The following is a 57,671-nucleotide window of genomic DNA, read 5'->3' as shown; positions in this document are numbered from 1 at the left end:
CGGTGGGGAAACAGTTTAAATATCTGTTACGTAACGATCAGTGGATTATTCTCGGCGTTGTTATTCTGCTGCTGATGTGCGGTTATGTTATTCGCGGTTCCGTTGCCGCTTATTACGCCAAGTATTATCTGAACGGCGGAGATAGCCTGATTTCACCCTTCCTGACTACCGGCGTCGTTGCCTCTATTTTAGCGATGATCGCTACCACCTGGATAACCAAGTTCTGGGACAAAATTAAGATGTTCCGCTACACCCAGATTATTACCTTTATCCTGAGCGCGCTGATGTATTTCTCCGTCGGGCGTGAAAATCTTATCCTGGCGTTTGCGTTCTATTTTCTCATTAATTTCTTTTGCGATATGCAAATGCCGGTGTTCTGGTCCTCTATCGCCGAAGCGGTGGATTACGGAGAAAAGAAAACCGGTCTGCGCGTTTCCGGGTTGGCGTTTGGCGGCATCCTCTTCTTCCAGAAGTTTGGGATGGGGATCGCGGGCGGGATACTCGGATTCCTGCTGAGCCACTTTGGCTATCAAGCCGATGTTGAACAGACCGCGCGTTCGCTCACCGGTATTGCGCTGATGATGACGCTCATTCCGGCTCTGTTCCACCTTGCGGTTGGGCTGCTTATGAAAAAGTATCTGATTAATAATGAATATTATCGAGATATTCAGCTTGCCCTGGCGCAGAAACAGGCATAAGGAGGCGCAAATGAAGGCCATGAATAAGGTTTGGGTTATCGGCGATGCCTCCGTTGATCTGGTGCCGGAAAAACAGAACAGCTATCTGAAATGCCCCGGCGGAGCGTCGGCGAACGTGGGGGTATGCGTTGCCAGGCTGGGCGGAGAGTGCGGTTTTATTGGCTGTCTTGGTGATGATGACGCCGGCCGCTTCCTGCGCCAGGTTTTTCAGGATAACGGCGTGGATGTCACGTTTCTACGCATGGCTCCGGCCCTGACCAGCGCGGTGCTGATCGTTAACCTGACGGCTGATGGGGAGCGTAGTTTTACCTATCTGGTGCATCCAGGTGCCGATACCTACGTCTCGCCGCAGGACCTGCCGCCGTTCAGGCAGTACGAATGGTTTTACTTCAGTTCAATTGGCCTTACCGACAGTCCCGCCCGCGAGGCGTGCCTTGAGGGAGCGAGAAGAATGCGTGAAGCGGGTGGTTACGTACTGTTTGACGTCAATCTGCGCAGCAAAATGTGGGGGAATACTGATGAAATCCCTGAACTGATCGCCCGGTCCGCCGCACTGGCTTCTATCTGCAAAGTCTCGGCAGATGAGCTGTGCCAGCTCAGCGGGGCCAGTCACTGGCAGGATGCGCGTTATTACCTGCGCGATCTTGGGTGTGACACCACGATCATTTCGCTGGGGGCCGATGGCGCGCTGTTGATTACCGCCGAGGGGGAGTTCCATTTTCCCGCACCACGCGTCGATGTCGTCGATACCACCGGGGCTGGCGATGCTTTTGTCGGCGGCCTGCTGTTCACCCTTTCCCGCGCAAATTGCTGGGATCATGCCCTGCTGGCGGAAGCCATCAGCAATGCCAACGCCTGCGGCGCTATGGCGGTGACGGCAAAAGGCGCAATGACCGCTCTGCCGTTTCCTGAGCAGCTAAACACTTTTCTTTCCAGCCATTCGCTGGCACAAGCCATGACCGTGAAATAAGGAGTCATCATGCACGTTGATCAAAACAAAATACTGGGATGCCTGGTGGGCGCCGCCGCCGCGGACGCGATGGGAGCCGCGACGGAAGTACGCACCCAGCAGCAAATAAAAGACTATTTTGGCGGCTGGGTGACGACCTTTCAAAAACCGCCAGCGGACACGTTTGGCCGCTGCAACGAAGCGGGGATGTGCACGGATGATTTTATTCAGGCTAAGTACATTATGGACGCGCTGCTGCGCCATCAGCGTGAAGTCAGCGACGAAGCGATGCGCGAAGCTTTCCAGCAGTGGCTGGATTATCCTTTCTACGCCAACTTTACCGGTCCGACGACGCGTGCGGCAATGAAGGCAATATTCAATGATAACCGCGCCTCTTTACAGGGTGAGCTGGAAGGCGAAAAACAATCGGTACAGATCATTAATAAGGGTAATGCCGAAGCCACCAACGGCGCGGCTATGAAGATTTGGCCAGCGGCGGTGCTGCATCCTGGCGATATCGACGCGGCGATTGAATGCGCACTGCAGATTTGCCGTTTTACGCATAATAACGTGCTGGCGATGTCCGGCGCAGCAGCGATGGCGGCGGCAACCAGCGAGGCGTTAAGAGCGCAGACCAACGCAGACAGCATTATTGCCGCCGGTATTTACGGTGCGCAAAGGGGCTATCTGCTGGCGCAGGAGCAAGGGGCGATGATGGTCGCCGGGCCTTCCGTTGCCCGACGCATTGAGCTGGCCGTAGATATCGGTAAACGTCATCGCCATTGGGAAACGGCGGTGGTGGAACTTGCTGATATTATTGGCTCCGGGCTGCACGTGAGTGAAGCGGTGCCGGCGGCCTTTGGCCTGTTCGCGTGTTGTCCGAATTCTGCGGTAGATGCTATTATCTCCGGCGTTAATATCGGCAATGATACTGATACTGTCGCCACCATGGTTGGGGCGATTTCCGGCGCATTCCATGGCGTGGAGGCTTTTCCCGCCGATTATTTAACGACCTTGGATCGTATGAATCATTTCGATTTGGCAGAACTGGCCAGGCAAATCGCAGGGTAGCGACTTCACCCTGCCGGGGACGGTAAAACGTCCCCTGCTGGCGAAGACGTGAGGTGCGCAGCTTGCAGGTTGATAAAACGAGCTTTACTCCGCTTTATAAGCAACTATTTTTTATCATCTGTCAGCAGATCCAGAACGGGTCTTTGCCTTTAGGCAGCCAGTTGCCGACGCAAAAAGAGGTCGCCAGGGCTTATAACGTTTCGCTGATTGTGGTTAAACAGGCCTGGAGCGAACTGATCAATGCGGGCATTATTTCGTCGCAGCGCGGGAGTGGTTCTGTGGTGTGCTCCGTACCGGAAGGCGTGAGCTATGGTCACACGTTTCGCGGTATTACCAGCGATCTCCAGGACGCCAGCGTGGCGATTGAGAACCGTATTCTGGAAATCGCGCCGCGCCGCGCGCGCGACGCTCAGGCAGACGGCTTGAGCCTGCCCGCACATCATCACTACCTCTATATTTCGCGTATTCGTTGCCTGAATAACCGTCCTTTTAACCATGAGAAAATTTATCTCGATCTGAGCTTCTTTCCCGATCTGCAGCTCACACCGCAGGCGCTGGAGCATACGTCGCTTTATTCGTTATTAAACGTCACAAGCGACTCGGCGATAGAAAAAGTTGAGGCGATTTTACCTTCCGCTGACCTGTGCGAAAAATTGCAAATCGCCGCCAATAAACCGCTGTTATCCGTCGCCAGACAGACGTTTCAGGCCGGGAAGGACAGCCCTTTTGAGTATTGCCGCTATTACGTGCTGTCTGAATACTTTGGTGAAATTCATTATCACTGATCTGTCCACTTAATCCTGCGATAACCCCACTATATCTGGCGTTTACCTGCCTGACTGTCCGTCGTATTCTTGCTGAAAAAATCGTCAGGAGACAGGTATGTCGCTCTGGTTGTCCCATCCTCTGTTCCTTCCTTTCATCATCGTTGGCGTTACTATCCTTCTGTGGGCGACTTCGCCACTGCCGGAGTTTATGACCGCACTGCTATTTTTTGCTGCTGTGGTGGCGATGGGACCAGGGAAAGTTCCTGCGCGGGCGGGGATGCTGTGATGTATCGCGCTGGCGGTGGTACGCCAAAGCGATGGCTCTTTTGTCCTGCTGGCGACCGAGCGTAATTTACTGATCTTCAATCGCGCTTCTGCCGAGGAAATTCAGGATCATCAGTGTGATATCTTGAACCAACAGGTCATCAAATGACAGCTTGATATTGCATTAACGAATGCCGTTTGGAGGCCGGACAAGGCTCTCGTGGCGCTATCCGGCAAAATCTGGCGATGGCGCGGGCGTTACCAGGCCGGTGGATCTGCGGGGTGGCTGTCATTTTCCAGATGCGGCGATTTAATAAACACGCCTTTCCAGGGTTTATCGCCGTTATTAATGAGATAATGCGCCTCCCCAGGTTCGCACTGTAAAACATCTCCAGTTTGCAGGATATGAGGTGTTCCTTCCAGATACAGGCACACTTCACCGCTTAGGGTATAAAAAACCTCACAAGCGGTATTATGGCGATGGTTAGGGAATGACTGCCCTGGTTGTAGTATGACGACGCCCATATCGCAGCCCGGCCCACGGATTAAGTATTTAGGGCCATTATCGCCAAAGCGGTATTCATGATTCTTCTCATTCGTTTTTTGCATGCTTATTCTCCTGTTACAGGCCTGGCGCTTTCCAGAGGGATGTCGTTAAGCCACCATCGACCAGCGCGCGTTGATCCTGATAAACGGCCTGCCATTTTTCTCTGGCCTGCTGATAGACAGCGAAATTTTCAGGATTAGGTTTATGCTCCCGATCCCAGCGCACTAGCTTTTCTCCCGTTTCCGCCAGCGATGGCCAGATACCCACGCCAACGCCTGCGGCAATAGCGCACCCTAGCGCGGTAGCTTCTTTGACGACAGGTACGTGAACGGTGAGTCCCGTAACGTCGGCAAGGATTTGGCTCCATAATTTGCCTTTAGATCCTCCGCCGGCAAAAACCAGCGAGTCGGCCTGTACGCCGGAAAACGCGGCAATTTGCTGTAAATTGCAGGCGGAAACAATGGCGGCATTCTCTTCCAGCGCGCGAAATAGGGTCGCTTTATTACACTTTTCAGGATCGATAGACAGATTGATAAACGACGGCGCGGCATGGTACCAGCGTTTAAAACGCATAACGTCAGAGAAGATGGGCATCACACCGTACGCGCCGGGAGGCACCCGGCTGGCCATATCTTCCAGCAGGGAATACGCATCAATACCTAACCTTTCAGCGATTAGTTTTTCCTCGGCGCAAAAGGCGTCGCGGAACCAACGCATCGTTAACCCAGTAAAAAAGCTAATAGACTCGGTTTGTACCATACCGGGGATCACATGAGGATTGATGCGAACGTTCATGTTTGGGTCGGTGACCGGCGCGGGAAGATTGACGACCTGTTGCCAGAAGGTTCCGCCCAGCACGGCCGTTTGCGCCGGGCGTACGACGCCCAGCCCCAGACAGCCTAACTGCACATCGCCGCCGCCAACGATGACCGGCGTACCCGCTTGCAGGTCGCACTGTTCAGCCGCTTTCTGTGAAATGTGACCGAGCAGCGTCCCGGTTTCTTTTACCGGCGAAAGAATGTCAGAACGCAGGCCCGCCATCTGTAACAGACTACGTTTCCAGTTGCGGGTCACCAGATCCAATAACCCCGTCGTGCCTGCGTTGGAGGGATCGACCGCCAGTTCGCCGCTGAGCATAAAGGCCATCCAGTCGCTGATCATAGTGACGGTTGACGCGCGATGATAAATATCCGGACGATGGTGGGCAAGCCAGAGCAGACGCGGAATAGCGCTGAGCGCCAGCGTTTGCCCGGAGCAACGATAAACTTCCTCCTCAAAGGTGTTATCGTGCAGCTCTTTTAATTCACTGACTTCGTGCGCCGCGCGGGCGTCAACATTAGCGCAGGCCCAAATTGGTTCGCCGTTACTGTCATAAATAACAATGCCTTCACGCATCGAACAGGCCGATACGGCAGCGATAGCCGTTGCAGGGATGGCGGCTTTCTGTAGTGCCTGACGGATACACTGGCAAGCCAGTTGCCAGTTTTTGGCAAGATCAAACTCCATCGAACCAGGCACATCCGGCACGGCCAGATGCTGCCATTCCGCTTGACCGACAGCTATTTGCTTTCCTTGTAGATCAAAAATTACTGCTCTGACGCTACCGGTACCGGCGTCAAGAGCCATCAGGTAATGTCCTGATTCAGTATGGGTACAGAGTCGAGCCATTTTTTTATCCTCGGCTATTTTTACATCGTTACATAAAATCCTGTCAGTTATTGTTTATTGAATTGAGGTAAGTGTTATTTTATTTTTTATTTTTCAATAAGTTGAATTATTTTCCCTGCGGTTTTCTGATCGGTAACCAGCGCATTGATATAGTTACCGCGCATAGCGGCAATAATAGCTTCTGCTTTTTGTTCGCCGCCGGCGACGCCAATCACGGTTGGGATCGTGGAAAGTGAATTTAACTTCAGGCCAATTAATTCGTTATGGATTTTGATGTCTGGAATAATTTCGCCATGAGCATCAAAAAAATAGCCCAGAATATCGCCTACTGCGCCTTTGCGGCCAATCATGAGTTGTTCACCCTGAGTGATATAACCGGATTTTAAGATACTGGCTTGATCTTTCTGGTTAATTGCCCCAATCCCCACGATGGCGGCATCGGCAGCTTGCGCTGTGAGCATCACATCCCGCACGCTATTTTCATTGCGCAGCGTGCAGGCAATTTCCTGCGATGATGCGCGCAGCGGCGCGGGCATAATACTTACGCTACAAGCGGCATCAAGCTGGCCTATTCCGGTCATATACGGCCCCACGCCGCCGGATAACGTGACCAGTCGAATTTGTTGCGCCGAGATAAATCCGCTGAGGCGTTTTAATGTGGTCATCGTGGCTTCGCCAAAGCCGACGGCCAGCAGTTGCTGTGGCCGCAGTGACTCCATCAACATATGGGCGGCGCCGATTCCTAAGCGCAGACCAATATCGGCATCGGGTAATGCCGGCAGCACGCGGATATTCTGCAATGCGAAGTGGTTGCGCAAGGCATTTTCATACTCAAGACACCCTTCGAAGCGGGAGTTGATTTGTACGCGAATAATACCGGACTGATGCCCTTTCTCCAGCAGACGAGAAACCTTTAGCCGGGTTAGCCCCAGACGCTCGCTGATTTCACTCTGCGTCAATCCATCGTGATAGTAGAACCAGGCAATACGCGCCACCTGCTCTTCTTCGCACATTCCATAATCAGATACCAACGTATTATCGCTCATTGTCATAACCTGGCTTTACTTTGAACATTTCTAAATCATTAACACAATTGTTCAGTTATCACTCCGAAATAACCGTGATTAACGCCACAAAAACGCGTCAAATCTGAACATTTATCATATAAAAATTCATTTATTCAGAAAACGTGATCTGGATGAGAGTTTTTTGACCAAATAACTACTACCGTTTTGAACAATTTCTTTTTCAAAAAACATTTGTTCAGTCCCGTCAGTCAACATTGAGGGAGCGGAGGCAACATGCAAATCAGTCACAATACTGCATCCCCTCTGATTTGTGTGCAGAACATTTATAAAAGTTATTCCGGCGTCGAAGTACTAAAGGGAATTGACTTTACTCTGCATGCGGGAGAGGTGCACGCATTGCTTGGCGGCAATGGTGCGGGTAAATCAACATTAATGAAGATTATTGCCGGTATAGTCCCGCCAGATGGAGGGACTATCGATATTGCTGGTGTGCGTTGCAGTCATTTAACGCCTCTGAAGGCGCACCAGTATGGCATTTACCTGGTTCCCCAGGAGCCTCTGTTATTTCCGAGTTTATCTGTGCGGGAAAATATCTTGTTTGGCTTACAGGGACGTCAGGCCTCCACGGAAAAAATGCAGCAGCTATTAAAGGCGATGGGATGCCAACTCGATCCGGCGAGCGCTGCGGGTACGCTTGATGTTGCAGACCGCCAGATTGTTGAAATTATGCGCGGCTTGATGCGCGACTCGCGAATCTTAATTCTTGATGAGCCCACGGCGTCGTTAACGCCAGCCGAAACTGACCGGTTATTTACGCGTCTGCAAGAGTTGCTGAAAAAGGGTGTCGGAATTGTATTTATTTCTCATAAGCTACCAGAAATTAGACAGTTAGCTCACTGCGTTAGCGTGATGCGTGACGGTAAAATCGCATTATTCGGAAAAACGCATGACCTTTCTACCGACGAGATTATTCAAGCTATCACCCCGGCAACGCAGGGCGTCAGTCTTTCTGCGAATCAAAAGTTGTGGCTGGAATTGCCTGGCAGCCGCCCGCAGAACGAACGCGGCGCGACGGTATTAGCGCTGGAGTCACTGACGGGCGAAGGTTTTATGAATATCAACCTTGAGGTGCGGGCAGGCGAAATCCTTGGTCTGGCCGGGTTGGTCGGCGCGGGACGCACAGAACTGGCTGAAACGCTGTACGGTATTAGACCGGTCAATGCGGGGCGGATGCTGTTCAATGGCGAAGAAATTAACGCCCTGACAACCCAACAGCGGTTGCAGCTCGGCCTGGTCTATTTGCCGGAAGATCGGCAGTCATCCGGGCTGTATCTTGACGCTTCCCTGGCATGGAATGTCTGTTCGCTGACCCACAACCAAAAAGGATTTTGGATAAAGCCCCAGCGGGATAACGCCACCCTTGAACGTTACCACCGCGCGTTAAATATCAAACTCAATAATGCCGAACAGGCGGCGCGTACTTTATCCGGCGGTAACCAGCAAAAAGTATTGATTGCCAAATGCCTGGAAGCCTCTCCGCAATTACTGATTGTCGATGAACCGACACGCGGTGTCGATGTCTCCGCCCGCAGCGATATTTATCAGCTGTTGCGCAGTATCGCGCAACAAAATGTCGCAGTGCTGTTTATTTCCTCCGATCTGGAAGAGATAGAGCAAATGGCCGATCGCGTATATGTCATGCACCAGGGGGAACTGGGGGGGCCTGCGTTATGCGGCGAGGAAATTAACGTTGATACCATCATGCACGTTGCGTTTGGCGAACATGGTGCGTCGGAGGCAACATGTTGAAATTCATCCAAAATAACCGGGAAGCGACGGCACTGCTGGCAATAGTCTGTTTATTCGTGTTTCCTGGCGCGCTGGATAGCCAGTATTTGAGCGTGCAAACGCTGACAATGGTTTTCAGTAGCGCGCAAATTTTGATGCTGTTGGCGATTGGCGCGACGATGGTAATGCTCACCCGCAATATTGATGTATCGGTGGGCTCGACGACAGGCATGTGCGCGGTATTGCTGGGAGTGATGTTAAACGCCGGCTATAGCCTGCCGGTCGCCTGCCTGGCCACACTAATATTAGGAATTGTCGCCGGATTTTTTAATGGCGTACTGGTTGCCTGGTTGAAGATACCCGCCATTGTCGCCACGCTGGGAACGCTGGGCTTGTATCGTGGGATCATGCTGCTATGGACAGGGGGGAAATGGATTGAAGGATTACCCGCAGGCTTAAAGCAACTCTCTGCTCCGGTGTTTCTGGGAATTTCCGCAATCGGCTGGTTTACCCTGGTGTTAGCGCTGCTTATGGCCTGGCTCCTGGCGAAAACCGCCTTTGGCCGCAATTTTTACGCCACCGGCGATAACCTGCAGGGCGCCCGGCAATTGGGTGTCCGTACCGAGATGGTACGCATCATGGCATTTTCACTTAATGGCGGTATGGCGGCATTGGCTGGAATCGTGTTTGCCTCGCAGATTGGCTTCATTCCCAATCAAACCGGCACGGGGCTGGAAATGAAAGCCATCGCGGCCTGCGTATTGGGGGGAATTAGCCTGTTAGGCGGGTCAGGCACGGTCATCGGCGCTATTCTCGGCGCTTATTTTCTTACGCAAATCGATAGTGTGTTAGTGCTGCTGCGTATCCCCGCCTGGTGGAACGATTTTATTGCTGGCCTGGTATTGTTGGGCGTACTGGTATTCGATGGGCGGCTGCGTTGCGCATTACAACGCAATCTGCGCCGCCAGAAATATGCCCGTTTTATATCACCACCCACTCCACTACAGGCGGAAGCAAAAACGCACGCACAACAGAATAAAAACAAAGAGGTGGCATGATGAATCCATGGCGACGCTATAGCTGGGAAATTGCGCTGGCAGCCTTATTGATCTTTGAAATTCTGGCTTTCGGTCTGATTAATCCACGTTTATTAGATATTAATGTCTTACTTTTTAGCACTAGCGATTTTATTTGTATCGGTATTGTCGCTTTGCCGCTAACAATGGTTATTGTCAGCGGTGGTATGGATATTTCATTTGGTTCTACAATCGGGCTATGCGCGATTACCCTGGGTGTGCTGTTTCAGCTCGGTATGCCGCTACCTTTAGCGATTATTATTACCCTACTACTCGGCGCAATATGTGGGCTGATAAATGCCGGACTTATTATTTATACCGGCGTAAACCCGTTGGTGATTACCCTGGGAACCATGTATTTATTTGGTGGTAGCGCATTATTGTTATCTGGTATGGCTGGCGCCACAGGTTATGAAGGTATTGGTGGATTTCCCACAGCGTTCACTGACTTTGCCAATATTTCATTTCTTGGTATTCCTATGCCGCTTATTTTTTTTCTTGTGTGCTGTCTGTTTTTCTGGCTGCTCATGCATCGCACGCATATGGGACGCAACGTTTTCCTGATTGGCCAGAGCGCCCGTGTCGCGCAGTACAGCGCGATCCCGGTGAATCGCACGTTGTATACCGTGTATGCCATGACCGGATGCGCCTCCGCTATCGCCGCCGTATTACTGGTTTCTTACTTTGGCTCCGCACGTTCGGATCTGGGCGCCTCTTTCCTGATGCCGGCCATTACGGCGGTTGTGCTGGGAGGCGCCAATATTTATGGCGGCTCCGGGTCGATTATGGGGTCCGCGTTGGCGGCGCTGCTGGTGGGATTTTTACAGCAGGGGCTACAGATGGCCGGAGTGCCGAATCAAATTTCCAGCGCATTGTCCGGTGCGCTTCTCATTGTTGTTGTCGTTGGTCGTTCCGTCAGTTTGCATCGTCACCAAATCCTTGAATGGTACTCACGCCGTCGCAATGCGCATCAGGCATGATTTCCTTTTGAAATTTATGGAGAAAAAAATGGCAAGACACAGCATTAAAATGATCGCCTTACTCACTGCGTTTGGTCTGGCATCTGCGGCAATGACCGTGCAGGCGGCAGAGCGGATTGCTTTTATTCCCAAACTGGTTGGCGTGGGCTTTTTTACCAGCGGCGGCAATGGCGCGCAGGAAGCGGGAAAAGCGCTGGGCATTGACGTAACTTACGATGGCCCTACAGAGCCCAGCGTCTCAGGCCAGGTTCAACTGGTGAATAACTTTGTCAATCAGGGGTATGACGCCATTATCGTTTCTGCCGTTTCGCCTGATGGCCTGTGCCCGGCGTTGAAGCGGGCAATGCAAAGAGGCGTGAAAATATTAACCTGGGATTCCGATACCAAGCCGGAGTGCCGTTCTTACTATATCAATCAAGGGACGCCAAAACAGCTCGGCAGCATGCTGGTAGAGATGGCCGCTCATCAGGTGGACAAAGAGAAAGCGAAAGTCGCTTTCTTCTATTCCAGCCCAACGGTGACCGACCAGAACCAGTGGGTGAAAGAAGCTAAAGCCAAAATTAGCCAGGAACATCCGGGGTGGGAGATAGTCACTACCCAGTTTGGCTATAACGATGCCACGAAATCGCTCCAGACGGCGGAAGGTATCATCAAAGCGTATCCCGATCTGGATGCCATCATCGCGCCTGACGCTAACGCTTTACCTGCTGCGGCACAGGCGGCGGAGAACCTTAAACGCAATAATCTCGCGATTGTTGGTTTTAGTACGCCGAATGTAATGCGCCCTTATGTTCAGCGCGGCACTGTTAAAGAATTTGGCCTGTGGGATGTCGTCCAACAGGGAAAAATTTCCGTATATGTCGCCAACGCGTTGCTGAAAAATATGCCAATGAATGTCGGTGATTCACTGGATATTCCCGGCATCGGCAAAGTCACCGTTTCACCTAATAGTGAGCAGGGATATCACTATGAGGCAAAAGGTAACGGCATTGTGTTATTGCCGGAGCGTGTCATTTTCAACAAAGACAATATCGACAAATATGATTTCTGATAACTGTTATGTATCGACGGAGTAAAGAATGGCTGATTTAGATGATATTAAAGATGGCAAAGATTTTCACACCGATAAACCACAAACTAACACTTTGTTCGCATTAAAAGGCTGTGGCGCGCTGGATTGGGGAATGCAGTCCAGACTGGCGAGGATTTTTAATCCCAAGACCAGAAAAACGGTCATGCTGGCCTTTGACCATGGATATTTCCAGGGGCCGACAACCGGACTTGAGCGTATTGATATCAATATTGCGCCGCTCTTTGAATATGCTGATGTCTTAATGTGTACTCGCGGCATATTACGCAGTGTGGTACCTCCGGCAATCAATAAACCAGTCGTTTTACGCGCGTCCGGGGCAAATTCTATTCTCACTGAATTAAGCAATGAGGCGGTTGCGGTGGCGATGGATGACGCTGTGCGGTTGAATAGCTGTGCTGCTGCCGCACAGGTTTATATTGGTAGTGAGCATGAACATCAGTCGATTAAAAATATTATTCAACTGATTGATGCCGGGTTACGCGTCGGGATGCCAATAATGGCAGTGACCGGGGTGGGTAAAGATATGGCTCGCGACCAGCGTTATTTTTCACTGGCAACGCGTATCGCTGCGGAAATGGGGGCGCAAATTATCAAAACGTATTATGTCGATAAAGGTTTTGAGCGTATTGCGGCAGGTTGTCCGGTGCCGATTGTCATCGCCGGCGGTAAAAAACTGCCTGAACGTGAAGCATTGGAAATGTGCTATCAGGCGATTGACCAGGGGGCTTCTGGCGTAGATATGGGGCGTAATATATTCCAGTCAGAAGATCCGGTAGCCATGATTAAAGCGGTACATGCTGTCGTTCATCATAACGAAACAGCAGAGCGTGCTTATGAGCTGTTTTTGAGTGAGAAAGGTTAAATGAGATCGCTTCCCCATCTTTTACCGATGCGAGGAGATGGGGATGACTGTTATTTTATTTGGAATAATCAGGGGGTTAATGATGCACGTTACGCTGGTTGAAATTAACGTTCATGATGACAAGGTTGAACAATTTATCGATGTTTTTCGGCAGAATCATCTGGGCTCAATTAAAGAGCCGGGTAACTTGCGTTTTGATGTTCTGCAGGATCCGCAGGTGCCTACGCGATTTTATATTTATGAAGCCTACGTTGATGAACAGGCCGTCGCTTTTCACAAGACAACGCCACACTACAAAACTTGCGTGGAGCAGCTTGAACCGTTGATGACCGGTCCGCGGACAAAAAAAGTTTTTATGGGTTTGATGCCTTAAGGAGCGCTCATGAACAGCCAGTTTGCCGGATTAACGCGCGAAGCATGTGTGGCATTGTTAGCGTCATATCCGCTTAGTGTGGGTATTCTGGCAGGGCAGTGGATTGCGTTGCATCGCTATCTGCAACAGTTGGAAGCGTTAAACCAGCCGCTGTTGCATTTGGATTTGATGGATGGTCAATTTTGCCCGCAGTTTACCGTTGGGCCATGGGCAGTTGGGCAATTGCCGCAAACCTTTATCAAAGATGTTCATTTGATGGTAGCGGATCAATGGACGGCGGCGCAAGCCTGCGTGAAGGCGGGCGCACACTGCATCACGCTTCAGGCTGAAGGCGATATTCATCTGCATCATACGCTAAGCTGGCTTGGTCAGCAGACCGTGCCCGTTATCGGCGGTGAAATGCCGGTGATTCGGGGGATTAGTTTATGCCCGGCAACGCCTCTGGATGTCATTATCCCTATTCTGAGCGACGTTGAGGTTATTCAACTACTGGCAGTGAACCCTGGATACGGCAGTAAAATGCGCTCCAGTGATTTGCACGAGCGCGTGGCGCAGCTTCTCTGTCTACTTGGTGATAAACGCGAAGGTAAAATTATCGTTATTGATGGGTCGTTAACGCAGGATCAGTTGCCTTCGCTGATTGCACAGGGCATCGATCGTGTTGTTTCTGGTAGTGCGTTATTTCGTGATGATCGGCTGGTTGAGAATACGCGGAGCTGGAGGGCGATGTTTAAGGTTGCCGGGGATACTACTTTCTTACCCTCCACAGCATAAATGCCGGATGGCGGCTTTACCTTATCAGGCCTACATAAGCACTCGGCTGGTAGGCCTGATAAGCGCAGCGCCATCAGACATAGATTGGCAATTAAGCCTGTTTAGCAGCTTCTGCTGCTTTCACGATCACGGCGAAGGCGTCAGCTTTCAGAGAAGCGCCGCCTACCAGTGCGCCGTCGATGTCCGGCTGCGCGAACAGTTCGGCTGCGTTGGAGGCATTAACAGAACCGCCGTACTGGATAATAACCTGTTCAGCGATTTTCGCGTCAGCTTTAGCAATGTGGTCACGGATGAATTTGTGCACTGCCTGCGCCTGCGCAGGAGTTGCAGATTTGCCGGTACCGATCGCCCATACGGGTTCATAAGCGATAACCGCGCCTTCAAAGGCTGCCGCGCCCTGCGTTTTCAGTACCGCGTCGATCTGGCGTGCGCATACTTCTTCTGTTTTGCCCGCTTCGTTTTCCGCTTCGGTTTCACCGATGCACAGTACCGGCGTCAGACCTTGTTCTTTCAGTACGGCGAATTTTTTGGCGATCAGCTCGTCAGATTCTTTGTGATAAGTACGACGCTCGGAGTGGCCGATAATAATGTACTGCGCGCCGATATCCTTCAGCATTTCAGCCGAAGTTTCACCAGTGAATGCGCCAGACAGATTCAGATCAACGTTCTGCGCGCCCAGCATGATGTGGCTGCCGGCAGCAGCGCGTTTCGCCAGATCGATATACATTTCCGGCGGAGCGATTGCCACGTCGCAGCCTGCTACGCCCGTCAGTTCTTTACGCAGGTTAGCCACCAGTTCGTTTACCATGTGGCGGCTGCCGTTCAGTTTCCAGTTACCCATCACTAAAGGATGTCGCATTTCATTTCTCCACGCTTAGTCAGCGAATTAAGGAAGATGGCCGCTCGTCAGAGCAGCATGGTCTGTGAAACAGTATAGAGATTCATCCCCGGAAAGGCTTTGCTTTTTGTCATCAATTCGCCCCTTCCAGATTTTCAGATAACGCCAGCTTAATCGGTTCAACCGCGAAGGTCAGCCCCTTTTCGCCGTTATCTGCGACAACATAACGTACTGCGCCTTCGGTCTCGGCGTAATAGTGTTTACCTTTACCGGCGATAAGCATCTTTTGCAGTTTTTTCTGGCTTTGCTCTTTTGTCAGTAACGGGGCGACAGTGCGAATAATGGCGGCCATATATTCCAGCGCTTTCGCTTTCGCCGCTTTCTGTTCCGGCCCCTGAATGGGCAGCCAGGTAATCTGCATACTTTTCACTTTGAGCGTACCGCGCTCCAGCGCCGTGGAGGCATACAGATTTTCGTTAATCTTACTGGCGGCGCGGGTCAGATTCGCCTTATCGCGGCTATTCTCAATGGCGCGAAATTCATTGAGCGGCAGATCGGGATTCTGGCGGTTAAAGTTCTCACGAAACTGGCTAATAGAAAGATCAAAGGTTGGCGAGCCCGCCAGCAAATAGGGCGCTGTCGTGGTCGATGAAGAGAGCTGCGCGTGCGCCGTTATGCTGGCGGTGAGAGCAGAAAACAACAGTAAAAACAGAGTACATCCTGGCTTCATCAATCTTACCTTTCGTTAGGACTGCTCACGATTAAAACGATAACTGTCGGGCTTGTCAAAAGGGTAAACTGTAGCGGAAGGCAAAATATAAGGAACTTACATGACCATACAGCAATGGTTATTCTCATTTAAAGGGCGTATCGGACGCCGTGATTTCTGGATTTGGATCGGCCTCTGGTTTGCCGGGATGCTGGCGCTATTTTCGCTGGCGGGGAAAAATCTGCTTGATATCCAAACGGCGGCATTTTGCCTGGTGTGCCTGCTGTGGCCGACCGCCGCCGTCATGGTCAAACGTCTGCATGACCGGGGGCGATCCGGCGCGTGGGCGTTGCTGATGATTCTGGCGTGGATGCTGCTGGCCGGAAACTGGGTGATGCTGCCGGGGATGTGGCAGTGGGTCGTCGGGCGATTTATTCCGACGCTGATCCTGGTGATGATGCTTATCGATCTGGGCGCGTTTGTCGGTGTTCAGGGGGAAAATAAGTTTGGGAAAGCGACACAGGACGTGAAGTTTAAAGCAGAACCGTAAACGGGCGGTAAACCGTAATTTGCCCGGTGGCGCTGACGCTTACCGGGCCTACAGATTGGTGATGATTTGCAGGCCGGATAAGCCCTAGCCGCCATTCGGTAAAACATCACCAGTAATGTTCAGCCGTCATATGCCCCGGTCGGCGGCGCAGATGTTTAGTCATCTGTCGGGTCTCTTTCAGCAGTTGCTGCGTATCGCGCACCATCTGCGGGTTCCCGCACAGCATAACGTGGCTGGTCTCTTTATCCATCGGCAATCCAACGGCTTTTTCCAGCTCGCCGTTTTCAATGAGCGCTGGCACGCGTCCGGTAAGCGAGCCTGGCACGCTCTCCCGGCTGACCACCGTTTGGATGCGCAGCTTGCCTTCATAACGCTGTTGCAGTTCCAGCATTAGCGGCAGATAGCTTAAATCGGCGGCGAAGCGTGCGGCGTGGACTAAGACCAGATTTTTAAAGCGCGCGACATCCTGGCCATATTGCAGAATAGACAAATACGGGCCAATAGCGGTTCCGGTCGCCAGCATCCATAGCGTCTCGCAGTCAGGCACTTCATCCAGTACAAAGAAACCCGACGCGTCGCTGACCACTTGCACCTCATCGCCAGGTTTTAGCGCCGCCAGCCGCGGGCTGAGCTTTCCTTGCGGCACCGTCACCAGATAAAACTCTAAATTCGGATTGTCAGGCGCATTCACATAGGAATACGCGCGCTGAACGCGCTCGCCATCGATCTCCAGTCCGAGTTTGGTAAATTGGCCTGCAGTAAAAGGATTAATGGGGGCGTGAACGGTCAGGCTGAACAGTGCGTCAGTCCAGTTTTGCACCTTAGTGACTTTACCTGTTACCCAATCGGCCATGGTTTTCTCCTGTTCTGAATCGCTAACCTTATCTTCGTTCGTCAGGAGAAAGATTTCCAGCCCCGCGAGGCTGGAAGGCTCTAACTAACAAATGCGCTAGAGGATATGCGCCTGCACATCCGGATCTTTACGATCAAGATAGTGGATAGACTGAATGCGGCGGATGGTGCGTGATTTGCCGCGGATCAGCAGCGTTTCCGTCGTGGCAATATGGCCTTTCCGGCTAATTCCTTCCAGCAGATCGCCTTTCGTGATGCCGGTCGCGGAGAAAATAACGTTATCGCTACGCGCCATATCGCCCAGGCATAACGCCTTGCCCGCTTCAATGCCCATTGCTTTGCAGCGCGCCAGTTCCTGTTCGCCAATGCGGCGGTTTTCTTCGCTGTCGCCTTTCACATCATGGCGCGCCAGCAGACGCCCCTGCATATCGCCGTCCAGCGCGCGGATCACCGCTGCGGATACCACGCCTTCTGGTGCGCCGCCAATCCCGTACAGCACGTCGACTTCGCTATCCGGCATACAGGTCAGAATTGAGGCCGCGACGTCGCCGTCAGGAATGGCAAACACGCGTACGCCCAGTTTGGCCATCTCTGCGATGACCTCGTCATGACGCGGTTTTGCCAGAATGGTCACGGTCAGATCGCCAAGCGGTTTACCCAGCGCATCCGCGATGTTGCGCAGGTTATCCGCCAGCGGCAGATTGAGATCGATCGCCCCTTTGGCGCCCGGACCGACAATCAGTTTTTCCATATACATATCGGGCGCATTCAGGAAACAGCCTTTATCGCCGACCGCCAGCACCGCCAGCGCGTTCGCCTGACCCATCGCCGTCATGCGCGTGCCCTCAATCGGATCGACGGCGATATCTACCGCATCGCCGTGGCCGGTACCGACTTTCTCGCCGATATAGAGCATCGGGGCCTCGTCGATTTCGCCTTCGCCAATCACGATGGTGCCGTCAATGTTGACCTGGTTGAGCATGATACGCATGGCGTTGACCGCCGCGCCGTCCGCGGTATTTTTATCGCCGCGTCCCAGCCATTTGTAGCCAGCCAGCGCCGCCGCTTCGGTCACACGGGAAAATTCGATGGCAAGTTCTCGTCTCATAACAAACTCGTAGCAAAAAGGAGTGGCGCGCAGTGTAGCACAGGGGAAGGAGGGAATAATTGATGTGTGTGCGGAGTTGCCCCCGCACAAAGATTTTGCCGGATGGCGACCTTACTTGTCGTGATCTTCCCACGCCATTGCGCGTTTAACCGCTTTCTTCCAGCCGCTGTAACGGTAGTTACGCTCGGTGGTTTCAATGCCGGGGCGGAATTCTCGCTCAATGACGGCTTTTTCCTGCAGCTCGTCCAGGTTCTGCCAGTAACCGACGGCCAGACCAGCCAGATAGGCGGCGCCCAGCGCGGTCACTTCGCGCACTTCCGGGCGTTCCACCCGCGTGCCGAGAATATCTGACTGGAACTGCATCAGGAAGTTGTTGGCCACTGCGCCGCCGTCCACACGCAGAGCGTGCAGGCGGATACCGGAGTCGGCCTGCATCGCTTCCAGTACGTCGCGGGTCTGGTAAGCGATGGATTCGAGCGTCGCGCGGATAATGTGATTAGAGTTCACGCCGCGGGTCAGGCCAAAAATGGCGCCGCGGGCATACGGATCCCAGTACGGCGCGCCCAGACCGGTGAAGGCCGGAACCACGTAGACACCGTTGGTATCTTTCACTTTCGTGGCGAAATATTCGGAGTCGAATGCGTCGCTGATGAGTTTCATTTCATCACGCAGCCATTGAATGGACGCTCCCGCCATAAACACCGCACCTTCCAGCGCATAGTTGACTTCGCCGCTTGGGCCGCAGGCGATGGTGGTCAGCAGGCCGTTTTCCGATTTTACCGCTTTCTCGCCGGTGTTCATCAGCATAAAGCAGCCGGTGCCGTAGGTGTTCTTTGCCATTCCTTCCTTTACGCACAGTTGGCCGAAGAGCGCGGCCTGCTGATCCCCGGCAATCCCGGCGATAGGAATACGTGTACCGCCTTTACCGCCAATATTGGTCTGGCCGTAGACTTCGGAGGACTTACGTACCTGGGGCAGCATCGCGCGTGGGATATCCAGCACGTCCAGCATTTTATCGTCCCAGTCCAAATCATGGATGTTGAACAGCATGGTTCGTGAGGCGTTGGTGTAATCCGTAACGTGGACGCGGCCCTGCGTCATCTTCCAGATAAGCCAGGTATCCACCGTACCGAACAGCAGCTCGCCACGCTTCGCGCGTTCGCGCGAACCTTCCACATGGTCAAGGATCCATTTCACTTTAGTGCCAGAGAAGTACGGGTCGACGACCAGACCGGTATTGTCGCGGATGTAATCTTCCAGGCCGTCGCGTTTAAGCTGTTCGCAAATATCGGCGGTACGACGGCACTGCCAGACAATAGCGTTGTATATCGGTTTGCCGGTTTCACGTTCCCAGACGATCGCGGTTTCACGTTGGTTGGTGATACCGATAGCGGCAATCTGATCGGAACTGATATCGGCCTTAGCCAGCACTTCTACCAGCGTTGAGCTTTGGGACGCCCAAATTTCCATCGGGTCGTGTTCTACCCAGCCTGGCTTAGGATAAATTTGCTCAAATTCACGCTGTGATACGCTGACGATATTCGCGTCATGATCCATAACGACCGCGCGGGAGCTGGTGGTACCCTGGTCGAGCGCAACGATATATTTTTTTTCAGTCATAATTTTGTCCCGTAATCAGATTACAGCGAAGCATTTTGTTGTGTGGTCGCGGTGGAGTCCTTCTCTTCCACGACGCAGGTATCGCACGGCAAATGACGGCCAATAAATTTGCGATAAGCAAACGCGCCCAGAATGGCGCCGACGATGGGGCCAAACAGCGGCACCAGGAAGTAAGGAATGTCTCTACCGCCGGTAAACGCAATTTCACCCCAGCCGGCAAGCCCGGCGAACATTTTGGGGCCAAAGTCACGCGCCGGATTCATCGCAAACCCGGTCAACGGCCCCATAGAGGCACCGATAACGGCGATCAGTAAACCAATGAGCAGTGGCGCAAGCGGACCGCGAGGTACGCCGTTACCGTCGTCGGTCAGCGCCAGAATCAGCCCCATCAGAATAGCGGTAATCACCATTTCAACCGCGAAGGCCTGCACAAAATTGATATGAGGATTCGGGTAAGTTGAGAAAATGCCTGCGAGATCGAGACTTTCAACGCTGCCACGGACGATATGGTGGGTTTGTTCGAAGTCCACAAAAAGATTGTAATAAAGCCCGTAAACTAACGCCGCTGCGCAAAAGGCGCCGGCAACTTGAGAAATAATAAAAGGAACAACTTTACGTTTGTCGAAACAGGCAAATAGCCAGAGTGCGATGGTCACTGCCGGGTTCAGGTGTGCGCCAGAAACACCTGCCGTCAGGTAGATAGCCATCGCTACTCCCAGACCCCAGATGACGCTGATTTCCCACTGTCCAAAAGTAGCTCCGGCAACTTTAAGCGCAGCGACACAACCCACACCGAAAAAAATCAACAACCCGGTACCGAGGAATTCAGCAATGCACTGGCCTTTTAAGGTTGATGTTTGACTCATAATCGGATCCTGAAGAGTATGTAATGATTATTGGTATGCGAGGAGGTCATGGACATCCACGATGCCCTGTAGGCACACTGTTAATTTATCGTTAACGAGCAAAAACGAGAAATATCGAAATCAAAATGTGTGTACTGCGTCAATAAAATGAGCGTTATCGCGCCATGAGGCGCATTTTGAGACAGCAGAAGAGAGTGAATTGAATCATTTCATTAACCAATATGTTAACACTTTTAAGTTATTGAATGAATGTTACCAGGAGATGGATGAAAATTGCTGCAAACCGCGATCTACGCGGTATGTCGCTGGACAGCGAGAGCGGGGCTTCATACAATCGACACTATATATTGTGCGCGTTTACGTGAAGCGTCGCCTTGCAATTCAGGAGAGGTAAGATCATGTCTTTAGAAGTGTTTGAGAAACTGGAAGCAAAAGTACAGCAGGCGATTGACACCATCACCCTGTTACAGATGGAAATTGAAGAGCTGAAAGAAAAGAACAACAGCCTGACGCAGGAAGTGCAGTCTGCACAGCATCAGCGTGAAGAACTCGAGCGTGAAAATAATTCTCTGAAGGAACAGCAGAGCGGCTGGCAGGAACGTTTACAGGCGCTGCTTGGTCGTATGGAAGAAGTCTAATCCTCGTCATATTTCACGTTATGGCGGCGTTGGCTGCGTGCGTTCACCCCAGTCACATAGTGGCCTATGCTCCTGGGGATTCACTTACTTGCCGCCTTGCCCTGACGCGAAATCTATAGAGGATTTAGAATGCGGATACCGGTGGGCCGGATAAGGCGTAAGCCGACATCCGGCAATCAGCGACAACGCATAAAAAAGGCGCCTTACGGCGCCTTTTTTGATCACTCGATATCAAGCGGGTCTTCGGAAAGGATAATCCCTGTGTTGTCGGCATAGAGATGATCGCCGGAGAAGAACGTCACGCCGCCGAAATTGACGCGCACATCGCTTTCCCCAATGCCTTCACCTGCGGCGCCAACCGGAATGGCGGCGATCGCCTGAATGCCGATATCCAGCTCTTCCAGATCGTCCACCTGACGCACCGCGCCATAGATAACCAGCCCTTCCCATTCATTTTGCGTGGCCAGACGCGCCAGCTCCGCATCGACTAATGCACGACGGACAGAACCGCCGCCATCGACCAGTAGAACCCGACCACGGCCATTTTGTTCGAGCAGATCGTACAGCAACCCGTTGTCCTCGAAACATTTTACCGTGATGATTTGTCCGCCAAACGACGACCGCCCTCCAAAATTAGAGAACAGCGGTTCCACGACGTTGACATCTTCCTGATAGATGTCACAAAGCTCGGAAGTATCGTATTTCATAGGCTTAACGTTCAGTTGCTGCGAGAATTTTTAGTATATCGCGCTAAGTATACTGTTGGCAAAATCATCAATTGTTAATTGATATTTGTCAGTTAAACGGCCCACTGACTTAAGAGTATCCCAATCACAAATAACAGGTTGGTTAACAACGCGCCTTTAACGGTACGTTCAAGCATCGGGCGCATTGCCGCAGGCTCCCTTTCGCGCATTACGTAGCGCGCTTGTTTAATGAGCAAGGGCGCGGCCAGAATAAACAACCATCCCCACGGACTGTGTAGCGAGAGCAGATTAAACAGCGCCAGACAGAGCAGCGCGCCTAGCAACAGGCAGGCGTGATAACGACGCGCGTTGACATCGCCCAGTCGTACCACAAGGGTGTTTTTGCCGTTCTCTCTGTCGCTATTAATATCGCGCAGGTTATTAATATTCAGCACCGCCGTCGCCAGTAAACCGCAGGCGGTGGCCGGGAGAATTAGCGCCGGAATCAGCGTATGCGCCTGGAGATACCAGCTCCCCATGACACTTAGCCAGCCAAAGAATACCAGGACAGAGATATCACCCAGCCCGATATAGCCGTAGGGCCGATTACCCACGGTGTAGGTGATGGCGGCGATAATCGACAGCCCGCCCAAAATCAGGAAGCCGACAAAATCGGTTAACGTATGGCACGCGACCGCCACCAGCGCCAGTCCGGAGATACAGATCAGCACGACGGTAATGATTAACGCCCGTTTCATCTCCTGCCGGGTGATGACGCCTTTTTGCATTCCCCGCAGCGGCCCGATGCGATCCGGTTTATCACTGCCTTTGACAGCGTCGCCGTAATCGTTGGCGAGGTTGGATAAAATTTGCAGCAGCCCGGCGGTGATAAGGGCCAGCAGCGCGACCAGAGGATCGAAATAGCCTTGCCACCATGCCAGGGCCGTACCGACGATAATCGCCGCGAAGGCGAGGGGTAAGGTTTTGGGTCGTAAGCTTTCCAGCCAGGCCTGGGTGCGGCTAATTTGTTGTTGTTCAGTCATATTTAGCGCCAATAAAAATGGGGCTTTTCAGCCCCATCAACAGTGATGAAAATGCATTGGACGCGATTATAAGATAAAACGGCTTAGATCTTCATCTGCGACCAGCGCATCCAGATGTTTGCTCACATATTCCGCATCAATTGTGATGTTTTGACCGTGCAGATCGCTGGCGTTATAGGAAATTTCTTCCATCAGACGCTCCAGTACGGTATGCAGACGGCGCGCGCCGATGTTTTCGGTGGTTTCGTTAACCTGCCAGGCGGCTTCGGCAATACGTTTAATACCGGAATCGGTGAACTCGATATTGACGCCTTCAGTTGCCATCAGCGCTTTATACTGCACGGTGACGGAGGCGTTTGGCTCGGTCAAAATGCGTTCGAAATCGCTGGTGGTCAGCGCCTGAAGTTCAACGCGAATCGGCAGGCGGCCCTGCAGTTCCGGGATCAGATCAGACGGCTTCGCCACCTGGAACGCGCCAGAGGCGATAAACAGAATATGATCCGTTTTGACCATCCCGTGTTTGGTCGAAACCGTGCAGCCTTCTACCAGCGGCAGTAAGTCGCGCTGTACGCCTTCGCGTGAAACATCCGGGCCGGAGGTTTCGCCACGCTTACAAATTTTGTCAATTTCATCGATAAACACGATGCCGTGCTGTTCAACCGCGTCGATAGCGTCCTGTTTCAGCTCTTCCGGGTTGACCAGCTTAGCAGCTTCTTCTTCAACCAACAGTTTCATCGCGTCTTTAATTTTCAGCTTACGCGGTTTCTGTTTCTGACCGCCCAGGTTCTGGAACATAGACTGCAACTGGCTGGTCATCTCTTCCATGCCCGGAGGCGCCATAATCTCTACGCCCATCGGCGCGGCGGCGAGGTTAATCTCGATCTCTTTATCGTCGAGCTGGCCTTCGCGCAGTTTTTTGCGGAACGTTTGACGGGCGGCAGAAGGCTCCTGCTGCTGTTCGGCCTGGCCCCAGTTATTTTTTGCGGGTGGGATCAGTACGTCGAGAATACGCTCTTCCGCCAACTCTTCCGCACGATAGCGGTTTTTCTCGATAGCCTGTACGCGAACCATTTTCACCGCGGCATCGGTCAGATCGCGGATGATAGAGTCCACTTCTTTCCCGACATAGCCCACTTCGGTGAATTTGGTGGCTTCGACTTTAATGAATGGCGCGTTGGCGAGTTTTGCCAGACGACGAGCGATTTCGGTTTTACCGACGCCGGTCGGGCCAATCATCAGAATATTTTTCGGCGTTACCTCGTGGCGCAGCTCTTCATCAAGCTGCATACGGCGCCAGCGGTTACGCAATGCAATCGCCACGGAACGCTTTGCGTTATCCTGGCCGATAATGTGTTTGTTCAGTTCGCTGACAATTTCGCGTGGGGTCATTTCAGACATGAGAGGTCCTTACGCTTTGGCGGTCAATTCTTCAATGGTGTGGAAATGGTTGGTGTAAATGCAGATATCGCCTGCAATATCCAACGCCTTTTCAGCAATTTCGCGCGCGCCGAGCTCGGTATTTTCCAACAGAGCGCGAGCGGCAGCCTGGGCATAAGGACCGCCGGAGCCGATAGCAATTAAATCGTTTTCAGGTTGCACGACATCGCCGTTACCCGTGATGATGAGCGAGGCGGTTTCATCCGCGACGGCCAGCAACGCTTCCAGTTTGCGTAGCATACGGTCGGTACGCCAGTCTTTCGCCAGTTCAACGGCGGCTTTGACCAGGTGCCCCTGATGCATTTCCAGTTTACGTTCAAACAGCTCGAACAGCGTGAATGCATCCGCAGTACCGCCCGCAAAGCCCGCAATGACCTTGTCGTTGTAGAGGCGGCGGACTTTCTTCACGTTGCCTTTCATTACTGTGTTACCCAGTGTGGCCTGACCATCACCGGCGATTACCACGTGGCCGTTACGGCGTACGCTTACTATTGTTGTCACGAGCAGACCCCTTGGTTACTAATGCTGAATTGCGGCCCCGTACGGCGTACGGGGCATAATGCAAGTATAGATGGGGGAGATTTTGAGGGTTTCAACCCCCGGTGGCGAGTCGAATGCAGTTTGTATGGCCCGCCATCTTCAGACGGTTAATGGTGCTGTCGGCATTTTCTTTACCTTTCACCGGCCCGATAACCACGCGATTCCAGCCGTTATTGGTGGTAATTTTGGAGTCAAAGCCTTCAAACGCCAGCTGAGCGCGGACGCTTTCTGCCTGCTCGGCGCCTTTGAATGAACCACATTGCACCATCCAGCGACGTTCATCTTTTTTCTCTGCTGTCGCCTTCGGCGCTTCAGGCGCGCGCGTAATTGGCGCGGCTTTTGGCGCTGCCGCGCTGGTATGCGCCGGCGTTTGCAGCAAATCCTGATAAGGTTGCTGCGAGGCCGTCTGCTTCGGCGGCTGACTTTGGCGCGCGGGTTGCGCCGGGGCGGACTGTACCGTGCGCGTTTGCGACTGCTCGTTTACCCGCGGCTGCGTGCGTGGTTGCTGAACAGGCTGCGTTTGAGCCCACTGCTGCTGCTGCTGCTGCTGCTGCTGCGCCTGACGCTGGCGCTGTAGCGTTTGCTGGCGTTGTTCTGGCGTCTGCTCGTTCCACGGCACTTCGTTAAGTTGCGTTGGCTGCTGACGCATATCCGCCTGCATCTGCTCCAGGAGTTGACGCTGTTCGCTGGTGAGCTGATTCGGATTCATGACTTCGCCGCCGGCGGACGGTTCCGTTGGCGTACGCACGCCCGGCTGGCGACTTTCCAGCTCTTTGATGTAACGCCAGCGCTCTTCCGGTTTTGGCGGAAGCCCATTGCCGGTGACTTTCTGATTTTGTAGCGTTTCGGACTCTTCTTTCTTATGGTGAGTAATGAAGTACAGACCGCCGATAAAGGTCACAAGGACGGCTGCCGCAATCGCGACCATTGCCGGCGAGACGGCAGGCATGTTGCTTTGCTTCTTCCGTGAGTTCCGTGAGGTGCTCTTTTTGCGCCGCGAAGGAGCCGGTTGGCCGCGACGTACATAATCTCGTTGTGCCACTATCGTTTCGCTGTATTTATTCGTTCGTCAGCCCGTCATGTTACTGAAGCGGCGGGCCTTTGACCAGACAGGTGAGTCTTAAAGCTATTTACTTTAGGGTAAAGCGCGCGTAGAACCGCGAATAATCAGCTCGCAATCCATTAAACGCGAGCCGCTGCTCACATTTTGCCCCTGCATCTGATCGAGCAACAGCAGCATCGCCTCGCGACCAATGTCAAAACGCGGCTGCGCCACGGTTGTCAACGGAGGGTCGCAAAACTCGGCCAGCGCGATATTGTCAAAGCCGATAATCGACAGATCGTCAGGCACTTTCAGACCCTGGCGCTTGGCCCAGGAGAGGGCGCCCAGCGCCATTACGTCGCTATGACAAAAGACGGCGGTAGGCGGCAACGGTTGCTCAAGCAACTGCTTTAATGCGTTTGCCCCGGCTTCAAAGGTAAAGTCGCCACGGGCGATGTAATGCGGATCGACCACAATGCCACTGCGTCTTAATGCCTGTACGTAACCTTGTAAGCGATAGTGACAGAGCGGCATATCTTCCGGCCCCGCAATACAACCAATCCGCTTGTGGCCCAAATCCAACAGGTAGTTCATGGCATTGAACGCGGCGGTCAGGTTATCGATATGTACCGTCGGCAGTTCAAGCTCCGGCGCAAACTCATTCGACATCACCATCGGAGGCAAATTGCGCTGCTCCTCAACGCTGGCGTCAAAGGGCAGTCGGGAACTGAGAAGTACCATGCCGTCGATCTGTTTGGTGATGATGAGATTAAGAAAGGTTTTTTCTTTCTGGTTTTGATGGGCGCAATCGCCAATCAGCACCAGATACCCCTGTTCTGCCGCGGTCACTTCGATACCGCGGATAATTTCACTGAAGAAGGGATCGCAAATATCCGGGACAATCACCAGAATCGTACGGGATTCATTGCGTTTTACATTTCGCCCCATCGACTGCGGGAAATAACCCACTTCAAGCGCGGCCTGTTCAACCCGGCTACGGGTCGACTGGGAGACTTTATCGGGGTTCATTAACGCGCGGGATACGGTTGCCGTAGAGACTTTCGCCTTCAACGCAACATCCTTCATCGTAGCGGCAGTAACCTGCTTGTTCGATTTCACTCTTTCTCCTCGCCTGGGAACTGCTGGCGCAGATCTATCCCTGGTAACACTCATCGAAAACATTTTTATCAGATAGTGCGTGGAAGCGGTTACAGAATTTTCATAAAAAGTGTGATGGATCTTTAATTTTACGATCCGCCTCGCATCGTGAGGACTATCCTTCAATCGGATCGACGTCCAGAACCCATTTAACTTTCCGCGCTTCCGGGAGCGTATTGATCAACGCCAGCGTGCCGCTGATGATGTGTTGCAGGCGAATCCGTGAAGGATGCTGAAGTAAAATTTGCCAGCGATAGCGGCCGCCGCGTTTTGGCGCGAGGGCCGGAACCGGACCTAAGATCCACAGCTTATCGTCTGATAGCGGGCTGGCCTGAATCAGATTACGCAACTGCTGGAGAAAGACGGGCGCCTGCTGATTGTTGTGATCCTCTGCGCGAATAATGACGTGGCTGGTCCACGGCGGAAGCTGGAGCGTTTGCCGTTCCGCCAGCGCCTGTTCCGCAAACGCATCATAGCCTTTATACAGTAACGTTTGCAGCAGGGGATGCTCAGGATGGTGCGTTTGGAGCACCACTTCGCCCTGTTTGCCCGCGCGCCCGGCGCGGCCGGAAACCTGAGTGTAGAGCTGGGCGAAGCGTTCCGCCGAACGAAAATCTGCGGAAAAAAGCGCGCCATCGACGTCCAGCAACGCCACCAGCGTGACGTCCGGAAAGTGATGGCCTTTCGCCAGCATTTGTGTGCCTATCAGAATGCGCGCTCCGCCGCGGTGAACTTCCGCCAGATGCTGCTCCAGCGCGCCTTTACGACTGGTGGTATCACGGTCGATTCGTGAGATCGGCACGCCGGGGAAGAAGGGCGCCAGCACCTGCTCCAACTGTTCCGTCCCTAACCCAACCGGTAGCATATGTGTGGAGCCGCAGGAGGGGCACTGACGCGGTACCGGACGTTGGCTGTCGCAGTGATGGCAGCGTAAATGATGCTGCGCCTGGTGCAGCGTGTAGTAGTGATCGCAACGCGGGCACTCCGCAATCCAGCCGCAGTCGTGGCAAAGCAGCGCGGGCGCGAATCCCCGGCGGTTAAGAAATAAAATTACCTGATTGTCGGCCTGGAGATGTTGGCGCATACGGGCGATAAGGGCGGGCGCCAGTCCCGCCTGAAGACGCTGGCCTTTTAAATCCAGCACATGCTGCAGGGCTGGGCGGGCGTTGCCTGCGCGCCGCGTCAGACGCAGCATCCGGTATTTTTTCTGCCGCACGTTGCATAGCGTTTCCAGGGCTGGGGTGGCGGAGCCGAGAATAATCGGGATCTGCTCGCTATGGGCGCGATACACTGCCAAATCGCGGGCATGGTAGCGCCACCCTTCCTGCTGTTTATAAGAGCTGTCGTGCTCTTCGTCGATGACAATCACGCCAAGATTTTTAAACGGCGTAAACAGCGAGGAGCGCGTGCCGATGACAATCGCCGCTTCGCCGTTTTTCGCTTTCAGCCATGCCGAAAGACGCTCGCTGTCGTTTAGCCCGGAATGCAGCACTTCCACCGGCGCGTTAAAACGTTCGCGAAAACGGGCGATCGTTTGCGGCGTCAGGCCGATTTCCGGCACCATCACCAGCGCCTGTTTGCCCTGGGCGAGGACGTTTTCCAGCACGCTCAGATACACTTCGGTCTTGCCGGAACCGGTTACGCCTGCCAGCAACCAGGCGGAGAAACCGTCCGACGCGCTGTGAATCGCGCCGACTGCTGTCGCCTGTTCGGTATTCAGCCGCAGGCGCTCTCCTGCGACGGCGTAATGCTCCCGCCAGTCGGTAAACGCGGGCGTTTCACTGGCAAGCTCACAAAGCCCCTTACGCCGCAGCGTTTGCAGCGTGGCGTCAGTAAAATCAAGCTCGGCTACCTGATAGCGCCAGATCTTTCCTTGCCGCAGCGCCGCCAGCGCCTGTTGTTGTTTGGCGGAGCGTTTCAGGCTGTTGATGTCGACGGCTTGCCCCTCTTCGGTGGCGAACCAATACCATAGGGGCGCGTTGCTGGCTGGTTTTCCCTGACGCAGTAAAACCGGCAGAGCGTGAAACAGAACGTCGCCGAGGGGATGGTGGTAGTAATCCGCCGCCCAGAGGAGTAAGCGCCAGATGGAGGGAGAAAAGATTGGCTCGTTATCCAGGATTTCAATGACCGATTTTAATTCATCGAGCGGCAATTCGCTGTGGTCGCTAACCGAGACGACAATGCCCACGCGCTCTTGCTGCTTGCCGAACGGCACGCGCACGCGGCCCCCGGCTTTGGCGACCCCGCCTTCCGGCAGCAGGTAATCAAAGGTTCGGGGAAGCGGAACGGGCAAGGCAACGTGCGCGACGGACATAGCATCTTCCTGACTTGAAATTTCGTCGGGTAGTATACACATTACGATAAGGGAGCGCGGATCAGTTTGCATACGGTGGTCAAATTCTGTATGATTCGCCGCCTTTGGTGCGTGTTGTGAGCATCAAACCCTTTACTATTAACTTCGCGTGGTGTCTGGCGTTAGGGCTGGAAGAGCGACGCGGCCTTACACTGAGGTTCCCCATGAAAAAAGGTATTCACCCGAATTACGTAGAAATTACTGCAACCTGTTCTTGCGGTAATGTTATCAAAACCCACTCTACCGTGGGTCACGACCTGAACCTGGACGTGTGCGGCAAATGCCACCCGTTCTTCACTGGTAAGCAGCGTGTTGTTGATACCGGTGGTCGTGTTGAGCGCTTCAACAAGCGCTTCAGCATCCCTGGCAGCAAATAAGTTACCGCCAGAAAAAAAGCGCCGCAGGGCGCTTTTTTTGTTTTCTAGGGATAACAGTATTTGTTCAGACAAATTCTGTGATCCGTAATCGCTTTCATTACGCTTCCTGCCGTGAGTTTTAACGAAGGATTTATAGTCAGTCCCGCGCTTTCCAGCCCCTTCGCTGTCCATTTATTGCAGGTATTGAGTATGCCGTAGCGGCCATTCGCGGCGTAAAACTGGCTATCGCCGTAAATTCCTTGTTTTAACGGAATCAGATTACCCTCTGCGTCACGCGCAAAGCTGCGGCCCAGATAACGCATCAGACTGTTACGCTGGTTTGTGTGCAGGAGCAGTGATTTTATCTCGCTACCGGCGAAATAGCGTTCTGGTTGACCGGAAAAGGCGACGATGTGCATAACCGCGCCGGATGACCAGAACATGGCCTGGAGCGTAAGCGCGGTGGTTATTTCTTGTGACTGATAAAAGCCCTTATCGCCCCAGCCGATTTCATACCACTGCGTCTCCTGAGCGAACCGTTTTTTAAGCTGTGGCAGAACGGTATTAACATCATGGGCCGGCGCAATAATTCCCGTGTGCCAGCCATGACTGACGATATAGATTTCCGTCGGGGAGGGCTGTCCGCCTGTCGTAGGTTTTACGGCTTGTGGAAAGGTTGTGCAGCCATATAGCAATAAACTTAACCAGGCGATAAAGAGATTTTTCATGACATATCACCAGCAAAGGCGCGGTATGTTGTGGCGTTTGTCTAATGACGCTGCGTTTATCGGGTCGGTGCCGGATTGGTAATCCATTGATATTTTTGCATTCCTCTTCGAGGGCAATAAGGCGAATGTCATAACTACAATACGTTTTAACCATTCAGGCGGAAGTTGGCTTCCGCCTGTTTTACTTTTACTATCTCGCTTTATTTTTTAAACATCTGCTCTGGATCGATAATCAGCGCCCGATAACCCAGCATACCGGCACGGTTACTGTGTACTTTTAGCTCCAGCATCACATCCTGAGTACCGTCTTTGACTTCATCCAGAACGGAAACGATCGGTTTTGTACCGCTCATTCCCGCTGTAGCCGAGTACATGAACATCGTTTTGGTTTCCGGGCGATATTCCGTGACGGAAGTAATGGCGCTGTACCAGTCAAAACCGCGCTCTTTACCATATTCCCACATTTGGGAAACCGTCATATTTTTTTCGTCAATTTGATATTCCACGCCGCGGGAATATTTCATTGATGGCATGGCCGGTTGTTCCATGCCGCGCGCATCGCCGTTATCAAAGGCGGTCACGACGGTTTTACCTCCGGTGCTTTTGGATGGCACTAACCAACCGGTATGTTGTGTCCATGTCCAGTCAAATCCACCGTCGCAGTGGTGCGCTTCGCAGGTTAGTGGTTTACCGTTGCTGTCTACGGGTTTCAGCACTTTTTTCGCCAGTTCGCCTTTCCAGCCGGATGGATCGGAAAGTATCCATTTCACTTTTTTATCGCGACCAATTTTGATGATGGCAGACTGGTGGCGCGAGCTAATGATAATGCTGTCGTCGCGAGGATCGTAGCTGACGGAGTTAACATGCGCCCAGTTGCGGCCCGGGCCGGAACCCGCGATATCGCCGAAGGGTTGTTTTGCAAGCTGCTCTTTGGTCATGACCTGACCGGAATGTTCGGCATCGACGCTCAAACATACCGCTCCCTGATCCATCGCCAGAATAACGTCGTCACGATAGGGGTCGAGGATTTTTGGCAGATCCCAGTAATCGACGGTATCGCCGTTCTGGTCAACTTCAAGAATATGATCACGCACCGTATTGATGGTGTATTTACCATTTAATGGATAATTTTCTTTTGCGACACGCAGCAGGTAGGTGCCTTTCGGCGTTTCGGTAATGGCGTGCGAAAAATCAATAAATCCTTTTGGCAGTCGTTTATCGGAAATAACGCGGCCTAAGAAATCATATTTAAAGTAACGTTGACCCTGGCCAAAAATAAGATTGCCATCGTTAACCTGATGGAAGCTCATCATGGAACCAAAGCGCGTTATATCATCCTGGTTACGGAATTTATCAATATTCATATAGCCGCGAACATCGCCATTCGTATCGCTAATCCAGTTGATACCGGTATAATCCCAGTTCGCCGCGCCGCCTGCGACATGCATAATGTGGCCAGCTCTTGGCATCCCTGTTATATGGTTAAAAAGATATAAGCGATTTTTAAGCGAGCTATCGACTTTAACCGGTTCTACTGTAGGAAGAACGGCAGTTTGCCCGGTAGTAGAGGGTAATGATGCCGGTGCGGCGTAAATGGACCACGTATAAGTTTGTTTTTTACCTTCTTCAGTCCAGTCAACTTTAACCTTATTGACATAATCTGGATACAAGCCAAATACAGGTATGCCGTCATGGGTATTTATAGCCTGCGGGCCGACATCATAACTGATCGGGATGCCTTTTTCCCCTTTCCCTAAAACGGTAACCTTCACGTCCTGTACATTATGATTGGCTTTATTAATGATTGCTGTTAATGGGAAAACGCCGCCGTAGGGAGCGACATCGACCATACCTAATGGCCCTTCATGTACTGGAATGACATCTGCTGATGCGACCATTGGCCTGTTTGGGTCTAAAACGCCTGAGGCCAAAACGCTGCCGCTCAAACACAGGCAGCATAATACAGGTAAGACTTTCCTTGTAAATAACATATTTATTTCTCCATTCGATATTATCGATAAAATGAATGTATATTAACCTTCTTATTTATCGGAGATGAAAAAACATTTAAAAAAGTAAAACAATCCGCGGAGGGGAATAATGATGTTGGTCACAAATATGAGGTGTCCATGGTCTTTTTAACAATACTCATCGTTATACTATTTGTTCAGTAAATATATGGCGGTGTATTATTATTCATGTACGCTTTGCTACGTGAAACTTTAAATAAAGATTGGAAGTTTAAATATAATAAAATTATATCGGTTATGACATGTCGGGAATTTTTTTCAGGAAAATAACGAAGAGAAACTTATCATGTCTGACAAATTTATCCACCGAGGGCTATTCGGGAAGATGAACGGTTAGAAAAATGTCGGAGATAGCCGTGTACAGGGGAATCGTTAAAAAAGCGCGGCCAGAGGCGTTCTGACCGCATGCTTTGCTATCAGTATTCCCACGTTTCCGGGTCAATCCCCATCTCACGCATGATCTCTTTTGCCGCTTCCGGGATTTCATCGCTGCGCTCTTTTCGCAGATCGGCATCATCCGGCAAGGGTTGCCCGGTAAAGGCGTGCAGAAATGCTTCACACAACAGCTCGCTGTTGGTGGCGTGGCGCAGGTTGTTCACCTGACGACGCGTACGTTCATCGGTGAGGATTTTTAACACCTTCAGAGGAATGGAAACCGTAATTTTTTTGACTTGCTCACTCTTCTTACCGTGCTCAGCGTATGGGCTGATATATTCGCCGCTCCATTCAGCCATGAGATACTTAATCCTCTTCGTCATTAATATTGAGGTCTGAACCTGAGCCCGGACCATAATCGCGCGTAGTTTACCGTAGTGGCGCGGCCCTGACACGAAGTTAGCGGTCGCAGATGTGCGCTAATGCATATAATTTTAACGGCTATTTGCGGTTTGCTCAATCTATACGCAAAGAAGTTTAGATGTCCAGATGTATTGACGTCTATTGTGGTAGTGGTTAATCTGTGGTCTGACTTTCACCGACTCAGCCAGGAATATCTTCATATGACGCGTAAACAGGCCACTATCGCAGTGCGTAGCGGATTAAACGACGACGAGCAATACGGCTGCGTTGTGCCGCCAATCCACCTCTCCAGTACCTATAACTTTACCGGTTTCAATGAGCCGCGCGCGCATGATTATTCCCGCCGCGGTAATCCCACGCGTGATGTGGTTCAGCGCGCATTAGCGGAACTGGAAGGCGGCGCAGGCGCGGTATTGACGAATACCGGCATGTCGGCGATTCATCTGGTCACCACCGTTTTCCTCAAGCCGGGCGATCTGCTGGTCGCGCCGCATGATTGCTACGGCGGCAGTTATCGTCTGTTTGACAGTCTGGCGACACGCGGCTGTTATCGTGTGCGGTTTGTCGATCAGGGCGATGAACGCGCCTTACAGGCGGCGCTGGAAGAAAAACCGAAGCTGGTACTGGTAGAAAGTCCAAGTAATCCATTGTTACGCGTGGTGGATATTGCGAAAATCTGTCGGCTGGCGCGCGAGGCGGGCGCAGTGAGCGTCGTTGATAACACGTTTTTAAGCCCGGCGCTGCAAAATCCGCTGGCGTTGGGTGCCGATCTGGTGTTGCATTCATGCACGAAATATCTCAACGGTCATTCGGATGTCGTGGCTGGCGTGGTGATTGCTAAAGATCCGGAAATGGTCACTGAACTGGCGTGGTGGGCGAATAATATTGGCGTCACTGGCGGGGCGTTTGATAGCTATCTGCTGCTGCGCGGTTTGCGAACTCTGGTGCCGCGTATGGAGCTGGCGCAGCGCAACGCGCAGGCGATTGTGAAATATCTGCAAACCCAGCCGTTGGTGAAAAAACTGTATCACCCGTCGCTGCCGGAAAATCAGGGGCATGAAATTGCCGCGCGCCAGCAAAAAGGCTTTGGCGCAATGTTGAGTTTTGAACTGGATGGGGATGAGGAGACGCTACGTCGTTTTCTGGGCGGGCTGTCGTTGTTTACGCTGGCGGAATCTTTAGGGGGAGTGGAAAGTTTGATCTCTCACGCCGCCACCATGACGCATGCCGGTATGTCGCCGCAGGCGCGTGCCGCCGCCGGGATCTCCGAAACGCTACTGCGTATCTCCACCGGTATTGAAGATGGCGAAGATTTAATTGCCGACCTGGAAAATGGCTTCCGGGCTGCAAACAAGGGGTAAACATGAGTGTGATTGCGCAGGCAGGGGCGAAAGGTCGTCAACTGCATAAATTTGGCGGCAGTAGTCTGGCGGATGTGAAGTGTTACCTGCGTGTCGCAGGCATTATGGCGGAGTATTCGCAGCCTGACGATATGATGGTAGTGTCCGCCGCAGGCAGTACCACCAACCAGTTGATTAGCTGGCTCAAGTTAAGCCAGACCGATCGCCTTTCTGCGCATCAGGTATTACAGACGTTACGCCGCTACCAGTGCGATCTGATTAGCGGGCTGCTTCCCGCCGACGCGGCAGATGACTTAACCAGCGCTTTTATCAGCGATCTGGAACGTCTTGCCGCCTTGCTCGACGGCGGCGTAACGGATGCCGTCTATGCTGAGATCGTCGGACACGGCGAAATTTGGTCGGCGAGATTGATGTCCGCCGTCCTGAATCAGCAGGGGCTGGATGCCGCCTGGCTGGACGCGCGCGCATTTTTACGCGCCGAACGCGCCGCACAGCCGCAGGTTGATGAAGGGCTATCTTATCCTTTATTGCAACAGCTACTGGCGCAGCATCCTGGCAAACGTCTGGTCGTGACCGGCTTTATCAGCCGCAATCACGACGGCGAAACGGTCCTGTTAGGCCGGAACGGTTCCGACTATTCCGCCACGCAAATCGGCGCGCTGGCGGGCGTTTCCCGCGTGACCATCTGGAGCGATGTCGCGGGCGTTTATAGCGCCGACCCGCGCAAAGTGAAAGATGCCTGCCTGCTGCCGTTGCTGCGTCTGGACGAAGCCAGCGAGCTGGCGCGTCTGGCGGCGCCTGTTCTGCACGCCCGCACACTACAGCCAGTGTCCGGCAGCGATATCGATTTGCAGTTGCGCTGTAGCTACACGCCGGATCAAGGGTCAACCCGAATTGAACGAGTGCTGGCTTCCGGGACGGGCGCGCGTATCGTGACCAGTCACGATGACATCTGTCTGATTGAGTTTCAGGTGCCAGCCAGCCAGGATTTCAGGCTGGCGCATAAAGAGCTCGACCACATTTTAAAACGGGCGCAGGCGCGTCCGCTGGCGGTGGGCGTGCATCGCGATCGCCAGCTATTGCAGTTCTGCTATACCGCCGAGGTAGCGGATAGTGTACTGAAACTCCTCGACGATGTCGGGCTGCCGGGCGAATTGCGCCTGCGGCAGGGGCTGGCGCTGGTGGCGATGGTCGGTGCGGGCGTTACTCGCAATCCGCTACACTGCCATCGCTTCTGGCAGCAGTTGAAAGGTCAGCCAGTGGAGTTTACCTGGCAGTCGGAGGAGGGCATCAGTCTGGTGGCGGTGCTGCGTACCGGCCCGACTGAGAGCCTGATTCAGGGGCTGCATCAGTCTGTTTTCCGCGCCGAAAAACGCATTGGCCTGATGCTGTTCGGTAAGGGGAACATCGGCTCCCGTTGGCTGGAACTATTTGCCCGTGAACAAAGCACGCTTTCCGCGCGTACTGGTTTTGAATTTGTGCTGGCGGGCGTGGTGGATAGCCGCCGTAGCCTGTTGAATTATGAAGGGCTGGACGCCAGCCGCGCGCTGGCATTCTTTGATGATGAAGCCGTTGAGCAGGACGAAGAGTCGCTATTCCTGTGGATGCGTGCGCATCCGTATGATGATTTAGTGGTGCTGGATGTGACAGCAAGCGAGCAACTGGCCGATCAGTATCTGGATTTCGCCAGCCACGGTTTTCATGTGATTAGCGCCAATAAACTGGCGGGCGCAAGCGCCAGCGATAAGTATCGCCAGATTCATGACGCGTTTGAAAAAACCGGGCGTTACTGGCTGTATAACGCCACCGTGGGCGCGGGATTGCCGATCAACCACACGGTGCGGGATCTGATTGACAGCGGCGATACGATTCTCTCGATCAGCGGGATCTTCTCCGGGACGCTATCCTGGCTGTTCCTGCAATTTGACGGTACGGTGCCGTTTACCGATCTGGTGGATCAGGCCTGGCAGCAGGGGCTGACCGAACCCGATCCGCGCGTCGATCTTTCCGGAAAAGATGTCATGCGTAAGCTGGTGATTCTGGCGCGCGAGGCGGGATACGACATCGAGCCGGATCAGGTGCGTGTAGAATCGTTGGTGCCGGCGCACTGTGAAGAAGGGTCTATCGATCACTTTTTCGAAAACGGCGACGCGCTGAATGAACAGATGGTGCAGCGTCTGGAGGCAGCCCGCGAACTGGGGCTGGTGTTGCGTTACGTGGCGCGTTTCGACGCCAATGGCAAAGCGCGCGTCGGCGTTGAAGCGGTGCGTCCGGAACATCCGCTGGCGGCGCTGCTGCCGTGCGATAATGTCTTTGCTATTGAAAGCCGCTGGTATCGCGATAACCCGCTGGTGATCCGTGGGCCGGGCGCGGGTCGAGATGTGACCGCCGGGGCGATTCAGTCGGATATCAACCGCCTGGCGCAGTTGCTGTAATAAAGGCAAGTTCGTGAGCGAAGCGCCGGGTTGCGCTTCGCTCCCTCATCAATACGTTATGCAGTCATTCTGTAGATACTGATATACGAAGCGCCATCCGATTGCTGACGAAACATTATGGCGTGATGCTTTTTACATTCTCAACCCGGACATCCATCCGGGGGTAAGGAATATTGATGCCGTTTTCATCCATTGCTTCCTTGATATTTTCCAGAAGATCGTAGTAAGTACTCCAGTACTGAGCGTTGGGCACCCATACGCGAACATAGAAATTCAGGCTGGAGGGCGCAAGTTCGCCCAGGCGGACCGTAATATCGCGGGTTTTATCAATGCGATGATCTTGCTCAATAATACGATGTATCACGCTTTTTACGTCAGCAATACGGCTTTGGTAATCCACACCAATAATCAGATCAATACGTCGATAGGGGTGTCGTGAATAGTTGATAATATTATCAGCAATAATTTTACCATTCGGGATGACAACTTCTTTGCTATCCGCAGTGAGCAGAGTGGTGGAGAAAATATGGACCTTTTCTACTGTGCCGATAACCAGGCCAATTTGTACAATTTCCCCGGCGCGGAAAGGGCGCAGGGAGACAAGCAGTACGCCTGCGGCAAAGTTGGAAAGTGACCCTTGCAGCGCCAGACCAATGGCTAAACCCGCCGCGCCGATAACGGCAATAATTGAGGAGGTTTCTATACCGACACGGCCAAGAGCGGCTACTGCCGTGAAAGCTATCGTGATGTAGCGAACCAGCGCGGAGAAAAAGTGGACAATAGTGGCATCCACTTGCCGCCTGAGAAGTAATTTTTCCAGCCCCCTCGATAGTAAGCGAGCTATTAACTTACCGATGAAAAGTAGAATGATGGCGGCAACAACATTCCAGCCAAAATGAATTACCGAGTCACTGTGCTCGGCCATCCATTTGATCGCGCCTTTAATTTTTGGAAATAGCTCAAAACCTTCCATGTTTATCCTCTGTCAGCAGTATCCGCGGTATTAGCGGTAATAAAACGGTTCATTTTTGCCTGGATAATCGCCGCGCCGACGGGTGGCAGCAGTAACGCCCAGAATAGTGTCCAGCCGGTTCGTATTCCGCCATCTTCGTTTTTATTCGCCAGCAGATCGCGGATTTCGTCGCTAAGCGTCAGACACAATATGGCTGTGCCAAACGGCATAATGGCTGACAGCCATCCCGCGCCACATGCGGTCATGAGTCGGGACGAAGGCGCCACAAATTGCATTTCCCGGTGAATTCTGAAGAACCAATAAATAATATAAAATGGAATGAAAAAGCCCAATAATGCGACGACAAGGGGTTCTGCGCACTCAGGTCGCTGGGTTGATGAGAACCTTTTGGGCGGTGCAATATAGAAAAGTTCTTTTTTGAGCGGTAATAGTAGCAAAAGCGCGATAACCGCTAAAGTAATTACGATTATTCCTATATAAGGAATTGAGTATATAAATATAGACAGATAGCCAGCGATGATAAATTTGAACAGTAAGCAGAGGCTAAATAAAATAACAAATGTCTGAGCACTGCCGATAGCGCTGAAAAGCAGCATGGGGACTAACAGCGTTACGATCCCCATACCCAGATTAATTAAAAACTGCGCTATGATAAGCCTGACTACGTCAGACGGGCCATTTATGCAGAAGGAACAGACCACGCCAATGATTAACAGGAGCGCAACAAAGTAGAAGGGGTAACAATTTTTTATACGGCAGACAAACCAGCTGGCAACCATACCCAGGAGGTATCCCAGTTGGCCGCAAACGAGAATAACACCAATACGATCGGCTGGAATAGACAGTGATTTACTCCAAAAATAAACACCATACGACGATCCCAGCGAACTGATAAAAGAGAGCACCAAAAAGAAAAAAGTGATCCCCCAGAATCGATAGCTACTCAGGAGATCGGCGCAGGTCCATTTTTTATCTGACATTGACGGTAAAGTAATTTCCATATTTATCCCTTGTTTTCCATAGAAAATAAGAATGTATAGAGCTATTTAAATTGATAATAAATATTGATTATGTGAATAACGTTTATAGCCAATTTTAACTTAAAACGAAGGGCCATTTTATCAAATAGTTCTATTCTTTTTCAGCGTATAAAAGTAGGATGTGAGGTGATTAAATCTATAGCGCCTTCTGAATGATAATCTGTGATTTTTTATGCGTGGCATTACATCATTGGGTTAAATGTGATTCCATTGTGAGTTATATTTTTCCGTCAGCAAATACAGAATTTGCGTGACGCGTTTGGCGGAATAGTGGGCGCTTTGCTGGAATTCAGGTTGTTGCCATAGCCAGGTAACAAAGCGGCGACTAGCCGCCAGATTAACGGCGACACCTTGTTCTAAGTGGGAACCGGTTAACGAACAGACCATTTTGCGGTTGTGACCTTGCCCCCAGAGCTGCCACTGATTTTGCCACCATCCCTGCCATGTTTTGCCTAACAGTTGCCACTCTGCGCGGCAATCGTCATCGTTTATCTCTTCCTCAACGAACCACAGCGAGGAGAGACGCTGGCGAAACCGCTCCGCCCATGCCGTAATGACCGCGCCGCGCAAAAAACACTCATGGGCAATGATGTGTGTCGTGACATCAGGAAAGCGGTTTTTCAGCACCCGAAAATGACCATGCGCCGTAATGACCGGGCGAAGTATTGTTCCTTGCGCGTTACGTTTAAGCGCCGCCGGGCCATACTGAATCTCATCGAACTGACTGCGCTGTAAAAATTGCCGTTCTTTAGTGGCGATACGGTGAATAATATCGCCATTCTCACCCTCGGGCGGCGCAATTCCTTTCCAGTGGTAATGCAAACTCTTTCCGGCAGAAAGTAACGTGAAATTGCTGGAAAGGTGAAGAATATTGCCGCGAACAGCGTCAAAACTGAATAAAAAATACAATTGCTGGAAGGCATTCGCTCCCTGAAACGGTACGAGCAGCGGAATACTGCAAATCTGTTCCGGCGTTTCGGCGACATTCAGCGCGTGCTGTTTTGGCGTCCAGACCTTCTTACAGTACTGGCACTGAAGTCGCTGCGTTCCGCCGGGATTACGTCCATAGCGAATCCATGTTTTTTGATAGCAGTCGGGACAAAAGTGACCATGCTCTTTGGCATATTGCGCGATATAAGCAGACGCCCAGCGGCGAAATTCCCCCTCGTTGAAGAGCGGCGGATAACTGCCGCAGGCTCGACAATGCAATGCCGGATAACCCAGGCGATAGTCCGGCCACACATAATCCGGCGAGTCAGGCAGCCCAAGATTGCGACAACCAGCGCTTTTGCAGGCATTAATGGTGAACAGAGGCGGCATACATTTTACCAACGATTTTGGCAGGTCGTTGATTCTGCCTTCATAAAACGGTACGCGGGTGTGAGGACTCTCACATAAAAAAACCTTTCAGAACGTAACGTAGCGAATCTTTATATGACTGAAAGGGACTTATTTATGAAAGTAAAACTGCTTGCTGCCGGTATTTTGTTCACGCTGCCGTTCTGGGCCTGCGCCAAAGATGTCACCATTATTTACACTAACGATCTACACGCCCATGTGGAGCCTTATAAAGTGCCGTGGATTGCTGACGGTAAACGCGATATTGGCGGTTGGGCCAATATCACTACGCTGGTGAAGCAGGAAAAAGCCAAAAATAAGGCGACGTGGTTTTTTGATGCCGGAGATTACTTTACCGGACCGTATATCAGCAGCCTGACGAAGGGTAAAGCGATTATCGATATTTTGAATACCATGCAGTATGACGCTGCCACTATCGGTAATCATGAGTTCGATCATGGCTGGGACAATACATTGTTGCAACTGAGCCGGGCGAAATTCCCTATCGTACAGGGCAATATTTTTTATGAGGACAGCAGTAAATCCTTCTGGGATAAGCCGTACACCATTGTTGAAAAAGATGGCGTCAAGATTGGCGTAATCGGCTTACACGGTGTCTTTGCTTTTAATGATACGGTATCCGCCGCGACGCGCGTGGGCATTGAGGCACGCGATGAAATTAAGTGGCTGCAACGTTACATTGATGAACTTAAAGGTAAAGTCGATCTGACCGTCGCGCTGATCCACGAAGGCACCCCGGCCCGCCAGTCCAGCATGGGGAATACCGATGTGCGACGCGCGCTGGATAAAGATATTCAGACCGCAAGTCAGGTAAAAGGGCTGGATATTTTGATTACCGGCCACGCGCATGTCGGTACGCCAGAACCGATTAAAGTCGGTAATACGCTGATTCTTTCAACGGACAGCGGCGGCATTGATGTGGGTAAACTGGTGCTGGATTACAAAGAGAAACCACACCACTTTACGGTGAAGAACTTCGAGCTGAAGACCATTTTTGCTGATGAGTGGAAGCCCGATCCGCAAACGAAACAGGTGATCGACGGCTGGAACAAAAAGCTCGATAAAGTCGTGCAGCAAACGGTGGCCCAGTCGCCGGTCGAGTTAACGCGCGCTTATGGCGAATCGTCGTCGCTGGGGAATCTGGCGGCGGATGCGCTGCTTTTTACGGCGGGGAAAGACACCCAGTTAGCGCTTACTAACTCTGGCGGTATCCGCAACGAAATCCCGGCTGGCGCGGTGACGATGGGTGCGGTAATCAGTACCTTCCCGTTCCCTAATGAACTGGTCACGATGGATTTAACCGGTAAACAATTGCGCAGCCTGATGGAGCATGGCGCTGGATTAAGCAACGGCGTATTGCAGGTGTCTAAAGGGCTGGAGATGAAGTATGACAGCAGCAAACCTGTCGGCCAGCGGGTTACCGTGCTGACGCTCAATGGCAAGCCGATTGACGATGCTACGGTTTATCACATTGCCACCAACAGCTTCCTTGCCGACGGCGGCGATGGTTTTGCGGCATTCACGGAAGGCCAGGCGCGGAACACCTCCGGCGGCTACTATGTGTCGAATGCGATAGTTGATTACTTTAAGGCGGGCAACACCATCACGGATGAGCAGCTCAAAGGGATGCGCGTTGCGGATGTGAAGAAGTAATTTCCCCTGCCGCGGCGCGTTCAGTGTCGCGGCGTGACATGAAGAAAATTCAACTTTGCTGAATATTCCTCATTCTTTGGCGTGATTTTTCAGTTGACGTCCTTCCGCTTTTCCGTCATTTTTACATCTGGACGTCTAAACGGATAGATGTTTACAACACAACAAATAATAACATGCGATTGATGAGGTAAGGTATGAGCTTTTTTCACGCCAACCAGCGGGAAGCCCTGAATCAGAGCCTGGCGGAAGTACAGGGTCAGATTAACGTTTCGTTTGAATTTTTCCCGCCGCGCACCAGTGAAATGGAGCAAACCCTGTGGAACTCCATCGATCGCCTGAGCAGTCTGAAACCGAAGTTTGTTTCGGTAACGTATGGCGCCAACTCCGGGGAACGCGACCGCACTCATAGCGTTATTAAAGGCATTAAAGAGCGTACTGGGCTTGAGGCCGCGCCGCACCTTACCTGTATTGACGCCACGCGCGATGAACTGCGCACCATCGCCCGCGACTACTGGAATAACGGTATCCGCCACATTGTCGCTTTGCGCGGTGATTTGTCGCCGGGCAGCGGTAAGCCGGAGATGTACGCCGCCGATCTGGTTGGTTTGCTCAAAGAGGTGGCCGATTTCGATATTTCAGTAGCGGCCTATCCGGAGGTACATCCGGAAGCGAAAAGCGCGCAGGCCGATCTGCTTAATCTGAAGCGTAAAGTGGATGCTGGCGCTAACCGCGCGATAACCCAATTTTTCTTCGATGTGGAAAGCTACCTGCGTTTTCGCGACCGCTGTGTTTCTGCCGGTATCGACGTAGAAATTATTCCCGGCATTTTACCGGTGTCTAACTTTAAACAGGCGAAAAAATTTGCCGATATGACCAATGTCCGCATTCCGTCCTGGATGTCACTGATGTTTGAGGGGCTGGATAATGACGCAGAAACCCGCAAGCTGGTGGGCGCTAACATTGCGATGGACATGGTGAAAATTTTAAGTCGCGAAGGAGTGAAGGATTTCCACTTCTACACGTTGAATCGTGCGGAAATGAGTTATGCCATTTGCCACACACTGGGCGTAAGACCGGGTTTATAACCTCCAGCTCCCTGCCGGGAGCTTTATTACATCTCATATTGATCTACATCTCTGTAACTAAAAATATAAAAGGTATTAGCTATCGAATCTGTGGATTAATTCAACTATATCTATTTGCTCCTGGTGTATATCGTAACGGTAACACTTTAAAAGGGAGCTGAGATATGAGCACGACCGACGATACCCATAACACGTTATCCACTGGAAAATGTCCTTTCCATCAGGGGGGGCATGACCGAAGCGCAGGCGCAGGGACAGCCAGCCGCGACTGGTGGCCGAACCAGCTTCGTGTGGATCTTTTGAATCAACATTCCAACCGTTCTAACCCGCTGGGTGAAGACTTTGACTACCGCAAAGAGTTTAGCAAGTTAGACTACTCCGCCCTGAAAGGGGATCTCAAGGCGCTGCTGACCGATTCACAACCGTGGTGGCCCGCCGACTGGGGCAGCTATGTCGGTTTGTTTATTCGTATGGCCTGGCATGGCGCTGGCACCTACCGTTCTATTGATGGTCGTGGCGGCGCGGGTCGTGGTCAACAGCGTTTTGCGCCGCTTAACTCCTGGCCGGATAACGTCAGCCTGGATAAGGCGCGTCGTTTATTGTGGCCGATTAAGCAGAAATATGGCCAGAAAATTTCCTGGGCCGACCTGTTTATTCTGGCGGGTAACGTGGCGCTGGAAAACTCCGGCTTCCGTACCTTCGGTTTCGGCGCCGGGCGTGAAGATGTCTGGGAACCGGATCTGGATGTGAACTGGGGCGATGAAAAAGCCTGGTTGACTCACCGACACCCTGAAGCGCTGGCAAAAGCGCCGCTGGGCGCGACCGAGATGGGCCTTATCTACGTTAACCCGGAAGGGCCGGATCACAGCGGCGAACCACTTTCTGCCGCCGCCGCTATTCGCGCTACCTTTGGCAATATGGGGATGAACGACGAAGAGACCGTGGCGTTGATCGCTGGCGGGCATACCCTCGGTAAAACCCACGGCGCGGCAGCGGCATCCCATGTAGGGGCCGATCCGGAAGCCGCGCCGATTGAAGCGCAGGGCTTAGGTTGGGCCAGCAGCTATGGTAGCGGCGTTGGCGCGGATGCTATCACCTCCGGGCTGGAAGTGGTCTGGACGCAGACGCCGACCCAGTGGAGCAACTATTTCTTCGAGAACCTGTTCAAATATGAGTGGGTACAAACCCGTAGTCCGGCTGGCGCTATCCAGTTTGAAGCGGTAGACGCGCCGGACATCATCCCGGACCCGTTCGATCCGTCGAAAAAACGTAAGCCAACCATGCTGGTCACCGACCTGACGCTGCGTTTTGATCCGGAGTTCGAGAAGATTTCCCGTCGTTTCCTTAACGATCCGCAGGCCTTTAATGAAGCCTTTGCTCGTGCCTGGTTCAAACTGACGCACAGAGATATGGGACCAAAAGCGCGTTACATCGGACCGGAAGTCCCGAAAGAAGATCTGATCTGGCAGGACCCGTTGCCGCAACCGCTCTATCAGCCAACGCAGGAAGACATTATCAACCTGAAAGCGGCGATCGCTGCATCCGGGCTTTCTATTAGCGAGATGGTTTCGGTTGCCTGGGCATCCGCGTCTACTTTCCGCGGCGGCGATAAGCGTGGCGGCGCTAACGGCGCGCGTCTGGCATTAGCGCCTCAGCGCGACTGGGAGGTCAACTCCGTTGCGGCTCGCGTTCTGCCGGTATTAGAAGAGATCCAGAAAACGACGAATAAAGCCTCGCTGGCCGATATTATTGTGCTGGCGGGCGTGGTCGGTATCGAGCAGGCGGCCGCTGCTGCGGGTGTCAGCATCAGCGTACCTTTTGCGCCGGGCCGGGTGGATGCGCGTCAGGATCAGACCGACATTGAGATGTTCTCGCTGCTTGAACCGATTGCCGATGGATTCCGTAACTATCGTGCGCGTCTGGATGTGTCGACGACCGAATCGCTGTTGATTGATAAAGCGCAGCAGTTAACGTTGACCGCGCCGGAAATGACGGTACTGGTTGGCGGGATGCGTGTGCTGGGAACCAACTTTGATGGCAGCCAGAACGGTGTCTTTACTGACAGACCGGGCGTGCTCAGCACTGACTTCTTCGCTAATCTGCTGGATATGCGTTACGAGTGGAAACCGACCGACGAATCTAATGAGCTGTTCGAAGGCCGGGATCGTCTGACTGGCGAGGTGAAATACACGGCGACCCGCGCCGATCTGGTGTTTGGTTCCAACTCCGTACTGCGCGCGCTGGCGGAAGTTTACGCGTGTAGCGATGCGCACGAGAAGTTTGTGAAGGACTTCGTCGCGGCATGGGTGAAAGTGATGAACCTGGACCGTTTCGATCTGCAATAATCTGATAGGTTAATTCGTCAGCGGCTGCTATTCGGTAGTCGCTGACGTTTTCCGCGTTTAATGCGAAAAATAACGAAAATGTCCCGTTACTTTCCAGTTAAATAATACATCTTCCTCCTGTGCTCCCGCGCCTATGTTATGCACAACCAGCGGCACCCCTTCAGGCGTGACGTTCAGGGATACCACGCCAATATGCGCAAGGCCGTTATCCAGTCGCCAGGAGACAATATCTCCCGGTTGATAATCGCTATATTTATCTGTCACCGGCAACGCTTTGTTTTGACGCTGGAACCAGGTTTCCAGATTCGGAACGCGGCGATGGTCGATATTGCTGTCCGGGCGTTTCAGCTTCCAGTTATTCGGATAGGCAGAGAAATGCGCCTGCATGTCTTCATGTACCCGTTTCTGTAAATCAACCTGCTGACTGCGCAGCGCGCGGATGACGACATCTGCACATACGCCACGCTCCAGCGGAAGATCGCCATTCGGATAATCCAGACGAACATAGGCAGCATCATAAAATAGCGTCTTACCTATTTGCGTCCCGGCACTTTGGGCGATTGCAGCATTAGTTTGCGCCTGAACGGTTATTGGTCTGGTATCAGAGCGTGGCGAATGATGAGAGATATGGCTAATAAAAAAAGCAGCAAGAATACCGATAAGTGCCTGTGCGAATTTCATCTTCTTCATCCGTGAAGTGTGTCAGTACGTCATTTGACTTTCCGCGGAGAGAATGGTGCGTGATAAAAAAGTCTATTTCAGGACAAAATGGACTGATTCCAGGCTATGGAATACCTGATGATGGCGCTTCGCTTACCCGGCCTGGATGATTGGATAACAAGGCCAGATAAGGTGCCTGTGTCGATATTCGGCAAATGAATTCTGTTGGGTCAGCAAGCTGAAATACTCCTGACTATCGTCAGGAGTATTGCTCAGACCTTATTCCCATTCCTGCAAGAAGCGTTGACCGTACTGGTCGGCGACCAGCAGCGCGGCGTACACTTCATCCGGCGTTGCGCCGCCAGGCATGTTATGAATAGTTTCACCTTCTGCGCAGGAGGCTTCCGCGACGGTGCGCATTTTTGCCGGGATATCCTGTTTAATATCCAGTTGCGCCAGCGTAATCGGCAGGCCAACGGAATGGCACAGCGCCGCAACGGTTTCGATTTCTTCGACCGGCGCGTTTTCCAGCACCAGTTGCGTCAGCGTACCGAAAGCGACCTTCTCACCGTGATAATAGTGGTGCGCATCCGGAATCGCCGTTAAACCGTTATGAATCGCGTGCGCTGCGGCCAGACCGCCGCTTTCAAAACCGACCCCGCTCAGGTAGGTGTTGGCTTCGATGACGCGTTCCAGCGCTGGCGTGACGACGTGCTGTTCGGCGGCCAACATGGCTTTTTCGCCTTCTTCGATCAGCGTGTTATAGCATAGCTCCGCCAGCGCCAGCGCGGCCTGTGTACACTTGCCGCCCGCCATTGTGGTGGCGCCGCTGCGTGAGCAGGCGCGCGCTTCAAACCAGGTCGCCAGCGCATCGCCGATACCGGCTGCCAGCAGACGCGCCGGCGCGCCCGCCACTATCTGCGTATCGACAATGACCATATTCGGGTTATGCGGCAGCAACAGATAACGGTCAAACTCACCGGCATCGGTATAAATAACCGAGAGCGCGCTGCACGGTGCGTCGGTAGAGGCGATGGTCGGCGCGATAGCGACCGGGACGTTCATAAAGTGAGCCAGCGCTTTGGCGGTATCCAGCGTTTTACCGCCGCCGATACCCAGTACGGCGCCACACTGACTTTTCTCGGCGACGGCGCGCAGCCTGTCGATCTCATTTTGCGAACATTCGCCGCCAAACGGGGCGATTTCTACTGACAAACCGGCATCCGTCAGGCTTTTGCGCAGCGTCTCTTCGGCAAATCCCAGCACGAATTTATCGCCCACAACCAGCCAGTTGTTCGCCATTGGTTTTAAATAATCGCCAAGACGCGCGATGACGTTTGCACCCTGAATATACTTACCTGGTGACTGAATAATGCGATCCATACATTTCTCTCCTACAGGTTCAGATTACCAAAAGCGTTTTTCCAGTCTTGCTCAAACTTCTCTATTGCTGACTCTACCGCAGGCGTATTGAGCATTTGTTGCGCTACATCTAAAGGAAGGGTAATCGCCTGGCAACCTGCCAGTAAGCAATCCAGCGCCTGCCGCGGCGTTTTAAAGCTGGCCGCTAGTACCATGCTGTCGGGCGCGTGATGCTCCAGTAGCGTTTGCAGCTCCTGAACCATACGAATGCCATCGCCGCCCTGCGCATCAACGCGGTTGACGTAGGGAGCGACATATTTTGCGCCCGCCAGCGCCGCCAGCAGGCCCTGCGACGCGCTGTAGACGGCGGTGCCCAGTGTTACGATGCCTTCTTTTTTCAGCAATTTAATCGCTGCAAGACCTTCGGCGGTCACCGGAATTTTCACCACAATGCCGGGGATGGCGTTATTCAGTCGTTTGGCTTCTTCCACCATCCCTTTCGCGTCGCGGCTCATGGTCTGCGCAAATAAAGTGCCTTCTTCGCCGATGGCGTTTTGCAGCCTGGGCAGCACATCCCAGATAGATTCTTTGCTGGCTGCCACAATGCTTGGATTGGTGGTGACGCCGGCAATCGGGAAAATGCGCGCCAGACGTTCAACTTCCGCCACGTTAGCGGTATCCAGATAGAGTTCCATAGTCTTTCTCTTCGTGAGTTTTCGTTATGGACAGGATAAAGGAGCGTGCCCCGGATGCGCTATGTGACAAATCTGCCAAAAACTGGACAAATGTGATGCTCTTGGTAAAGTGTGATTTACTTCACAAGTTGGTGATGATTAACGTATAACGTGCTGTTGTATGCCATGTGGGGGAGTGAGGTTTTTGCATTGATATTACAATAATCCAGTAAATGCGCGTTTTATCTACTGTATTCTCTTTACTGGCGTGTGGATTATTTTTCCGTTAGCTGGCTGTGATACTGGCGGCGATACTCCGACGGCGAGCGTTCCGTATTTTTGCGAAACAGGCGGCAGAAATAGTTACTGTCGACAAAGCCGCAGCGGTGCGCCACCTCTTTCACTTTCAGGTCATAGCCCTTCAGCAACGTTTTGGCGTGTTCCAGTCGCGTATGGTTCAGGTATTCGTTAAAGCCGATGGCCCCCGTTTTCTGGAACAGGTGCGAGAGGTAATTTGGCGAGATATAAAACGCCTGTGCTACCGATTCACGCGTCAACGGCGCGGCGTAGCGTTCATCAATATACTCCCGAATGGCTTCAAAAAGCGCGCGGCTGCGGGAGGCGGTCTGGATTTGGCTGCCGAGCAGATCGCGGCAATGGCTTAGTAGGCTGGCGACAATCAATCTGGCCGTTTGCTGCTCTTGCGGCTGCATCTGCATCTCATTAAGCGTTTGTAACAGGAACGAGCCGATACGCGGGCCACGGCGCGCAACGTGCTGTTTCGTGAGGTTTTGATGCTGCTGACCGTTCCAGTGGACCACGCTGAAACCTAACTGCTGTTTGCCAAACAGAATGCTCAGGGTGGTGACGGGCGTTTGCCATTGCGGGATGTTCCAGCCGCCAGCCGGAACGTAGAGAACATCGCAAGGAATGAGCGGGGCGGTAATGCTCATGTCAGTAAGCTCGCCCTCCAGCACAATCTCCAGCCGCGGAAAATCCACCTGGTACGCCAGTTCCGGCGCTGGGCCGCTGGCGCTGGCAAAATAAATCTGGCGCAGCGGCAGCGGGCCGTTGATGAGACGGGAGAGAAGGTGGCTGACGTCGTGATACATGATAATCCCCTGCCGATCGCAAACAGAGGAAACAGTAACGTCGAAAACCGATGTCCTCAAGCGATTATTGCCGGATGGCGGCGCTTTGCGCCTTATCCGGACTACGGGAGAGAAGAACGCCAGGCCCGATAAGCGTTAGCGTTATCGGGCAGCATATAGGCTATTGATTACCGACCTGATCGCCATACGGCAACGTATCATAATCAATCAGCGCGTTTTTCTTATACGGGTTGCCAATCCAGCGCGTGGTCTCTTTGAACTGCGGGTTGGTGATGGAACGCGTCGGGTCGTAACCATCATAGGTCAGGCCCGCTAAGTCCGACCAGGTATGGATAAGCTCGGAACTGCTGTACTTACGATCGACATCCTGTGAGAAGTCGCGCGGATGCGCCGCCTGCCATTTCTCTGAGGTCCACAGCAGGAACGGCACCGTATACATATGACGGGTTGGCGAATCTTCGTTTCGTCCCTGCGTCTTATGCGGCGGCGTGTCATACACTTCTTCACCGTGGTCGGAGAAGTAGAGTAGGAAACCGTTCGGATCGGTCGCTTTATAGTCCTTAATCAGGCTGGCGACAACATAGTCGTTATACAGGTTCGCGTTATCGTAATCGTTATACGATTCCAGTTCGTCGCTGCTTAATCCCGGCGGAACATGGTCGGTTTTACCATCAAACTTGCCCTGGTTTTCTGGATAGCGGAACTTGTATTTAATATGCGTTCCCAGCAGATGCACAATAATGAATTTTTTCGGCGCCGGGTCGGCTAACACCGCTTTAAACGGCGCCAGCACGTTGCTGTCATATTCGCGTGCGCTTTGAGTGCGCTGCTGGTTCATATAGAACTGCTTATCAGTCTGCTTAGAGAACACGGTCAGCATGGTATTACGCGCCGTCATCGTCTGCTGGTTAGTGATCCAGAAGGTTTTATACCCGGCCTGTTTCATCATATTCATCAGCGATGGCTTCGTCAGATACCAGTCCGGGTTCTTTTCGTCCGCGAACGTTAGCGCTTGTTGCAGAATCTCAATGGTGTATGGTCGCGAAGTTACCACGTTATTAAACACGGTCAGCCCGGGGTCGGTTTTATGCAGCGCGTCCAGTTCCGGCGTGGTTTCGCGCGGATAACCGTACAGGCTCATACGGCCACGCTGGGTCGATTCGCCAATCACCAGTACCAGCGTGCGCGGCGCATCGCCGGAGTGGTCCTGGAAGTTAGCCAGCGGCGGCAGGGCATCGTTTTCATTCAGCAGTTTATTCAGCGAGGCGAGCTGTAAACGGTACTGATAGTAGCCAGTAATAAATTGCCACGGCGCGGCGGGTTCCATTCGTGACGCCAGGCTATCCAGCGTTTTCTCCATCGACTTATGCTTGATAAAGGTATTCATCGCGATGGGATGGAGGATCAGCCCGTACAGCAGGGCAAACGACACCAGATAACGCCAGGGGGATGGAATATAAACCGGGCGCAGACGTGTCCACAGCAGAATCGCCGCTACCGTATAAGCCAGGGCGACAAGAACAATTTTCAGACTGAAATATTGGCTTAAATATTCGCTGGCTTCATTGGCGTTGGTTTCAAACATCACAAACAGCACGCTTTGCGAGAACTCCTGCCCGTAGATTACGTAATAGCTCAGTGCCGCCAGCGAGGCGGCCCAAAGTACGACGCCAATAACGGCAGCAATAACCCGGATGCGGCCTGGAAACAGAAAGACCGGGATCAGCCACAGTGAGCTGTACAGTAGCGAATCCCGCAGACCGTTTGTCCCGCTGTATCCGGTGAGATAAATAATGGCCTGCAGGAGGGTGGAAAAGAACCAAAAGTAGAGCAGTGCCCAGCCCAGGGCTTTCCAGCTAAACGCGGGTTTAGTCTGGAGTAATGTGGATTGCATAATGAGAGCCTGTCTTTAATCGTAGCGCCAAACGTAACGCCTGAACCTTAAAAGAATCTGAAGCAAACCTGCTTTATGCCGCACGTTTTGCTAAGAAAGATTTACAAATGCATAAAATGCAGACAGGAATATATTGAAAAAATGACGAGGATGACAGCAGTATTTCATGCCGCCCCCACATAACTGCGTGAGGGCGGCTTTCTTTTGGCGTTAGCCGGTGTTGCGCATACCGGCGGCGACGCCCGCAATCGTGACCATCAACGCCTGTTCGACGCGAGGATCGGGCGATTTGCCCTGCTCTTCAGTCAGACGGGAACGATACAGCAACTCGGCCTGCAACACGTTTAATGGATCGGTATAAACGTTTCTTAACTGAATGGACTCCGCAATCCACGGTAAGTCGGCCATCAGGTGCGAATCGTTGGCAATCGCCAGCACCACTTTAATGTCTTCTTCCAGCAGGTCTCGTAGCTCTTTGCCCAGCGGCCATAGCGTTTTCGCCACCAGACGCTGATCGTAATAGTCGGCCAGCCACAGGTCGGCTTTCGAGAACACCATTTCCAGCATCCCAAGACGCGTGGAGAAGAACGGCCAGTCGCGGCACATGGCTTCCAGTTCGCTTTGTTTACCGTCTTCCACCACTTTTTGCAGCGCAGTACCCGCGCCCAGCCAGGCTGGCAGCATCAGGCGGTTTTGCGTCCAGGCGAAGATCCACGGAATCGCGCGCAGCGATTCGACGCCGCCAGTTGGACGACGTTTCGCCGGACGTGAGCCGAGCGGCAATTTGCCCAGCTCTTGTTCCGGCGTCGCGGAGCGGAAGTACGGTACAAAGTCTTTATTTTCGCGCACGTAGCCGCGGTAGGTTTCACAGGAGATGACGGAAAGCTCATCCATAATATGACGCCAGCTGTCTTTCGGTTCCGGCGGCGGCAGCAGGTTTGCTTCCAGAATTGCGCTGGTGTAGAGCGACAGGCTGCTGACGGTGACTTCCGGCAGGCCGTATTTGAAGCGGATCATCTCGCCCTGCTCGGTCACGCGCAGACCGCCTTTCAGACTGCCTGGCGGTTGCGAAAGCAGCGCCGCGTGGGCTGGCGCGCCGCCACGGCCAATAGAGCCGCCGCGGCCGTGGAAGAGGGTGAGCTCGATGCCAGCTTTTTCACAAGTTTTGATCAGGGCGTCCTGCGCCTGATACTGCGCCCATGACGCGGCCATAACGCCGGCGTCTTTCGCCGAGTCGGAGTAGCCGATCATGACCATCTGCTTACCCTGAATCAGCCCGCGATACCAGTCGATATTCAACAACTGGGTCATCACGTCGTCGGCGTTGTTCAGGTCGTCGAGGGTTTCAAACAGCGGCGCGACCGGCATGGCAAAGCCGATACCTGCCTCTTTCAGCAGCAGATGCACAGCCAGCACATCAGACGGCGTTTTCGCCATTGAAATTACGTAGGCGGCGATCGATCCTTTTGGCGCTTCGGCAATAACCTTGCAGGTTTCAAGCACTTCGCGGGTATCGTTGCTCGGCTCCCAGTTACGCGGCAGCAGCGGACGTTTGGAGTTCAGTTCGCGGATCAGGAAGGCCTGCTTGTCGGCTTCCGACCAGCTTTCGTAGTCGCCAATACCGAGGTAGCGGGTAATTTCGCCCAGCGCTTCGGTATGGCGGGTGCTCTCCTGACGGATATCAATACGCACCAGCGGTACGCCGAAACACTTCACGCGGCGGAGCGTGTCGAGTAACTCGCCGTTGGCGATAATGCCCATGCCGCAGGCCTGTAACGACTGGTAGCAGGCGTACAGAGGTTCCCAGAGCTGCTCGTTTTGCGTCAGCAGGCCAGCCGGTTTGGGCAGCTTCTCGCCTTTCAGACGCGCTTCCAGCCAGGACTGGGTCGCCATCAGACGGGCGCGCAATTTTTTCATCAGGTAGCGATACGGCTCAGACGCGCCTTCTTCGCCCACTAACGCCAGCAGCTCCGGCGTGGCGTCGACCATCGACAGTTCTGATACCAGAACATGAATGTCTTTCAGGAACAGATCGGTGGCTTTCCAGCGGCTTAACAAGAGCACGTGGCGGGTGATATCCGCCGTCACGTTCGGGTTGCCGTCACGGTCGCCGCCCATCCAGGAGGTAAAACGTACCGGCACAAAATCCACCGGCAATTTGTAGCCGAGATTTTCTTCCAGCTGTTCGTTCAGTTCACGCAGATAGTTAGGTACGCCCTGCCACAGGCTGTTCTCAACCACGGCGAAGCCCCATTTGGCTTCATCCACCGGGCTTGGGCGCTGCTTGCGGATCTCATCCGTATGCCAGGATTGGGCAATCAACTGGCGCAGGCGACGCATCACCTGGTGACGTTCGTAGTCGGCGATATCGGTATTATCAAGCTGTTTCAGACAGTTGTTGATTTCACCCATCTTGTGAATAAGCGTACGGCGGGTAATTTCTGTCGGGTGGGCGGTTAACACCAACTCCAGAGACAGCGACTCTACCGCTTTTTTGATGGTTGCGTCGTTGAGGTCCGGTTGGTTTTTCAGTTTACGCAGAGTGCGGGCAATCACTTCCGGGTTGCTGGCGGCTTCGCCTTTTGGCGAAATGCTGTGGTATTGCTCGGCAGTATTGGCCAGGTTCAGGAACTGACTAAACGCGCGCGCAACTGGCAGCAGCTCGTCATTAGACAAATTTTGTAGCGTGGTGAGCAGCTCCTGGCGATTAGCTTCATTGCCGGCGCGTGAAGATTTGGATAGCTTACGGATTGTTTCTACGCGATCAAGAATGTGTTCTCCCAGCGCATCCTTGATGGTTTCTCCCAGCACCTTGCCGAGCATACTGACATTACTACGCAACGCGGAATATTGTTCGTTCATATGATCCCAGACACCCCATCTCTGTTGTAATTGTCCTGCATCTTTCACGCTGCGGCGGCGTTGGCTGCGCTCTCCCACCCAGGTCACTTACTTATGTAAGCTCCCTGGGATGTGCTCGTTTGCCGTCTTGCCGCAACGCGAAATCTTTCGGACCAAGCTTTTTCACATCACTTCTCATCTTTATAAAGCCACGTAAAACCCGTGGCGTCAATTACTGCGAAATCGGTTCAGCAAACGAAAAAATGGCGGTAATTTATTAAAGTTAATTCGCATCGTGCCAAATAAGAAATGCTTATGAACATGTGGCGTAGAGATGCCGGATGGCGCTGCGCTTATCCGGCCTACAAGACGGGGTAGGCCCGGTAAACATCGCGTCACCGGGCAATATGCATTAATGCCAGCAAAAATGGTGTACTACCTGGGTAATCAATTCCCGGGTTGGCTTAATAAAACGCGTTTCGAGATATTCATCCGGCTGATGCGCCTGATTGATTGAGCCCGGACCAAGCACCAGCGTTGGGCATAATGTCTGCATAAACGGCGCTTCAGTACAGTAGTTCACCACGTCGGTTTTCGTACCCAACAGTTTTTCTACTACTTCAACCAGTTGGTGGTCCGGTGGACACTCGTAACCTGGAATCGGCGGATGTAATTCCGCCACCGTCAGGCGGCCCGGCCAGCGTTCGCTTACCGGGGCCAGCGCGTCGTTAAGCAGTCCATTAAGGTCGTTTAACGTCATGCCCGGCAGTGGACGAATATCCATATGCAATTCGCAGCAGGCGCAGATACGATTTGAGGCATCGCCGCCGTGAATATGGCCCAGATTCAGCGTTGGATACGGAACGGTAAACGCCTCGTAGTGATACCGCGCTTTCAGCGAGTCACGCAGTTGCATGATATGGCCAATCGCATCGTGCATCAGTTCAATGGCGTTAACCCCACGCGCCGGGTCGCTGGAATGACCGGACTGCCCCAGGACGCGAACGACATTAGAGATATGCCCTTTGTGCGCGCGTATCGGTTGCAACGACGTCGGTTCGCCAATGATCGCGCAGTCCGGACGTAATGCCGTGGTTTCGGAAAAATAACGCGCCCCCGCCATGCTGGTCTCTTCATCGGCGGTCGCCAGAATGTAGAGCGGCTTTTTCAACTTTGTGACGTCAACGTCACGTAGCGCGTCCAGAATAAAAGCGAAGAAGCCTTTCATATCCGCAGTGCCCAGACCATAGAGCTTATTGTCGTGCTCGGTCAGCGTGAACGGGTCGCGCGTCCAGCGTCCGTCATCAAAGGGAACCGTGTCGGTATGGCCGGTCAGCAGCAAACCGCCCGCGCCATGTCCGGTGCTGGCGAGCATATTAAATTTGTTTCGCGTTCCTGGAACCGGTTGAACCTCTACGTTGAAACCAAGATCGCTGAACCAGCCTGCAAGCAAAGTGATTAAAGACGCATTACTTTGATCCAGGGATTCTTCGGTTGCGCTTATCGACGGTGTGGCAATCAGAGCGCGGTAAATCTCGATAAATGGCGGTAAAACGTTTTTCATTGTTGACACACCTCAGGTCATGATAGTATCAATATTCATGCATTAATTATGAATAAAAATACATTAACGTTGAGCATAAAGGAACCCGATGTTGAATACGCTGATTGTAGGCGCTAGCGGTTATGCGGGCGCAGAGCTTGTAAGCTACGTAAATCGCCACCCACATATGACCATAACCGCTTTGACCGTCTCAGCGCAAAGCAATGATGCAGGAAAGTTAATTTCTGATTTACATCCGCAGTTAAAAGGGATTGTCGACCTGCCATTGCAACCGATGTCGGATGTACGTGACTTTAGCGCAGATGTTGATGTGGTGTTCCTGGCGACAGCGCATGAAGTGAGCCACGATCTGGCGCCGCAGTTTTTACAGGCCGGATGCGTCGTATTCGATCTTTCCGGCGCGTTTCGGGTAAACGATCGCGCCTTCTATGAAAAGTACTACGGATTTACTCATCAGTATCCTGAGCTGCTGGAGCAGGCGGTGTACGGTCTGGCGGAGTGGAATGCCGATAAACTGAACACGGCGAATCTGATTGCGGTTCCTGGTTGCTATCCAACCGCAGCGCAGTTGTCGCTAAAACCGCTGATTGACGGCGGGCTTCTGGATCTGACGCAGTGGCCGGTAATTAATGCCACCAGCGGGGTGAGCGGCGCGGGGCGCAAGGCAGCAATATCGAACAGTTTCTGTGAAGTGAGTCTGCAACCGTATGGCGTGTTTACGCATCGTCATCAGCCGGAAATCGCCGCCCATCTGGGCGCGGAGGTCATCTTCACCCCGCATCTGGGGAATTTTCCGCGCGGGATTCTGGAAACCATTACCTGCCGCCTGAAAGCGGGAGTAACCCATGCGCAGGTCGCCGACGTGTTGCAAAAAGCCTATGGCGACAAACCGCTGGTGCGCCTGTATGACAAAGGCGTTCCGGCGTTAAAGAACGTCGTCGGGCTGCCGTTCTGCGATATTGGTTTTGCCGTCCAGGGCGAACATCTGATTGTGGTGGCAACCGAAGACAACTTGTTGAAAGGCGCAGCGGCGCAGGCAGTACAGTGCGCTAATATTCGTTTTGGCTTCGCTGAAACGCAGTCTCTTATTTAAGGGTGAAATGATGAATCCATTAATTATCAAGCTGGGTGGCGTATTACTGGATAGCGAAGAGGCTCTGGAACGTCTTTTTACCGCGCTGGTCAACTATCGTGAGTCCCATCAGCGTCCGCTGGTGATTGTTCATGGCGGCGGTTGCGTGGTGGATGAGCTGATGAAAGGGCTGAATTTGCCAGTGAAAAAGAAAGACGGCCTGCGCGTGACGCCTGCCGATCAGATTGGCATCATTACCGGCGCGCTGGCGGGAACCGCTAACAAAACTCTGCTGGCCTGGGCGAAGAAACACCATATCGCCTCTGTTGGTCTGTTTCTGGGCGATGGCGACAGCGTAAACGTGACTCAACTCGATGAAGCGTTAGGCCACGTCGGGCTGGCGCAGCCGGGGTCGCCGAAGCTGATTAACATGCTGCTGGAAAACGGCTTTCTGCCGGTGGTCAGCTCCATTGGCGTAACAGAGGACGGCCAGCTGATGAACGTCAACGCCGATCAGGCGGCAACCGCGCTGGCGGCGACGCTGGGGGCCGATCTGATCCTGCTTTCTGACGTGAGCGGTATTCTGGACGGCAAAGGCCAGCGTATCGCCGAAATGACGGCGTCCAAAGCCGAGCAGCTTATCGACCAGGGCATTATTACCGACGGGATGATTGTGAAAGTGAATGCGGCTCTCGATGCTGCGCGGGCGCTGGGTCGCCCGGTGGATATTGCTTCCTGGCGTCATGCGGAACAATTGCCGGCGCTGTTTAACGGCACGCCGATCGGCACGCGTATTCTGGCTTAACTATTTGTTCGCCCGATGGCGGCTGCGCTTTATCGGGCCTGCGTGAACAGAAATTGTAGGCCGGATAAGCGTAGCGCTATCCGGCAGTGAAATTCGAAGAATTTAAGGAAGTCTATTATGGCACTTTGGGGTGGGCGTTTTACACA

Annotated in this window: 51 protein-coding genes and 2 pseudogenes (2 of these 53 cut by a window edge); 24 read left to right on the top strand and 29 right to left on the bottom strand. The window is 52.8% G+C overall.

Annotated features, from left to right (window positions below):
- From QEN32_RS21325 to QEN32_RS21300, 6 genes and pseudogenes are all read left to right on the top strand, one after another.
- Positions 1 to 698, top strand: the 3' portion of a protein-coding gene (locus QEN32_RS21325; protein WP_000777316.1) for an MFS transporter. The gene continues 637 nt to the left of window position 1, outside the view; 698 of the gene's 1,335 nt are visible here — the last part of the coding sequence; the start codon falls outside the window, past its left edge; it ends in the stop codon at positions 696 to 698.
- Positions 699 to 708: 10 nt separating this feature from the next.
- Entirely contained in the window at positions 709 to 1,668 is a 960-nt protein-coding gene (locus tag QEN32_RS21320) for an aminoimidazole riboside kinase (RefSeq protein WP_265322361.1), read from the top strand.
- Between the two features lie 9 nt (positions 1,669 to 1,677).
- The gene (locus tag QEN32_RS21315) at positions 1,678 to 2,718 is read left to right on the top strand and encodes an ADP-ribosylglycohydrolase family protein (RefSeq protein WP_103133209.1); all 1,041 of its coding nucleotides are present in this window, start codon (positions 1,678 to 1,680) and stop codon (positions 2,716 to 2,718) included.
- Positions 2,719 to 2,780: 62 nt separating this feature from the next.
- On the top strand, positions 2,781 to 3,503 hold the full coding sequence (locus QEN32_RS21310; RefSeq protein WP_265322360.1) for a GntR family transcriptional regulator: 723 nt from the start codon (positions 2,781 to 2,783) through the stop codon (positions 3,501 to 3,503).
- A gap of 97 nt (positions 3,504 to 3,600) precedes the next feature.
- A pseudogene (locus QEN32_RS21305) lies at positions 3,601 to 3,720 on the top strand (hypothetical protein); the annotation flags it as partial.
- 57 nt (positions 3,721 to 3,777) lie between these two features.
- Positions 3,778 to 3,918: pseudogene (locus QEN32_RS21300) on the top strand (CDP-diacylglycerol diphosphatase); the annotation flags it as partial.
- An 89-nt stretch (positions 3,919 to 4,007) separates the two neighbouring features.
- Here the strand turns inward: QEN32_RS21300 and QEN32_RS21295 are convergent.
- From QEN32_RS21295 to lsrR, 3 genes are all read right to left on the bottom strand, one after another.
- The gene (locus QEN32_RS21295) at positions 4,008 to 4,358 is read right to left on the bottom strand and encodes a cupin domain-containing protein (protein ID WP_001173083.1); all 351 of its coding nucleotides are present in this window, start codon (positions 4,356 to 4,358) and stop codon (positions 4,008 to 4,010) included.
- A gap of 13 nt (positions 4,359 to 4,371) precedes the next feature.
- The gene (lsrK, locus tag QEN32_RS21290; protein WP_000113084.1) at positions 4,372 to 5,964 is read right to left on the bottom strand and encodes an autoinducer-2 kinase; all 1,593 of its coding nucleotides are present in this window, start codon (positions 5,962 to 5,964) and stop codon (positions 4,372 to 4,374) included.
- An 86-nt stretch (positions 5,965 to 6,050) separates the two neighbouring features.
- Positions 6,051 to 7,010, bottom strand: a complete 960-nt coding sequence (lsrR, locus tag QEN32_RS21285; RefSeq protein ID WP_001283049.1) for a transcriptional regulator LsrR — start codon at positions 7,008 to 7,010, stop codon at positions 6,051 to 6,053.
- Between the two features lie 255 nt (positions 7,011 to 7,265).
- Here lsrR and lsrA point away from each other — a divergent pair, with 255 nt between their 5' ends.
- The 7 genes from lsrA to QEN32_RS21250 all read left to right on the top strand — a co-directional run bounded on the left by lsrA (position 7,266) and on the right by QEN32_RS21250 (position 13,938).
- Positions 7,266 to 8,801 (top strand): autoinducer 2 ABC transporter ATP-binding protein LsrA, encoded by a 1,536-nt coding sequence (lsrA, locus tag QEN32_RS21280; protein WP_001167248.1) that lies wholly within the window; start codon positions 7,266 to 7,268, stop codon positions 8,799 to 8,801.
- Positions 8,795 to 9,838, top strand: coding sequence for an autoinducer 2 ABC transporter permease LsrC (gene lsrC / locus QEN32_RS21275; protein WP_000911133.1), 1,044 nt, complete (start codon positions 8,795 to 8,797; stop codon positions 9,836 to 9,838). The genes lsrA and lsrC overlap by 7 nt, the downstream gene beginning before the upstream one ends.
- Positions 9,835 to 10,836, top strand: a complete 1,002-nt coding sequence (lsrD, locus tag QEN32_RS21270; RefSeq protein ID WP_000981826.1) for an autoinducer 2 ABC transporter permease LsrD — start codon at positions 9,835 to 9,837, stop codon at positions 10,834 to 10,836. Before lsrC ends, lsrD begins: the two co-directional genes overlap by 4 nt.
- A gap of 28 nt (positions 10,837 to 10,864) precedes the next feature.
- Positions 10,865 to 11,887 carry an autoinducer 2 ABC transporter substrate-binding protein LsrB gene (gene lsrB / locus QEN32_RS21265; RefSeq protein ID WP_000090737.1) on the top strand — a complete coding sequence of 341 codons (1,023 nt, stop codon included), beginning with the start codon at positions 10,865 to 10,867 and terminating at the stop codon, positions 11,885 to 11,887.
- A 28-nt stretch (positions 11,888 to 11,915) separates the two neighbouring features.
- Complete coding sequence (lsrF, locus tag QEN32_RS21260) at positions 11,916 to 12,791, top strand: 3-hydroxy-5-phosphonooxypentane-2,4-dione thiolase (protein ID WP_000774146.1); 876 nt, start codon at positions 11,916 to 11,918, stop codon at positions 12,789 to 12,791.
- Between the two features lie 82 nt (positions 12,792 to 12,873).
- The gene (gene lsrG, locus QEN32_RS21255) at positions 12,874 to 13,164 is read left to right on the top strand and encodes a (4S)-4-hydroxy-5-phosphonooxypentane-2,3-dione isomerase (protein ID WP_001543603.1); all 291 of its coding nucleotides are present in this window, start codon (positions 12,874 to 12,876) and stop codon (positions 13,162 to 13,164) included.
- Between the two features lie 9 nt (positions 13,165 to 13,173).
- Positions 13,174 to 13,938 carry an epimerase gene (locus tag QEN32_RS21250; RefSeq protein WP_001088049.1) on the top strand — a complete coding sequence of 255 codons (765 nt, stop codon included), beginning with the start codon at positions 13,174 to 13,176 and terminating at the stop codon, positions 13,936 to 13,938.
- Positions 13,939 to 14,029: 91 nt separating this feature from the next.
- Here QEN32_RS21250 and tpiA read toward each other — a convergent pair whose 3' ends face one another.
- Positions 14,030 to 14,797, bottom strand: coding sequence for a triose-phosphate isomerase (gene tpiA, locus QEN32_RS21245; protein WP_001216339.1), 768 nt, complete (start codon positions 14,795 to 14,797; stop codon positions 14,030 to 14,032).
- 112 nt (positions 14,798 to 14,909) lie between these two features.
- A complete protein-coding gene (locus tag QEN32_RS21240) occupies positions 14,910 to 15,506 on the bottom strand; it encodes a YiiQ family protein (RefSeq protein WP_000802241.1) in 597 nt (198 codons plus the stop codon).
- 100 nt (positions 15,507 to 15,606) lie between these two features.
- Here QEN32_RS21240 and QEN32_RS21235 point away from each other — a divergent pair, with 100 nt between their 5' ends.
- Positions 15,607 to 16,035 (top strand): DUF805 domain-containing protein, encoded by a 429-nt coding sequence (locus QEN32_RS21235; RefSeq protein ID WP_000155237.1) that lies wholly within the window; start codon positions 15,607 to 15,609, stop codon positions 16,033 to 16,035.
- Between the two features lie 106 nt (positions 16,036 to 16,141).
- Here the strand turns inward: QEN32_RS21235 and fpr are convergent, their stop codons facing one another.
- From fpr to QEN32_RS21215, 4 genes are all read right to left on the bottom strand, one after another.
- The gene (gene fpr, locus QEN32_RS21230; protein WP_000796303.1) at positions 16,142 to 16,888 is read right to left on the bottom strand and encodes a ferredoxin--NADP(+) reductase; all 747 of its coding nucleotides are present in this window, start codon (positions 16,886 to 16,888) and stop codon (positions 16,142 to 16,144) included.
- A 96-nt stretch (positions 16,889 to 16,984) separates the two neighbouring features.
- Positions 16,985 to 17,995 carry a class II fructose-bisphosphatase gene (glpX, locus tag QEN32_RS21225; RefSeq protein ID WP_001250624.1) on the bottom strand — a complete coding sequence of 337 codons (1,011 nt, stop codon included), beginning with the start codon at positions 17,993 to 17,995 and terminating at the stop codon, positions 16,985 to 16,987.
- Positions 17,996 to 18,106: 111 nt separating this feature from the next.
- On the bottom strand, positions 18,107 to 19,615 hold the full coding sequence (gene glpK, locus QEN32_RS21220; RefSeq protein ID WP_000136808.1) for a glycerol kinase GlpK: 1,509 nt from the start codon (positions 19,613 to 19,615) through the stop codon (positions 18,107 to 18,109).
- 20 nt (positions 19,616 to 19,635) lie between these two features.
- Positions 19,636 to 20,481 (bottom strand): MIP/aquaporin family protein, encoded by an 846-nt coding sequence (locus QEN32_RS21215; RefSeq protein ID WP_000084285.1) that lies wholly within the window; start codon positions 20,479 to 20,481, stop codon positions 19,636 to 19,638.
- A gap of 398 nt (positions 20,482 to 20,879) precedes the next feature.
- Between QEN32_RS21215 and zapB the strand changes: the two genes are divergently transcribed.
- Positions 20,880 to 21,119, top strand: a complete 240-nt coding sequence (gene zapB / locus QEN32_RS21210; protein ID WP_000051370.1) for a septal ring assembly protein ZapB — start codon at positions 20,880 to 20,882, stop codon at positions 21,117 to 21,119.
- Positions 21,120 to 21,340: 221 nt separating this feature from the next.
- Here the strand turns inward: zapB and rraA are convergent, their stop codons facing one another.
- From rraA to priA, 7 genes are all read right to left on the bottom strand, one after another.
- Positions 21,341 to 21,826, bottom strand: a complete 486-nt coding sequence (gene rraA / locus QEN32_RS21205; protein ID WP_000872918.1) for a ribonuclease E activity regulator RraA — start codon at positions 21,824 to 21,826, stop codon at positions 21,341 to 21,343.
- Between the two features lie 92 nt (positions 21,827 to 21,918).
- On the bottom strand, positions 21,919 to 22,848 hold the full coding sequence (gene menA / locus QEN32_RS21200) for a 1,4-dihydroxy-2-naphthoate polyprenyltransferase (protein WP_000139639.1): 930 nt from the start codon (positions 22,846 to 22,848) through the stop codon (positions 21,919 to 21,921).
- Between the two features lie 66 nt (positions 22,849 to 22,914).
- On the bottom strand, positions 22,915 to 24,246 hold the full coding sequence (gene hslU, locus QEN32_RS21195) for an HslU--HslV peptidase ATPase subunit (RefSeq protein ID WP_001293360.1): 1,332 nt from the start codon (positions 24,244 to 24,246) through the stop codon (positions 22,915 to 22,917).
- A gap of 9 nt (positions 24,247 to 24,255) precedes the next feature.
- The gene (gene hslV / locus QEN32_RS21190) at positions 24,256 to 24,786 is read right to left on the bottom strand and encodes an ATP-dependent protease subunit HslV (RefSeq protein WP_000208240.1); all 531 of its coding nucleotides are present in this window, start codon (positions 24,784 to 24,786) and stop codon (positions 24,256 to 24,258) included.
- A gap of 91 nt (positions 24,787 to 24,877) precedes the next feature.
- Positions 24,878 to 25,867 carry a cell division protein FtsN gene (ftsN, locus tag QEN32_RS21185; protein WP_063874664.1) on the bottom strand — a complete coding sequence of 330 codons (990 nt, stop codon included), beginning with the start codon at positions 25,865 to 25,867 and terminating at the stop codon, positions 24,878 to 24,880.
- 93 nt (positions 25,868 to 25,960) lie between these two features.
- A complete protein-coding gene (gene cytR / locus QEN32_RS21180) occupies positions 25,961 to 26,986 on the bottom strand; it encodes a DNA-binding transcriptional regulator CytR (RefSeq protein WP_000841337.1) in 1,026 nt (341 codons plus the stop codon).
- A gap of 154 nt (positions 26,987 to 27,140) precedes the next feature.
- Positions 27,141 to 29,339 carry a primosomal protein N' gene (gene priA / locus QEN32_RS21175; protein WP_265322359.1) on the bottom strand — a complete coding sequence of 733 codons (2,199 nt, stop codon included), beginning with the start codon at positions 29,337 to 29,339 and terminating at the stop codon, positions 27,141 to 27,143.
- A 203-nt stretch (positions 29,340 to 29,542) separates the two neighbouring features.
- On the opposite strand from priA, the gene rpmE reads away from it, so the two are divergent.
- Complete coding sequence (rpmE, locus tag QEN32_RS21170; RefSeq protein ID WP_000715284.1) at positions 29,543 to 29,755, top strand: 50S ribosomal protein L31; 213 nt, start codon at positions 29,543 to 29,545, stop codon at positions 29,753 to 29,755.
- A 44-nt stretch (positions 29,756 to 29,799) separates the two neighbouring features.
- On the opposite strand, the gene QEN32_RS21165 is transcribed toward rpmE, so the two are convergent.
- The 3 genes from QEN32_RS21165 to metJ all read right to left on the bottom strand — a co-directional run bounded on the left by QEN32_RS21165 (position 29,800) and on the right by metJ (position 33,226).
- Positions 29,800 to 30,462: a TIGR02117 family protein gene (locus QEN32_RS21165; protein ID WP_064034422.1), complete on the bottom strand. Its 663-nt coding sequence runs from the start codon at positions 30,460 to 30,462 to the stop codon at positions 29,800 to 29,802.
- A gap of 200 nt (positions 30,463 to 30,662) precedes the next feature.
- The gene (locus QEN32_RS21160) at positions 30,663 to 32,453 is read right to left on the bottom strand and encodes an aryl-sulfate sulfotransferase (RefSeq protein ID WP_265322358.1); all 1,791 of its coding nucleotides are present in this window, start codon (positions 32,451 to 32,453) and stop codon (positions 30,663 to 30,665) included.
- A 455-nt stretch (positions 32,454 to 32,908) separates the two neighbouring features.
- Positions 32,909 to 33,226: a met regulon transcriptional regulator MetJ gene (gene metJ / locus QEN32_RS21155; protein ID WP_000852811.1), complete on the bottom strand. Its 318-nt coding sequence runs from the start codon at positions 33,224 to 33,226 to the stop codon at positions 32,909 to 32,911.
- Positions 33,227 to 33,490: 264 nt separating this feature from the next.
- Between metJ and metB the strand changes: the two genes are divergently transcribed.
- Both metB and QEN32_RS21145 read left to right on the top strand, forming a co-directional pair.
- Positions 33,491 to 34,651 carry a cystathionine gamma-synthase gene (gene metB / locus QEN32_RS21150; RefSeq protein ID WP_000197213.1) on the top strand — a complete coding sequence of 387 codons (1,161 nt, stop codon included), beginning with the start codon at positions 33,491 to 33,493 and terminating at the stop codon, positions 34,649 to 34,651.
- A 2-nt stretch (positions 34,652 to 34,653) separates the two neighbouring features.
- Positions 34,654 to 37,086 (top strand): bifunctional aspartate kinase/homoserine dehydrogenase II, encoded by a 2,433-nt coding sequence (locus tag QEN32_RS21145; protein ID WP_000110805.1) that lies wholly within the window; start codon positions 34,654 to 34,656, stop codon positions 37,084 to 37,086.
- 115 nt (positions 37,087 to 37,201) lie between these two features.
- On the opposite strand, the gene mscS is transcribed toward QEN32_RS21145, so the two are convergent.
- The 3 genes from mscS to QEN32_RS21130 all read right to left on the bottom strand — a co-directional run bounded on the left by mscS (position 37,202) and on the right by QEN32_RS21130 (position 40,419).
- Positions 37,202 to 38,059, bottom strand: a complete 858-nt coding sequence (gene mscS / locus QEN32_RS21140) for a small-conductance mechanosensitive channel MscS (protein ID WP_000398251.1) — start codon at positions 38,057 to 38,059, stop codon at positions 37,202 to 37,204.
- A gap of 2 nt (positions 38,060 to 38,061) precedes the next feature.
- Positions 38,062 to 39,060: a sugar porter family MFS transporter gene (locus QEN32_RS21135; RefSeq protein WP_265322357.1), complete on the bottom strand. Its 999-nt coding sequence runs from the start codon at positions 39,058 to 39,060 to the stop codon at positions 38,062 to 38,064.
- Positions 39,061 to 39,294: 234 nt separating this feature from the next.
- Positions 39,295 to 40,419 carry a hypothetical protein gene (locus QEN32_RS21130; RefSeq protein WP_001728570.1) on the bottom strand — a complete coding sequence of 375 codons (1,125 nt, stop codon included), beginning with the start codon at positions 40,417 to 40,419 and terminating at the stop codon, positions 39,295 to 39,297.
- Between the two features lie 135 nt (positions 40,420 to 40,554).
- Here QEN32_RS21130 and QEN32_RS21125 point away from each other — a divergent pair, with 135 nt between their 5' ends.
- The 3 genes from QEN32_RS21125 to katG all read left to right on the top strand — a co-directional run bounded on the left by QEN32_RS21125 (position 40,555) and on the right by katG (position 45,541).
- Entirely contained in the window at positions 40,555 to 42,111 is a 1,557-nt protein-coding gene (locus tag QEN32_RS21125) for a bifunctional UDP-sugar hydrolase/5'-nucleotidase (protein WP_000865252.1), read from the top strand.
- 194 nt (positions 42,112 to 42,305) lie between these two features.
- Positions 42,306 to 43,196 carry a methylenetetrahydrofolate reductase gene (gene metF / locus QEN32_RS21120; protein WP_265322356.1) on the top strand — a complete coding sequence of 297 codons (891 nt, stop codon included), beginning with the start codon at positions 42,306 to 42,308 and terminating at the stop codon, positions 43,194 to 43,196.
- 164 nt (positions 43,197 to 43,360) lie between these two features.
- Positions 43,361 to 45,541 carry a catalase/peroxidase HPI gene (gene katG, locus QEN32_RS21115; RefSeq protein WP_265322355.1) on the top strand — a complete coding sequence of 727 codons (2,181 nt, stop codon included), beginning with the start codon at positions 43,361 to 43,363 and terminating at the stop codon, positions 45,539 to 45,541.
- 57 nt (positions 45,542 to 45,598) lie between these two features.
- Here the strand turns inward: katG and QEN32_RS21110 are convergent, their stop codons facing one another.
- From QEN32_RS21110 to argE, 7 genes are all read right to left on the bottom strand, one after another.
- Positions 45,599 to 46,222, bottom strand: coding sequence for a DUF1287 domain-containing protein (locus QEN32_RS21110; protein WP_000666689.1), 624 nt, complete (start codon positions 46,220 to 46,222; stop codon positions 45,599 to 45,601).
- Positions 46,223 to 46,480: 258 nt separating this feature from the next.
- Positions 46,481 to 47,584 carry a glycerol dehydrogenase gene (locus QEN32_RS21105; protein ID WP_000374031.1) on the bottom strand — a complete coding sequence of 368 codons (1,104 nt, stop codon included), beginning with the start codon at positions 47,582 to 47,584 and terminating at the stop codon, positions 46,481 to 46,483.
- Between the two features lie 11 nt (positions 47,585 to 47,595).
- The gene (fsa, locus tag QEN32_RS21100; protein ID WP_000424866.1) at positions 47,596 to 48,258 is read right to left on the bottom strand and encodes a fructose-6-phosphate aldolase; all 663 of its coding nucleotides are present in this window, start codon (positions 48,256 to 48,258) and stop codon (positions 47,596 to 47,598) included.
- 254 nt (positions 48,259 to 48,512) lie between these two features.
- On the bottom strand, positions 48,513 to 49,349 hold the full coding sequence (locus QEN32_RS21095; RefSeq protein ID WP_053445377.1) for an AraC family transcriptional regulator: 837 nt from the start codon (positions 49,347 to 49,349) through the stop codon (positions 48,513 to 48,515).
- A gap of 160 nt (positions 49,350 to 49,509) precedes the next feature.
- Entirely contained in the window at positions 49,510 to 51,243 is a 1,734-nt protein-coding gene (locus QEN32_RS21090; RefSeq protein ID WP_001192092.1) for a phosphoethanolamine transferase CptA, read from the bottom strand.
- 210 nt (positions 51,244 to 51,453) lie between these two features.
- Entirely contained in the window at positions 51,454 to 54,105 is a 2,652-nt protein-coding gene (gene ppc, locus QEN32_RS21085; protein WP_001005548.1) for a phosphoenolpyruvate carboxylase, read from the bottom strand.
- 391 nt (positions 54,106 to 54,496) lie between these two features.
- Positions 54,497 to 55,648, bottom strand: a complete 1,152-nt coding sequence (gene argE / locus QEN32_RS21080; protein WP_000800208.1) for an acetylornithine deacetylase — start codon at positions 55,646 to 55,648, stop codon at positions 54,497 to 54,499.
- Positions 55,649 to 55,736: 88 nt separating this feature from the next.
- On the opposite strand from argE, the gene argC reads away from it, so the two are divergent.
- The 3 genes from argC to argH all read left to right on the top strand — a co-directional run.
- Positions 55,737 to 56,741, top strand: coding sequence for an N-acetyl-gamma-glutamyl-phosphate reductase (gene argC / locus QEN32_RS21075; protein WP_000935332.1), 1,005 nt, complete (start codon positions 55,737 to 55,739; stop codon positions 56,739 to 56,741).
- 7 nt (positions 56,742 to 56,748) lie between these two features.
- Positions 56,749 to 57,525 carry an acetylglutamate kinase gene (gene argB / locus QEN32_RS21070; protein WP_089082247.1) on the top strand — a complete coding sequence of 259 codons (777 nt, stop codon included), beginning with the start codon at positions 56,749 to 56,751 and terminating at the stop codon, positions 57,523 to 57,525.
- Positions 57,526 to 57,642: 117 nt separating this feature from the next.
- Positions 57,643 to 57,671, top strand: the 5' portion of a protein-coding gene (gene argH / locus QEN32_RS21065) for an argininosuccinate lyase (protein ID WP_001230048.1). The gene runs 1,348 nt beyond the window's last position; 29 of the gene's 1,377 nt are visible here — the first part of the coding sequence; it begins with the start codon at positions 57,643 to 57,645; its stop codon lies off the right edge, out of view.

Origin of the sequence: Salmonella sp. SA14318 (assembly GCF_029866905.1) — a bacterium.
In the GTDB taxonomy this organism is placed as follows: domain Bacteria; phylum Pseudomonadota; class Gammaproteobacteria; order Enterobacterales; family Enterobacteriaceae; genus Salmonella; species Salmonella enterica.
This window is presented reverse-complemented; position numbering and strand designations above follow the sequence as displayed.

Coding starts and splice junctions, on each gene's coding strand:
- QEN32_RS21320 (WP_265322361.1), top strand. CDS start 709: ATGAAGGCCATGAATAAGGTTTGGGTTATCGGCGATGCCTCCGTTGAT.
- QEN32_RS21315 (WP_103133209.1), top strand. CDS start 1,678: ATGCACGTTGATCAAAACAAAATACTGGGATGCCTGGTGGGCGCCGCC.
- QEN32_RS21295 (WP_001173083.1), bottom strand. CDS start 4,358: ATGCAAAAAACGAATGAGAAGAATCATGAATACCGCTTTGGCGATAAT.
- lsrK (WP_000113084.1), bottom strand. CDS start 5,964: ATGGCTCGACTCTGTACCCATACTGAATCAGGACATTACCTGATGGCT.
- lsrR (WP_001283049.1), bottom strand. CDS start 7,010: ATGAGCGATAATACGTTGGTATCTGATTATGGAATGTGCGAAGAAGAG.
- lsrA (WP_001167248.1), top strand. CDS start 7,266: ATGCAAATCAGTCACAATACTGCATCCCCTCTGATTTGTGTGCAGAAC.
- lsrC (WP_000911133.1), top strand. CDS start 8,795: ATGTTGAAATTCATCCAAAATAACCGGGAAGCGACGGCACTGCTGGCA.
- lsrD (WP_000981826.1), top strand. CDS start 9,835: ATGATGAATCCATGGCGACGCTATAGCTGGGAAATTGCGCTGGCAGCC.
- lsrB (WP_000090737.1), top strand. CDS start 10,865: ATGGCAAGACACAGCATTAAAATGATCGCCTTACTCACTGCGTTTGGT.
- lsrF (WP_000774146.1), top strand. CDS start 11,916: ATGGCTGATTTAGATGATATTAAAGATGGCAAAGATTTTCACACCGAT.
- lsrG (WP_001543603.1), top strand. CDS start 12,874: ATGCACGTTACGCTGGTTGAAATTAACGTTCATGATGACAAGGTTGAA.
- QEN32_RS21250 (WP_001088049.1), top strand. CDS start 13,174: ATGAACAGCCAGTTTGCCGGATTAACGCGCGAAGCATGTGTGGCATTG.
- tpiA (WP_001216339.1), bottom strand. CDS start 14,797: ATGCGACATCCTTTAGTGATGGGTAACTGGAAACTGAACGGCAGCCGC.
- QEN32_RS21240 (WP_000802241.1), bottom strand. CDS start 15,506: ATGAAGCCAGGATGTACTCTGTTTTTACTGTTGTTTTCTGCTCTCACC.
- QEN32_RS21235 (WP_000155237.1), top strand. CDS start 15,607: ATGACCATACAGCAATGGTTATTCTCATTTAAAGGGCGTATCGGACGC.
- fpr (WP_000796303.1), bottom strand. CDS start 16,888: ATGGCCGATTGGGTAACAGGTAAAGTCACTAAGGTGCAAAACTGGACT.
- glpX (WP_001250624.1), bottom strand. CDS start 17,995: ATGAGACGAGAACTTGCCATCGAATTTTCCCGTGTGACCGAAGCGGCG.
- glpK (WP_000136808.1), bottom strand. CDS start 19,615: ATGACTGAAAAAAAATATATCGTTGCGCTCGACCAGGGTACCACCAGC.
- QEN32_RS21215 (WP_000084285.1), bottom strand. CDS start 20,481: ATGAGTCAAACATCAACCTTAAAAGGCCAGTGCATTGCTGAATTCCTC.
- zapB (WP_000051370.1), top strand. CDS start 20,880: ATGTCTTTAGAAGTGTTTGAGAAACTGGAAGCAAAAGTACAGCAGGCG.
- rraA (WP_000872918.1), bottom strand. CDS start 21,826: ATGAAATACGATACTTCCGAGCTTTGTGACATCTATCAGGAAGATGTC.
- menA (WP_000139639.1), bottom strand. CDS start 22,848: ATGACTGAACAACAACAAATTAGCCGCACCCAGGCCTGGCTGGAAAGC.
- hslU (WP_001293360.1), bottom strand. CDS start 24,246: ATGTCTGAAATGACCCCACGCGAAATTGTCAGCGAACTGAACAAACAC.
- priA (WP_265322359.1), bottom strand. CDS start 29,339: ATGTCCGTCGCGCACGTTGCCTTGCCCGTTCCGCTTCCCCGAACCTTT.
- rpmE (WP_000715284.1), top strand. CDS start 29,543: ATGAAAAAAGGTATTCACCCGAATTACGTAGAAATTACTGCAACCTGT.
- QEN32_RS21165 (WP_064034422.1), bottom strand. CDS start 30,462: ATGAAAAATCTCTTTATCGCCTGGTTAAGTTTATTGCTATATGGCTGC.
- QEN32_RS21160 (WP_265322358.1), bottom strand. CDS start 32,453: ATGTTATTTACAAGGAAAGTCTTACCTGTATTATGCTGCCTGTGTTTG.
- metJ (WP_000852811.1), bottom strand. CDS start 33,226: ATGGCTGAATGGAGCGGCGAATATATCAGCCCATACGCTGAGCACGGT.
- metB (WP_000197213.1), top strand. CDS start 33,491: ATGACGCGTAAACAGGCCACTATCGCAGTGCGTAGCGGATTAAACGAC.
- QEN32_RS21145 (WP_000110805.1), top strand. CDS start 34,654: ATGAGTGTGATTGCGCAGGCAGGGGCGAAAGGTCGTCAACTGCATAAA.
- mscS (WP_000398251.1), bottom strand. CDS start 38,059: ATGGAAGGTTTTGAGCTATTTCCAAAAATTAAAGGCGCGATCAAATGG.
- QEN32_RS21135 (WP_265322357.1), bottom strand. CDS start 39,060: ATGGAAATTACTTTACCGTCAATGTCAGATAAAAAATGGACCTGCGCC.
- QEN32_RS21130 (WP_001728570.1), bottom strand. CDS start 40,419: ATGCCGCCTCTGTTCACCATTAATGCCTGCAAAAGCGCTGGTTGTCGC.
- QEN32_RS21125 (WP_000865252.1), top strand. CDS start 40,555: ATGAAAGTAAAACTGCTTGCTGCCGGTATTTTGTTCACGCTGCCGTTC.
- metF (WP_265322356.1), top strand. CDS start 42,306: ATGAGCTTTTTTCACGCCAACCAGCGGGAAGCCCTGAATCAGAGCCTG.
- katG (WP_265322355.1), top strand. CDS start 43,361: ATGAGCACGACCGACGATACCCATAACACGTTATCCACTGGAAAATGT.
- QEN32_RS21110 (WP_000666689.1), bottom strand. CDS start 46,222: ATGAAATTCGCACAGGCACTTATCGGTATTCTTGCTGCTTTTTTTATT.
- QEN32_RS21105 (WP_000374031.1), bottom strand. CDS start 47,584: ATGGATCGCATTATTCAGTCACCAGGTAAGTATATTCAGGGTGCAAAC.
- fsa (WP_000424866.1), bottom strand. CDS start 48,258: ATGGAACTCTATCTGGATACCGCTAACGTGGCGGAAGTTGAACGTCTG.
- QEN32_RS21095 (WP_053445377.1), bottom strand. CDS start 49,349: ATGTATCACGACGTCAGCCACCTTCTCTCCCGTCTCATCAACGGCCCG.
- QEN32_RS21090 (WP_001192092.1), bottom strand. CDS start 51,243: ATGCAATCCACATTACTCCAGACTAAACCCGCGTTTAGCTGGAAAGCC.
- ppc (WP_001005548.1), bottom strand. CDS start 54,105: ATGAACGAACAATATTCCGCGTTGCGTAGTAATGTCAGTATGCTCGGC.
- argE (WP_000800208.1), bottom strand. CDS start 55,648: ATGAAAAACGTTTTACCGCCATTTATCGAGATTTACCGCGCTCTGATT.
- argC (WP_000935332.1), top strand. CDS start 55,737: ATGTTGAATACGCTGATTGTAGGCGCTAGCGGTTATGCGGGCGCAGAG.
- argB (WP_089082247.1), top strand. CDS start 56,749: ATGATGAATCCATTAATTATCAAGCTGGGTGGCGTATTACTGGATAGC.